We start from the raw sequence: 57,671 nt of genomic DNA on the forward strand, positions 1-57,671 counted from the left end.
TTTAATGGAATTGGTATTAAAGCAAACGAATCGTAAAACAGAATCAAAAAAGGCCTCAATCGAGGCCTTTTTCTAAATAGATTTAAGCTTAAAGACGGATACCGGCTTTAGCTAAATCTTTTGCAATCACGCTGCGAGGAAGCGCGACATAACCATCTTTCTCTACAATTTGCTGTCCTTGCATAGACAGTACGTAGCGGATGAACTCACGATCCATTGGTGCAAGCTCTTTATTCGGATGCTTGTTTACATAAACATATAGGTAACGTGAAAGTGGGTATTTACCACTTGCAGCATTTTCAGCTGATGCAGCGATGTAGTTAGTCCCTTTCTTAGATACCGCTACCGCTTTAACACCCGCAGTTTTGTAACCAATACCTGAGTAACCAATCGCGTTAAGTGACTGAGATACTGACTGTACAACTGAAGCAGAACCCGGCTGTTCATTGACGTTAGCTTTGAAATCACCTTTACAAAGTGCTTTCTTTTTGAAGTAGCCGTAAGTACCTGATACAGAGTTACGTCCGTATAACTGTACATCACGACCGGTCCAGCTACCCGTTAGGCCAACATCACCCCAACGTTTAATGTCTTCGCCGCCACACTTATTAGTCGATGAGAAGATACCATCGATCTGCTCCATGCTCATGCCCTTGATTGGGTTATCTTTGTGCACGAATACAGCTAGCGCATCGATTGCAACACGGATAGCCGTTGGCTGGTAGCCGTAATGCTTTTCAAAAGCTTCAACTTCATTAGGCTTCATCTTGCGGCTCATTGGGCCAAACTGTGAAGTGCCTTCAGTCAATGCTGGTGGCGCTGTAGATGAACCAGCGGCTTGAATTTGAATATTTACGTTAGGGTATAGTTGTTTAAAATCTTCAGCCCAAAGTGTCATCATGTTAGCCAAAGTATCTGAACCAACAGAAGATAAGTTACCAGACACACCACTTGTTTTCTCATAAGTTGGTAAAGACTGATCGATTGCCGCCATTGATGCTGCAGAAAATACAGTTGCTGCAGTTAAGCTTACTGCGCCAACAAGTTGTTTCAATTTCATTCTTTGCTCCAGTGTTTAAATATCTTGGTTTCTTAAAACGCTGTCAGTATTAACTTCTATGATGACAAGTCTATTACTGCAAAGTGACACTTCGATGACAGAGCGACTTAATTTGATAAATTTATGTCGTTTAAATGAAAAAACAGGCTAAGCGCCTGTTTTTATGTCATCTAAAATCAGCTTTATCCTGATTACTCGACAGCACTAGTCTGCAAAGCTTTCTATTTCAGCTGATGAATACTCGATTAAGTTCGGCGGGATAACAAAGCTAAATGTACTGCCCTTACCTAATTGGCTCGATACCATAAGCTCACTTTGATGATGATTAAGTGCATGCTTAGTTATCGCAAGCCCAAGGCCTGTGCCACCACTTTGTCTTGAACGTGCACTATCAACACGATAGAAACGCTCTGTTAAACGGCTAATATGTTTCGGCGCAATCCCTTCTCCACTATCACTGACACTAAACTCGCCACCAGAGGCAATTTTACGCCAGCTAATATTGATACGACCACCAGGCTCAGTATATCGAATCGCATTTGAGACCAAATTAGAACAAGCGCTTCTTAGTTGCACTTCATTGCCATACATATCTAGCCCAGGCTCGCAGTATAACGTCACATCATACTGCTCTTGCGCCAATGCCAACGCTTCATCACGTAATATGTCCATCATCTGTGACATATTCACTTTAACTTCAAGGTCGACCTCACCAGCATCTTCGATCCGCGATAGCGCCAAAAGCTGTTCAACCATAGAGCGCATACGTGAGGTTTGCTGCTGCATCTGTTCAAGCGCTCTCACATTTGGCGAGTCAGGTTCCGCCATTGACTGCATCATCTCCAAATATCCCTGAAGTACAGTTAACGGGGTCTTTAACTCATGGGACACATTGGCAACAAACTCTTTGCGCATCCCCTCTAATTGACGCACACGGGTAATATCACGTGCAATCAGTAGTAACTGACCTGAGCCATATCCCATAATGCGGATCTCTAACAAACGCCCTTCAGACAAAGGGGCGGCCAGCTCAAGAGGCTCTTGGTATTCAGCTTGTTTTAAATAGTTTGAAAAATCAGGGTGACGAATTAAGTTATCGATCCGCTGACCGTTATCTTGCGGCCAAACAAACCCCAGCAATAACTGAGCTAGCTTATTACACCAGAGAATATTATGCTCTGAATCAAGCACTACAGCAGCATCAGGCAGCGCTTCAGCACCTTGCCTAAAACGCCCGAGCAAAAACGCTAATTGAGAAACACGCTTACGGTTTTTCCCCTGCAAGCGATAGATGCCATTGAACACCCCTTCCCAACTGCCACTGCCATTTGGTGGCGTTAAGCGACGATCATGCCACAACCAGAAATTCAGCCGAGATAGCTGACGATAGTGCCAGAGCAGCAAACAAATACAACCGAGTAAAAGTACCCAAAAGACTTCACCAAGTAGCAAGCCAACCACCACACAAAGCAGCAGATAGATCACCAATCGCGAAATTAGACGATACCCAGAATATGAATCAAACATAGACCGACCATATGGAGGAACTGAGCACAAGATAGCGTAAAAGCCACCTTGTGCCTATGAGATGTTTAACTAAAGTCTCGTCGAGAAACGATAGCCTGCGCCACGAACGGTTTGGATCAGGCGGTCATGACCGGACAGAGTCACCGCTTTACGTAAACGTCTGATATGCACGTCAACAGTCCTATCTTCCACATAAACGTTAGTCCCCCAAACATTATCGAGAAGTTGCTCTCGACTATACACGCGCTCAGGGTGAGTCATAAAGAAGTGTAATAGGCGAAACTCAGTGGGCCCCATATCCAGCACTTGCTCACCAACGGTAACACGATGGCTGACAGGATCTAATTGCAGCCCTTGTACATCGATAGGGTCCTCAAGACAGGTAGGCGCGGCTCGACGCATAACCGCCTTAATACGCGCGACTAATTCTTTAGGGGAAAATGGTTTAGTAATAAAATCATCAGCTCCAACCTCAAGCCCTCTGATTTTATCTTCTTCTTCACCGCGAGCGGTTAGCATAATAATTGGGATGTGTCGTGTAAACTCATCTTGGCGTAATCGCTTAGCGAGTTGAATGCCGCTGCCCCCTGGGAACATCCAATCAAGTAGTACTAGATCAGGATAGGGCTCAGATAACATATCAAGTGCTGAGTCGTAGTCTTCAGCCGCGGTGGTGGTAAAACCATGTTGCTCTAACACGAAAGTTAGCATCTCGCGAATAGCTAACTCATCTTCAACTATCAATATCCTTGCTGTCATAATCGATCTTCTGTCAGTGAATTTCTACGAGTCTATTATTGGTCAGTTTTATTACATTAATATTAAACGAAGTACTATTTTGACATAATAGACAGAATTATTGTCATAAAGCAGAACTAGTTGCTTTCACTTTACACGAAAAAAGGAGGCCTTAGCCTCCTTTATCGGTATCGATTAGGGTTTAGAACTTGTGTTCTAGACCAACACCGAAGTATTTATCATCATTTTCAACGTTTTCATATGAACGATTAGTATAGAAAGCGAATAATTTAGTCGGCTTGCCTAACTTGTAATCTCCGCCCACAGACCAAGTATCACCTTTGTCTTCCATATCTTGGTACTGAGCTTTTAATACTACGGCGTCAATAGTGTATGCAGCGCTGAATAGGTAACCCGTCTTGCTTTCGCCGCCAACAGTTGGAGTCCCGTCTTTCTCATAGGTTTCTTCTTGCTGCTGGTACATACCGCCTAACTTAAATCCTGCAATCTTACCTTGTACAGTCGCACGTACAACTTCATAGCCTTTCACATCTGCATCGTATGCAACAGATGCATAGATAGGAGACTTCTTAAGCTTTGCATCACCATACATAGCTGCAACACTGAATCCGTCTTGGGCATACTGAGAGCTAGCACCCTCAGCGGCATAAGTAACACCCATTTTAAAACCACTGAATGATGGAGTCATATAAGTAGCAGTTTGCTCAATACGGTTCTCACCTTTAAACAAGTTTTTCAAGTCACCTGAAAGGTCATTGAATTGATCAACTTTACCTTGAGAGATCTTAAGCATGGTGTCGTTACGACCAACAGAAAATGCACCGAAGTTACCTTTAAGGCCAACAAACTGGTTACGTGCTTTGAAGTTCTCTTTTACGTCATCACCAGTATCTACTTCGTACTCAACCGTGTAAAAAGCTTGTAGTGAACTGCTCAGTTCAAATGCACCTTTAACACCAAAACGAGAAGCATTAGATTGAATCGTAGTTGTTGCTTCATCATTTACATCATTAGACTGCGCAGTAACATTCAACTTACCGTAAACTGTTAATGGGTCTGCAGCATGAGCAGAGGCTAGAGTTGCAGTCGCTAGAGCAGAGGCCAGTAGAGTTTTACAAAAAACGTTCATCATTTAATCCTTTCGACGTTTATTCGTCTTGGTTATTGGTTTGGACGAGCGCCATAATGAACAAGGTTTGTTGCATTTTTATTTCAGTAAATACTAATCCGAGTTGTAATTGTTAGAAGTTTGCAATATAAAACTGGCAAAGCCTTTAAAAATGGGGCTTTCAAGCATGTTGGTTGAAATATGACAGTTTGGTTAAATATGACAATCACATCCAGCATCAAGATACTGAAGCGGTTTACCCGAACCTGACAATGGCTTACACTGCGGCTTTAATTTTGACTGAGCACTTTTATCTATGTGGTTTAAAAATCTAACTGTCTACCGCTTTAACAAGCCCTTCTCTGTTGACACTGAATCAATGGAAAAATCACTGGAAGACTTCACCTTCTCGCCTTGCTCAAGCCAAGATATCAGCAAGTTTGGCTTCTCTAATGCATTCGGCAAGCATGGCGACACTTTGGTTCATACGGCAGCAGACAGACACCTTATCTGCGCAACTAAAGAAGAGAAGATCCTACCTGCTCAAGTCATAAAGGAAGCATTAGAGGAAAAAGTTGCGCTACTCGAATCTGAAGATGGTCGTAAACTCGCTAAAAAAGAGAAAGACGCCCTAAAAGATGAGATAACCACCACCCTGCTACCAAGGGCATTTTCTCGTCGCAGTCAAATTCGCGCACTGATTTTACCTGAGATCCAGATGATCTTAGTCGATAGCTCAAGTGCCGCTAAATCTGAAGAACTAATGGCGCTACTGCGTAAAGCCATTGGCACTTTGCCAATTATTCCAATGAGCTTTAAAACCCCGATTGAAACCCAATTAACCGAATGGTTAAAAGAGAGCAAAACGCCAGCACCTTTCGAGATGCAAGATGAAGCTGAATTAAAAAGTGATTCAGATGAAGGCGGCATTGTACGCTTTAAGCAACAAGATTTGAGCGAAAATGAAGTCCTAGCGCATATCGAAGTTGGTAAACAAGTTCATAAACTCGCATTACACTTTGGTCAATCAGTGGCCTTCTTGCTTCAGTCTGACGCAGCCATTAAACGTCTTAAGTTCTCTGAAGAGTTTAGAGCGGGTAATGATGATTTAGGTAATGAAGATCCAATGGCGCGTTTAGATGCGGACTTTGCCTTAATGGGCAGCGAGTTAATCGCTTTGGTTAATGCGGTTGTTGAAGCTCTCGGTGGCCTAGAAGACAGCATTTAATAACTGCTGTTTACTAAACAAGGCGCCTATGGCGCCTTTTTTATGGTGTTTATATTATTAAGCGACTTGCGGCTCCGCTTTTCTCTGTAATGATTGCAGTGCTTCCGCTAGCTTAGTGACTGCAGTGCTGACCGCAGTCGGCATTGTATCAAACTCAACCCCAAGCAATAAGTTTTTCACTTCTAAGCCAAGCTCTGTATCTCCTTCAATGCTGAGTTTTCGTTGGAAAAATAGCGTATCGGGATCTTCTTTCGCGGCGGCGACTAAAAGTAACGCCTTTGAGTCACTCTTAAACGTCACTTCTGCATTTTGTAATGGGCGAACTAGCCAACCGTCGTTATAGCTGACCTCAAAGGTTAAGCTTAAATCTTCAACTTCAATCGCCACCCACCGCTGTTGTAAAAATTCAAGTTCATCGTCTGCAGCTTGCTCTGCGAGCACTAGGCCTAAGATACGCTTTAGCAGATCGGCTTTAACAGTAAAAGGAATAAGTGCTAATGGCTTGGATAGCGCCTTGGGGGCAGCCTGCAGAATTTTTTTAGCCAAATTATTGGGAAGTGAACCTTGCATTTAAAAATGCTCCAGCATTGATACAAAGAAAGTGATCTTACCTAGGTTTTATGATCACAAACCTGTTTTACATCAAAAATTTGATCTTCATTCCCTTTTAAACTCCTGACTCCTTATCATTGGAGCCAAATATATGGAACTGCTGTGCCCCGCGGGTAATCTCGCATCATTAAAAATTGCGCTAAATGCTGGCGCCGATGCGGTCTATCTAGGACTAAAAGATGATACTAATGCCCGTTCTTTTGCAGGTTTAAACTTTACTCCCAAAAAACTGCAACAGGCTGTTGAGTACACTAAAAAATGCGGCAAGAAAGTATTTTTAACCATTAATACCTTTCCAAAACCCGGCGAAGAAACTCGCTGGTATCAAGCCATTGATTTAGCTGCTGCGACGGGTGTTGATGCACTGATTATGGCGGATATATCGCTGCTCGATTACGCTCATAGTCGCTATCCACATTTACCATTGCACCTATCAGTGCAAGCCAGCGCCACGAACCTTGGTGCACTGACACTGTATAAAGAAGCCTTCAATATCGAACGTGCAGTTCTGCCACGAGTCTTGTCGATGAAGCAGGTCAGAGATCTGTCTAAAGTCACCCCTGTTGACTTAGAAGTTTTCGCATTTGGCAGTTTATGCATCATGGCTGAAGGCCGCTGTCATCTTTCTTCATACGTCACCGGCCAGTCACCTAACACCGGCGGCTCATGCTCGCCGGCAAAACATGTGCGTTGGCAAGAAAATGGCAATGATAGGCTAACCTGGTTAAATGATGTGCTTATTGATAAATCAGGTATTAATGAACAGATGGGCTACCCAGTCGTATGCAAGGGGCGCTACACCACTGAAGAAAACAGTACCGCTAGCCATATCCTTGAGGCTCCTACGAGTTTAAACACCTTGAGTTTATTGCCTGAACTTGCCAAAGCAAATGTCGTCTCTCTAAAAATCGAAGGTCGCCAACGCAGCCCAGCTTATGTTGAGCAAGTAACACGAGTATGGCGCACTGCAATCGACAGCTACTTATCAGCACCAGATAAATATCAAACCCAGCAAGAGTGGAATGCAGCTTTAGATAAAGTGTCTGAAGGACAAACAACCACACTCGGTGCCTATGAGCGAACTTGGCAGTAACAGCGCTGCCTATTTTAAAGGAAAGACAATGAAAACATCTCTCGGGCCAATACAGTATTGCTGGTCAAAAGAAAAAGTCAGCCAGTTCTATCAGCAAGTGGCTGACAGCAACATTCCTGTCGTTTACCTCGGTGAAACCGTTTGCAGTAGGCGCCGACAAGTAAAATTTAGCGATTACTTGAATCTCGCGCACATGCTACGAGAATCAGGCAAAGAGGTAGTATTGTCGACGTTAGCGTTATTGGAAGCACCGTCAGAATACACTGAGCTAAAAAAGCAAGTGAACAATGGCGACTTCATGATAGAAGCTAATGATATCGGCGCGGTACAAGCAGCAAAAGAGCTTGGGCTGCCCTTTGTTTGTGGCCCCACCATCAATAACTACAACTTAGCAACGCTTAATAAGCTTCATCAATGGGGCATGCAGCGATTTGTCATGCCAATTGAACTCTCTAAAACGTGGCTATCGAATGTGATTGCAGCAGAAGTGGCTGCTAGCGGAGCGACGTTACCCTATGAAATAGAGGTATTTGCCCATGGATATTTACCATTGGCACATTCTGCTCGCTGTTTCACCGCCAAGCAGCAAGGGCTGCCTAAAGACAACTGCCAAACTGTGTGCTTGTCGCACTCAAAAGGGTTACTCGCTCAAACCCAAGATCAACAACCTCTATTAAGGGTTAACGGCATTCAAACTCAATCAGCTAGCCAAATAGATCTTTCAGCTGATATTGCCCAAATGCAACAGATGGGGGTCAACTACTTTAGAGTTTCACCGAGTAGTTTAAAGAGTGTCGAAGTCGCAGAGAATATTTTGACTAAACCACAATTGCCAGAGCCACTGACATGCAATGGTTATTGGCATCAAACATCAGGATTAGCTCAGGTTTAGTTAAGACTTAAATGTAGGTCTTAAATTTAACATCACATTGGTGGTCCAAGCCACAAAACAGCCGACGCCTAGCCATTCAAACACGGCTGGCCACCACACATCAGGACGATGCATCTCGACAAGCATCTCCTGATAGAACGCCCTATCACCTTCAGTCAGCTCTAAACCAAGCAAAGGTACCATTAGAAATGCCGCCATGCTAATGAACGAGCAAGTGGCCAATATGCTGGTTGCCCTTGAGAACAATCGTCCTTTACCCACTAATAAATACAGCCCATATAGCACTGAGCTCACGCTGCCAAAAATGAAGAAGTATTGCAGCGCGGTGGTATGTAAATGATAAACATTGATAGGAAATAAACCTACCGCGGCAAGACTAAAAAATGTCAGCGCAAGACAAACAAAAAATGGGTAAGACCAAGGGGAATCAGCTATTTGCAAAGAAAACAAACAAAACAACACCACACTCAAACTGCCAAAAAATAGCCCACCATTAATAATGACGGCAAAATAGGAATGACCATAATTACCCAGTTCACTCAGGGTATGGTTCAAAAAGCTAAAGCCTCGACCATCATACTGCTCAAAGGTCAGCACTGACGCAATCAAACCTAGCAATAATCCGAAGATCCCCAGCATGCCAAAGCGAAATGCGAGAGTAGAAACCTTATTATTTATCCGAGCTACCATATATTCCTATTTTTATAATTTCTAATGGCATCATCAAATATATATTGAATTCACCTTTGTTAAAGAGGTCTAGCTCAGATTTTTCACAAGCTTTACAAGCCTCTAAAATGTAGCGTATATGTTATTTTTATCGCCTATGGTTAGTTTTTTCAAGTTTAAAATTTAAAACAATTACTATCTTTCGTCACAAAAAGAGAATAAACCCAGATTGTTACAGCAAAAAAGCGCAATGTACTTTTCACTAATATTTCGTTAAAGAATTTAGATAAACCTGATTAAAAGTGGGTGTATTAATGTTATATTTCAAACAAGTGTTAGACCAAACAGTATAGAGATGTGATCGTTGCAAAATTCCCCTGAGTCGATCATCTTCTGGTATTGGTTGGTATGAGTACGTTCACGATATAATTGCAGTCACATGGAATAATAATGACAACAAACAATGCAAACACAGCCAACCGGGAAGTTAGGCTAACTGATTCAGATCAGCTGATCTCAAGTACCAACAAGCAAGGTGTTATCACCTACGCCAACCCACGATTCATTGAAGTGTCTGGCTTTTCTGAGCAGGAACTTATAGGGCATAACCACAACCTAGTCCGCCACCCTGATATGCCCAAAGCTGCATTTAAAGAGATGTGGCAAAAACTAGAAGCTGGCCAGTCGTGGCGTGGTATCGTTAAAAACCGTTGTAAAAATGGTAACTTCTATTGGGTCGATGCCTTTGTTTCACCACTGTTTGAGCAAGGACACCTTGTCGGATATCAATCGGTGCGTGTTGCACCAAAAACCGAGTATGTCAGCCAAGCGCAGAAAGTTTATCAACGGCTCAACAACGGCAAGGCTGTTGACGATCCCATCAGCCTAACCAATAAACGTTTATTGTCTGCCATGTGTGCCAGTGTAGGATTGGCTGCAGCAGGCTACATTTGGGGCTGGGGCGTCATACTTGCCGGAATCATCCTAATGAGTATTAATTTGGCAATTTTCTATGATGAAGCTTTTCGTATTCCAGCCCGGTTAATGCAAATGAAGCAGCAACACGACTCAGTTAGCCGTTTTATCTACTGTGGTCGAGATACCTCTTCACTGCTTGATTTCCAATTGATGATGAAAGATGCCAAGTTACAAGGTGTCCTAGGCCGCTCGCAAGATAATGCCGAACACATTGATGACATATCAAATCAACTAGTCACCGCAGCAACTCAAGCACATGTAGGGCTTGATGTTGAAAGCCAGCAGATAGAACAAATCGCTAGCGCTACCGAAGAGATGGCGGCGACGATTACCGAGGTCGCCAGTAATATTCAGTCAACCTCTGACAGCATTCAGGACACTTACCTTCTTTGTGATGAAAGTCGGGAAAAGATGCAAAAGAGTGCCAGCAGTATTAATGAACTGACAGAGTCAGTTTCAGAGGCTGCTGCGAATGCTTTATTACTCAATAAAGAAGCTGAGCGAGTCGCCACTGCCATGACCGAGATTGATGGGATTGCAGAACAAACAAACCTGCTCGCCCTTAACGCTGCAATTGAAGCTGCTAGAGCAGGTGAACAAGGGCGTGGCTTTGCCGTGGTTGCTGATGAAGTTCGTGCGCTTTCGAGTCGTACCCAACAATCTACAGAAAGCATTTCTAAAAGTGTCGATAAGATGTTTTCAATGCTGACTCAATGGTCAAAACAGATGGATGAAAGTAAATCCCAAGCATTACAATGCACCGATGACGCTCAGAAATCCGCTCAAAAAGTCGACACTATTTATGAGGCGGTCAGAAATGTTCATGATCTAGCGCAACAAAATGCCGTTGCTGCTGAACAACAAACGCTCGTTGTCGGCGAGATTAATCAAAACATTAGCCATATCAGTCAAGCATCAGTAGAAAACCTGGGGGCAATCAATGTGGTCGAATCGGCAGTTAAAGAATTAAAAATAAACGCTGAAAAAGCAAAATCATTGAGGAAAACATTTAGTTAGTTTGCAGGTCTTAATAAACGTTGTCGTCACAACCTTAAATGGCGACAACTAAAAACTCACAATAAAAACACCAAAACCAAACAACTCAAAAACAAACTTAAAACACTGTTTTAAAAAGACTTAAACAAAAAATAATTTTGTTATTTTTCTACATATTCCTATACAATATATTTAGTCATTTACAGTTAATAACTATTCGCTCACGTTGATATGTTCTCTATATCGATGGAATCGTTTTACATAGATGTTTTAAGGCGGTAACCTCGCCTGTTAGCGGTTGAATGAATATTCAATATATTTTTTGCTTAAGTACAAAACGCCGTTTTTAAGCTACAAAGCAGAACTCGATATTTAGGGTAAAAAAAAGTGTCAGAAAAACAAACCCACAACATTAAAACAATACTCACGTTTATTGTGCCATCACTGATCGGTCTGCTGTTGTTCATGACCCCTATCAGCTATCAAGACGCAATCACCATTCCTATTGCCATTATCTCTAAAGGCTTACAGAGCCTGCTCGGTGAAGCGCTTGTTGGTATCGTAACTGGTATTGTTATTTTTACAGCGATAGCCTCTGTACTAGTTAAAGCAATCAAACCAAAATTAGTAACAGAAAACAGCTTCTTAAACTCATTGTTTAATGTCACGCCAGTATGGTTAGTCATTCGTATCTTAGGTGCTATCTTTATTAGCTTGACCTTCTTCGGTGTTGGTCCTGAAGCAATTCGCTCAGGCGATACCGGTGCGCTGGTATTGAACGACCTGTTGCCAGTATTGTTCTCGGTGTTTTTATTTGCAGGCATGTTACTGCCACTGCTACTTAACTTTGGTTTGCTAGAGCTACTAGGCACTCTGCTAACAAAGATTATGCGCCCTATCTTTAACTTACCAGGACGTAGTGCCATTGATTGTATGGCATCTTGGTTAGGTGATGGTAGTGTGGGAATTTTAATGACCAGTAAGCAGTATGAAGCGCGTTTTTATACCCAACGAGAAGCAGCTGTTATAGGTACAACCTTTTCTGCAGTATCAATCACTTTCTCATTGGTAGTTATCTCACAAGTGCAATTAGAGCATCTGTTTGTTCCCTTCTATTTAACAGTCTGCTTTGCTGGCTTTGTCGCAGCGATAATCGTCCCTAAACTTCCACCACTGTCTTGGAAGAAAGATCTCTATATAGATGAAACTCCACGTCATAAAGATGATGAAGTTATTCCTGCAGGTCACGGAGTTTTCTCGTGGGGGCTGGATCAAGCATTAACCAAAGCTTCACGTGCAGGTGGTATCAAACACACCTTAACTGACGGCGTTAAAAACGTGGTTGATATGATTTTTGGTGTGATCCCCGTCGTCATGGGAATAGGTACTATCGCCTTAATGATTGCCGAGTTCACTCCAATATTTAACTACCTAGGTATGCCGTTTATTCCGCTACTAGAGTTGCTGCAAGTGCCTGAAGCGGCTGAAGCTTCTAAAACAATCGTGGTCGGTTTTGCGGATATGTTTATTCCCGCTATTCTGGCAAGCTCGATTGAATCAGACATGACTCGCTTTATTATAGCGGCGCTGTCGGTTACTCAGCTTATCTATATGAGTGAAGTTGGTGCACTATTGATGGGGAGTAAAATCCCAGTCAACTTCCTTGAGCTTGCAGTAGTGTTTATCTTGAGAACATTGGTTACTTTGCCTGTTATCGCAGGTATCGCACACCTAATTTTCTAATAAGGTAATCTTTAACGACAACAGATAAAGAGCGCTTAGGCGCTCTTTTTTATGGCCGTCATTAACTTGCCATAAAATATTCATCTTGCAGTCAACTATCACTTTTACTCTATCGGCATCCCCCAGCGTTAACTGGCAGGACAATGAAAGAGAAACGGCAAGGATTAGCAAATAGTAAACAACAACTTTTGAGCCCCTCGCTCCCAAGTCATATAGATAGCATATCGCCAATCAACAGCAGCGAAAGAGATAGCCCTGAGCAACACTTCAATGCAATCTGGTTGTCAGATGTTCACCTCGGCAGCAAAGACTGCAAAGCGGAGTACCTGCTACAACTTCTCGACTCACTGCGCACCGACAAACTGTTTCTCGTGGGCGACATCATCGATATCTGGGCGCTGAAGCGCAAATTCCTCTGGCCGCATAGTCACAATCTTGTGCTGCAAAAGCTGCTTAAAATGGCCCGGGAGGGAACGCATATCGTGTATATCCCCGGTAATCATGATGAAATATTAAAGCCCTATGATGGCTTCCACCTGTGGGATCTCTCCATTAGTAAAGAACACATGCATACCACCGCCTCTAACCGCAAAGTATTAATGGTGCATGGCGATCAATTTGATTCCGAAGTGTGCATTGGCCGTGCCTACGCTAAATTAGGCGACCACCTTTATGATTTACTGCTGTTTCTAAATCGACAACTGCATAGAGTTCGCAACCGCTTAGGCTACCCCTATTGGTCGCTGGCAAGTTACGTAAAACTTAGAGTCGCTAAAGCGCAGCAAGCTATCAATAATTACCGTTCTGCCGTCATACACTATGCAAAATCGAAAGGGGCTGATGTGGTCGTCTGTGGCCATATCCACCAGCCTGAGCTCAGCCTTACAAATAATATTATTTATGCCAATGATGGAGACTGGGTGGAAAACTGTACTTTTATCGCTGAATCCCAATCAGGAGATATCCAACTTTTAAAGTGGCAAGAATCAACGCAAAGCGCCCGATTGATCAGCGCTTTCCAATTTGCTCAGCAAACCGTTAAACCAAAAACTAAGCGTGTAGCCTAACCTCTTAGCAGCCATATAAGGGCCATAATTATGATCTTTAGCGTCGATAATGTTGTAGAAAAAAACTTACCACAGCTCGATAAAAGTCCATGGTTAGCCACGCCAACCAAAGTCATGCTTCGTTATTTACTCAAGGAAAAAGAGTGCAATGACATAGCCAATAAGTTTGCCTTTTTACAGGGCGTCGACTTTGTCGAACAGCTACTTAACAGCTTCAACTTCAGTTACAGCGTTCCCAATAATGAAATTGAGAATATTCCAATTGAAGGGCGTGTGGTTATTTATGCGAATCACCCGATTGGATCGCTCGATGCATTAGCCATGATAAAGCTAATAAGCAAAGTAAGACCCGACATAAAAGTGGTCGCCAATGAGCTACTGATGGCGCTAGAGCCATTGCACTCGATACTATTACCAGTGCGCAATATGACCGGTGGCACCCCCAAACAGCATCTAGATAATATTCACAAACACCTGCGTAATGAAGGCGCGGTGCTGATTTTCCCCAGTGGTGAAGTTTCTCGCTTGCGCCCCACAGGTGTGGTCGATCTTCACTGGCACAGTGGCTTTCTCAAAATAGCAAAAGCCTGTAATGCGCCGCTGCTACCCATGCATGCAGATGCCAAAAACTCAGCCGCTTTTTACGGTGCTTCAATGCTTTATAAACCATTAGCTAGCTTGATGCTGGTAAAAGAGATGTTTAAACAAGCAAAGAAAACCATGCCAGTGCGTATTGGAGAGTTGATCCCAAAGGAGGTGGTAAACAGTGCTGACTTCCCACTGAAAACCAAGGTTAAACTACTCAAGAATCATCTTTATCGCATTGGAAAAAATCGCAGCCCACTGTTTACTACCCAAAGTGCAATCGCCCACCCTGAGTCTCGCAGTGAATTACAAGCAGCACTAATGCAATGTGAACTCCTTGGAGAGACCAGCGACGCTAAGAAGATCTTTCTATATCAGCATCAATCAAGTAATCCGATTATGCGTGAGATTGGTCGCCTCAGAGAGATAGCCTTTCGTGCAGTAGGAGAAGGGAGCGGAATGCGCCGTGATACTGATAAGTACGACCGCTACTATCAACACTTGGTATTATGGGATCCCATCGACTTAGAGATAGTCGGTTCATACCGTTTCGCTGGAGCCAAAGAGGTGCATCAAAAACAGGGGAGTGATGCGTTGTACAGTCAGTCACTCTTTGAGTATCACCCCGCCTTTGCGCCCTACTTTGAACAAGGCCTAGAGCTCGGTCGCAGTTTTGTACAACCCAAGTACTGGGGAAAGCGCAGTTTAGATTACCTCTGGGTTGGGATTGGTGCATTCCTCGTTAAAAATCCACAATATCGATACCTCTTTGGTCCAGTCTCTTTAAGTGATCATTTGCCAGACCCGGCAAAAGAGCGATTAATCCACTTCTATAAAACCCAATTTTCTAATGAGCAATCTCTAGCGCATTCATTTAGCCCGTATATTTTTAATGAAGACAAGCTACAACAACTCAACAAACAATACTGTCAATTAGATTATGCGCAGGGCTTTAAACAACTCAAGCAAACAATGGCCAGTATGGGCGCAGCAGTACCTGCGCTCTATAAGCAATATGGCGAATTATGTAATGATGATGGGGTTAGTTTTCTAGATTTCGGCATAGATGCTGAATTTGGCGATTGCATTGATGGGCTAGTGCTTGTTGATACCCTGAAACTGAAAGATAAGAAGCGCAGCCGATATTTTGACTGTCACCGAGCTGAAGTAGGCGCCATAAAATAAGATAAAAAAGAGCCAGCTTTATAGGCTGGCTCAATTGACTTTATCTTGGTAAGGGAAGAGTTTTAAATCGCCCAGCCGCCCATATAAAATACCACCAAGCCGATAGTAATCGCTAACACACCAAGCTTTAATTTGCGCCACTCACCACTACAAATTCTACCTATAACTAACGTAACAAAACCAAGCATAATGCCAGTAACAATGTTACAGCTTAAGATAATGAATACCGCACAGGTTAGACCTGCCATCGCATCGACTTTATCGTCAAAATCAAGTTTAGTGACGTTACTTAGCATCAGCAGTCCAACATACATCAATGCTGGCGCGGTCGCGTAAGCAGGAACCAAATAGCTCAGAGGTGCTAAGAACATCATCAGTAAAAACAGTACACCGACAATCGTCGCCGTGAGCCCCGTCTTTCCGCCAGCCGCTGTGCCTGCCGCCGACTCGATATAGACTGCAGCCGGCGCGCCGCCGACAGCACCTGCAAAAATACTACTGACAGAATCTGACGTCAGTGCTTTACCGCCACCGACAATATTATCTTTTTCATCAAGCAACTCAGCTTGACCCGCCACAGCACGAATGGTGCCTGTTGCATCAAAAATCGCAGTCATCACTAGCGCCAAAACAATAGGCAATACCACAGGATTGAGCGCGCCCATTACATCGAGTTGGCCGATAAGTGAGGTTTCGGACATTAAGTCTGGCAGTGCAAAGAGCCCCTGATAAGTGACGCTAGGATCGAATACCAAACCAAACACAGATAGCGCGATAATCACCAGCAAAATACCACCAGGCATGCCACGGCGCTCAAGCCCTATAGTGGCAGCCAAACCAACAATGGTTGCAATAACAGGTAAGCTATTAATATCGCCAAGTTTTACCGGTAAGCCAGCATCATTTGATACAATCAAATTCACGCTGTTAGTGGCAATAAGTAATAGAAATAAGCCAATACCTATGCCAGTACCGTGAGCGATCCCCTTAGGTAGATTAGTCAGTACCCACTGGCGTATACCTGTCACACTAACAAGGGTAAATACGATCCCCATTAAAAAGATAGCGCCAAGTGTCACTGGGATCGAAATCCCTTGCCCTAATACCATACTAAAAGCGGTAAATGCAGTAAGCGAGATTGCGCAACCAATCGCCATAGGCAGGTTAGCCCATAGCCCCATAAGCAAAGAGCCAAAAGCGGCGATTAAACAGGTCGCAATAAACACAGCCGCGGGGTCAAAACCGGCAGTGCCTAACATGTTGGGAACCACAATAACGGAGTAAACCATGGCTAAAAACGTGGTAAAGCCAGCGATAACTTCACGCTTTAAGGTACTGCCACGAGCTGAAATATTGAAATATCGATCCAAGAATGAATCGGAGGGAACGGCTGAGCTTGCCAGAGTCTGTTCAGACTTCATAATTATTTTACCTTGATCTCTTAAATATCAGTTAACTAATGACGATTCATTAGCGACACGGCTACGGCAGGTAGAGCCCCAAAGCGATTAGACTTGGGTGAGAGATCCACGAAACGCTTCATGCGTCAGTGACCTGCGAGTCTTGCTGTCAGCAACTTTATCAGTCAATTGCTGACAAACATTATCTGGTAAAATTTACTCTTACCAACATAACCTTTGTTGGCGCGGAGTGTACCGTAATATAAAGCGATGAGATACGAAACAGCTAACAGTTTTGAGTTACATATGCAAAAATAACAGACTTAATGAATGGCCTACCAGGTATCAAGCGTGGCGATGAGTCTAAATATAGGCTCGACTAAATCATCCATGATTTAGAAGCTTGCACAGCTCAAAGCAAGTGAGTAGCGAGTATTAGACCCAAACTCGTAATTGGACAATTCCGAGTTACGATGAACAAGTACAGCTGAACTTTCTGATAACGTATTCTATGCCAAACACATCAATTGACTACAAAGTAGTGGCCAATTTTACTTGATCACTACAAGAAGATTTTAACGAATTGAAAGCCTGTTCTGTTTAAAAGGTAAACTTACTGCTTTACTCAGCTTCATCATTGAAGTGCGTTAAGCAGTAATATACTTGACTAAAACTTGCCTTAATTTACTGGCACATCCAATAAAATCACTTCACTGTCTTCTAAGACTTCAATTGTGATTGTTTTTTGAAGTGTCACTTCAGCGCCATCACCTTTTTGCATGACGACTTCTGTTTGATCATCCATAACTTTAAAGCTACCTGAAGATGCCAACACATACATTTGTTGCTCAATTTTTTGAGTAAATCGGGTTCCTTTTTTAAGTACTCCGCCATATACCCGGGCTAGCTGATTAATAAACAGCGCGCTACCTTCATCTTCAGGGAATCCAGATACTAATAATGGCAGTCCGTTTGTGTTGTTCTCATTGCTGAATTGTTTAGTGTCCCAACGAGGCTCCACGTTACGCTTATTAGGCTCAATCCAAATCTGATAGAAAGTTAGTGGATCTTTCGTCAAATTATATTCCGAGTGAGCAATCCCTGTTCCTGCACTCATGACTTGGACTTCTCCGGCAGGTGTCACCCCTTTATTGCCAGCACTGTCTTTATGCGTAATTGAACCTGTTCGAACAAAGCTAACAATTTCCATATCTTGGTGTGGGTGAGTAGGGAATCCCGTTCCAGACTGAACCCAATCATCATTAACAACTCGCAGTACGCCAAAACCCATACGTTGTGGATTATAGTAGTTAGCAAAACTAAAGTGATGACTCGATTTTAGCCAACCGTGATCCGCTTTACCTAGCTCATTAAATGCATATAGTTTAATCATGGTGTTACCCTCGTTGAATTCTAATAAAAGTTGTTAATCGTGCAGTGCGTTAGTGAGTGCGCTTAGCAATGACATTATCTATAGATAATCGTCCGCCACCTTGCAGCATTAGCGCTGTGCTAATGACAACTAAAGACAAAGCAAATTCGTATCCGTTATTGACCATAAACAGTCCGTTTTCAAAATGGACAGTAAAGAGTGCCACAAGCATGGTTATTGCCAATACCAGTGCGGTTGGGCGAGTGAGCAATCCAAGAATAATGAACAGTCCGCCAACAAATTCAGCGCTACCGGCCAAGAAAGCCATAAGCACACCAGGTGCTAAACCGATTGATTCCATCCATTGCCCTGTGCCTTCTAAACCATATCCTCCAAACCATGCAAAAAGCTTTTGAGCACCATGCGCCATGAAAATTAATCCGACTGGGATTCTCAATACTAAAGCTGTCCAGTTTTGGCTTGAAGCTGTCATTTTATTAAGTTGTGATGCAATCATATTTATTTCCTAAGTTCATTGTTTCTGAATGTTGAAGCTATTATATTTAAAGGTACTGACGATTAATAACGATCATAATTGAACAACCAGTTCAAAAGGATTGAACAATGAACTCACCTATCACTTTAGATGCATTAAAAGTACTGGATGCGATTGAACGTAAGAAAAGCTTTGCTGGGGCAGCAGATGAATTATTTCGGGTGCCCTCGGCCATCTCTTATACGGTCAATAAACTTGAAGAAGACTTAGATCTTGCTATTTTTGACCGCAGCAAAAGAAAGGCTGAGTTAACCGCTGTTGGAAAATTGATTGTTGAACAAGGTCGATTGATATTGGATGCAACTAACGAATTAACCTATATGGCTAAACAGTCAGCGAGTGGTTGGGAGTTAGAGATTCGGATCGCCCTCGATAGTATTTTATGTTTCAAGCCTATCTATGCGTTAATTGAACAGTTTCAAGTCACTCATCCATGGATTGATATCAAAATTACTGAAGAAGTTTTTGGTGGCACTTGGGATGCTTTAAGTGCAGAGCGTTGCGATCTTATCATTGGTGTTGAAGGTAGTGAGCGCAACAACAGCTTTAAGACTATCCCTATCGGTCAACTTGAGTTTATCTTTGCAGTCGCTAAAGACCATCCTATTCGACGAGCACCGCAACCTCTAAGCAACGACTCTATTAAACAATATCCATCAATTGTTGTGGCAGATAGCTCAAGGCACCTCGCATTGCGTTCAGCGGGCTTACTTGATGGACAGCCACGTATAACCGTCGCCAATATTGTCCAAAAAATTGACTTGCAAGTATTGGGGCTGGGGATTGGATATTTACCGGTCCATCGTATTCAAGATGAATTGGCGAGTGGGAAATTGGTGGCGTTATCCGTCAACAAGCCAGAAATTCGGGCTATCGACTTATGTGTCGCTTGGCGTAAAGATAATAAAGGCAAAGCGCTTGCTTGGTTTGTAGAGCAAATACAAGCCCTACAAAGCGATGTTTTTCTGGGAAAGCATCGCAATTAACAGTGACACCCATAATTAATTTTTTTGAACGCCATAGAAAGATTAGAATGCTTCATTTTTGATAATATTAAATTCTTCTTTGTTTATTTTACCCGACTCAAGTTCATCTTTTACTTTTGAAACTATCACGCGACAGTCCATACATGACGATCAGCATCTGAAATATAACCATAGATATAAAGGCTAGTTTTTTGGTCCCAGTAAAGCTATTTTTATTGATAATATTGGCAAACTCTTGGGCAATAATTATAACTGTACAGATACAGCTAAAAGGGAGTAAGTCTGGAGCAAGCTTTGTTGAATTTAAAAGTGACCGTTTGAATTAGCTGCTAACACTTATAAGCAAATTAATCGGGTCACAAATTAATCGGGTCAGAGTAAAAGTAGGTTTGTATATGACCCAGTGTTATTTTCAAAAACAGAAATAACATAAGAATCAACTTCAGGCTCAATCCTTTCATCCATAATTAGATTAGGTTTTGTATGCCAAATGGCTTTGAATCCACATTTGACGAAATATCGAGCCAACTCGCTTTGGGGCAAAAGCGAGTTTCAAAAACTAACAGAATACTCCAACTCCCCATCGTAGTTGCCGAAGTACGTTTAAGACTCTTTACAAATTTAAGTCCGTAATGCCCACACGGTCTTTCTCGTGCATCCATGCACTTTAAGACATTCAGGCATTCTGCCTATCTGATGTGGGCATAGCTTTCGCGGGACAGGCTGCTTATTGGCATTTGCCCCATATGGATATGGGAAATGTCTGTATGATATCGGGAACATCATTGACCATGCCACCGCGGCATTCGTAAATCCATTTACAGCAGATGTCCCATCGGAAGCGTTAGGCTATTTCGAATAAGTGCGAGGGAGACAACTTCGTCTGGGGCGCTGAGGGATTGATTCTTATGAAATCAAGAGCTATGAAATCAACAGCGGGCGCAAGCGCTTTCCCCCTTGGCTCTACTCTTTGTTAGAAGAATGGGCGAAGCGCCACGACTTTAATCAGACGTAGTCTGATGCACTAGAGGTTTTACCCGCCGCAGGCGATTAGATACACCTTTATTCAAAGGTAAACACGTTTGGGATATTTAATGCTACCTCTTGACGCCTAAAGCCCGTTTTTTAGCCCGTTGCCTTTGCGCTGCTTTACCATTTTTACGTGGCTGCACTTCCATTTTGGTTAAGTCTGGCTCAAAACCCGGTAACCATTGTTGTGGTAGACGCTTATCCAGTAGTGACTCTAGCTCTTCGAGCAAACGAGCATCATCCTCACTATAGAGCGTAATGGCTTTACCTGTGCAACCAGCCCTACCGGTACGTCCTATCCGATGGATATAGTCTTCAGCAACAAAGGGGATCTCATAGTTAACCACATAATTGAGCTCAACAATATCAAGCCCCCGTGCGGCCACATCCGTTGCGACTAACGCTTTAATACTTCCTGATTTAAAATCATTAAGCACTTGTTCGCGGGCGCCTTGGCTTAAATCACCATGAAAAGCTTTAGCCGCAACACCTGCTGCAACTAACTTGCTGGTAATGGTATCGGCGGTTTGTTTCTTACGGCTAAAAATCAGTACTTGCTGCCAGTCATGCTTGATAATTAAATGACTAATGAGTGCAGGCTTTCGCTCGCTATCAACCGCGTAGGCTATTTGCTCGACACTGTCTGCGGCGCTATTAGTCTTATCAACTTCAATGCGTAAAGGTTTGTTAAGTAGTTGTTTACTTAAGCGGTAGATAGCATCAGAAAAGGTCGCCGAAAACAGTAAAGTTTGCCGCTCCGCTGGCAGCTGCTTTAGAATGGCATTAATCTCATCGATAAAACCCATATCCAACATTCTGTCGGCTTCATCAAAAACTAAAGTTTCAATCGCCTGCAACGACAAGGACCCACGACGCAGGTGATCCAGTAACCGCCCAGGGGTCGCAACCACTATATCGACGCCAGCGGCCAACGAACTTGCCTGAGCATCAATACTGACACCGCCATAAATAACCACACTTTTAAGCGCAGTATTAACCCCATATTCACTGACGCTTTTATTCACTTGAACGGCAAGTTCTCGAGTCGGCACCAAGATTAACGCACGAATACTAGCAACCTTTTTATCAACTGCCTTTGCTGTCAACCTCTGCAATATTGGTAGAGTAAAAGCCGCAGTTTTGCCCGTGCCAGTTTGAGCACTCGCCATTAAATCTTTGCCACTTAAAATAGCCGGAATGGCGGCAGTTTGGATCGGCGTTGGCTGGTTATATCCTTTTTGCTTTAGAAGGATGAGTAACTCGTCACTTAATGATAAAGATGAAAAAGACACCTGCATGTACCTAAATATCGCTATAACACTTGCGCGCATAGTAACAGAAAACAGCAACGTTGTTTTACTCGCTTTAGTGGTTAACTCAGCCTGGCAATAGCAGTATCTTATTTGAAAATATTAAGCTTGAGAGACTATACTCAAAACTCGTTTATGAGGGATCGAATAACGTGATAAATAATAACAAGATAGTGCTATCCATAACCATTGCTACTGCTAGCTTGCTCTCAAGCAATGCCTGCGCAATTGATTTCTTTGACCCCATTGATGGTTACTTTGATGCTGGCGAATATCTAGCAGAAAATGCCTACGGTTTTCTGCCAGTGCCTAGCATTATCACCGAACCTTCAGTGGGTAACGGTCTAGCTATAATGGGCTTGTTTTTACATGAAACTGACGCGCAAAGAGACAAACGCAAAGAGGTGGCGACTCACTCCATTGATGGTGGTGCGCAGCTACTCACACCGGGCATATCTGTGGTCGGCGTCGGCGCCACAGACAATGGCAGTAAAATGGGCTTTGCTGGTCACAGACAAACATGGGGCAAAGACAGCATTCGTTACTTAGTTGGCGGCGGCTATGGCGATATCAATATGAGCTACTACAGCCAAAACAATTTTGCTGATGCCCTCTCCCTCGATCTTAATTTGCAAGGCTATGGGTTATTGCAAAAATTGCAGTATCGTATTCCTGACAGCGCATTTTTCGTTGGTGTATCGCAAAAGTTCTTGAGTATTGATATGAGCAATCGTCACGCAAACAGCACTCTACCTCCCGAACTCATTGATAGACTCACGGGACTATTAAATACCACGCCCAAGGTCTCTGCACTCGGTGCTATTATCGAATATGACAGCCTCAATAATTTCTTTCTGCCCACCAGCGGCTATAACTATATCGCTGAATATGATTGGTTTAGCGAAAGCCTAGGCAGTGATTATGATTACCAAACATTGAACGTTGAAGGTATTAACTATTGGCCACTTTCTAAGAGCCTGACATTCGGATTAAAGATGCGCTATCAATCCGTTACCAGCGATGACCGACTACCAGTTTTTGCCTATCCCTATATCGATCTTCGTGGTATTCCGAAAAACCGTTACCAAGGGGAGAATGTTGGCTCTGCCGAGGTGCAATTAATGTGGAAAGTCACCCCTCGTTGGATGCTACTGTCTTTCGTTGGCAGCGGTGTGGCTGGAGATTCTAGCAGCTCTATGTGGGACAGCGATGAACAAAATGCTTATGGGCTCGGCTTTAGGTACACCATTGCAAGGCGTTACGGACTGCACATGGGAATTGATGTCGCTAAAGGGCCAGAAGATGTGGCCTGGTACGTTAATGTTGGCACCGGGTTTTAACCGGCATCAGTATTATAAGCAATAAAACATGAGCAAAGTCACAAACTACAGCAAATCATGATAAAGCAAATGCTAAAGTGATGACTGGATCACAGCCTTAAAGGCTAAAAAAACGACAATAGCTGCCGGTTTAATTATGTCGTTATTGTTGGTCGTTCTGTGTTCGAGTTATCTCATCAAGTTTTATTTTGGGTTCAAGCGTTAGGCTTTGTGTCTATGGCTATCGGTTGGTGGGCTAATGCTCAGTCGTGCGATGCTAAACTCGTCTCTGGCAACCTGTTAGCATCTAGCTTAACGGCGATTCACTTAGGACTGCTTGGCAGTACCTTAGGCATGATGAACCAACTATTAAATATTGGTCGGTTCGGCAGTTGCAGAAGCGAAAAAGCACGCAGTGGTTGGCGCATTACACTGTTGCCATTGCTGTTTTCAACATTAGCAGTAATACAAGGCCTTATTTGGGCCGAGCACTGGTCTGAATGGTGCGCTGTTGCAGCCGCCGTTTTAATGAGCTATGCCCTATTTTATTGCAGCGCGCTAAAATTACGCTACGCCATGCTCCTGAGTAACTTACTCAACCTGATGTTATCGGTTCACCTGCTTTCATGGTCGGGTATCGCTTATCAACTAATCACCATTGCGATTATCCTTAAAGGATTGCCAGCCGTAAAACAGCAGTCTTACGCACTAGATAGCGCGACTTAAGTAGAACTTTACAGTTAAATTTATTTTATTATTAGCAGAATGTTTTACTCAGATTCATAGGTAAATTAGTATAGCGGCAGAAGGTGTAACCTTTGGTGGCGTTAAAGAAGGGATCGCAAGACAAGGAAAGCTATATGAATGAACGTCGACAATTTTCAAGGGTTTTATTTCCCAATCAAGCACAACTTCGTTGCCAAGACGCTATTTGGCAAACAACATTGCTCGACATTAGTCTCAATGGTGCGCTCGTAGAAACGCCCGCGCAATTTGCCCCCAAAACAGGGCGACTACAGTTAAGCTTTACCATTCCAGACTCTGATATTTTGGTTCAGATGGAAACCGAGCTAGTGCATCAAAAAGATAATCAGCTGGGTTTAGCGTGTCTGCATATCGATGTGGAAAGCATTAGCCACTTAAGACGATTAGTTGAGCTTAATGTTGGCGACCCGACGTTACTTGATCGGGAACTCACGCTGTTTATCGACAAACGTAACCCTGAAAAATAACTGACTTTCAGGGTTGTAAGCTCAAACGTGTTTCTCTTTCTGGCCTTTACGTTAGTTGATCAGCTCGATAAGTTCATGGATTGTTTTAATCGCATGGATCTTCGCCCCTAGCCCTTCCATTGATTTATGGTAGTTTCTATAGGGGATATAGATCTCAGTAAAACCATGCTGCACCGCTTCCTTCACTCTCGGCACACCGCTATCGATTGGCCTAACATCACCATTAAGACTCAACTCCCCCATAATACAGGTGGTTCTTGGCACCACAAAATCATTAAGGCTACTGAGCAATGCCGTGACTAACGCCAGGTCAATACACGTTTCAGACTCATCAATCTTTAGCCCTCCAACCAAATTAAAGTAAGTATCGTGGAAGATTTTAGTCTTGGTATGCTTACGCAAAATACCAGTTAACATCTTAATACGATTCATATTAAGACCAACACATACTCGCTGTGGAAACTCCCCTTCAGTTTCAGTGGTTAAACATTGGATCTCAAGTAGCAGATTACGATTACCTTTACGAATACAGGTGATCGCGGCTCCTGGAGATTCAGTGCTCGAACCAGAGAGGAATATTTCACTGGGGTTATCAACGCTCAACATACCGCGCTCAGTCATGCGAAATATACCGACGGTATCCACATCACCAAAACGGTTTTTATTCGCTCTAAGTGTGCGCACTTGGCCGTCATTGCACTCGATATGGGTGAGACAATCAACGATATGAATAAGAGTTTGTGGGCCCGCCGTTTCGTTGTTTTTATTCACATGCGCCACCAAGAACATGGTGACATTGTTTTGCTTACAGTATTGCGTCAGCGCTTGAGCACTGCCTTTAACTTGCGATGGCGAACCAGGACTGCCATTCGCCATCTCGGTGACAACCGCTTGAATAGAGTCAATCACTGCAAATTTAACCTGCTTGGCCTCAAGCTCGGCAATAATAGCTTCTACGCTGGTCTCAGCCATTAGATAAAGATTGTCTTCGTTGCAATTAAGCTTTAATCGATTAACGCGGTTTTTAAACTGCGACAGAGATTCCTCTGCAGTACAGTATAGAGACGGCATTAACTGTGACATACGCGCAACGAGATCAGACAACAAGGTCGTTTTACCTGCGCCAGGATCACCCGAGATAATATTGACCGAGCCTGTGGTTAAACCACCGCACAAAACCCTATCTAACTCGCCAATGCCAGTCAGTCTCTTTTGTGCTTCAACCTCTTCAATCTCTGTGAGCCTTTTTGAACCACCACCAACAGCGCCAGCATAACCTGCACTGGTGGCTGTTGTCGGTTTAATAGTAGAGATCTTAAGTTCACTAATGGTGTTCCACTCTTGGCAAGCGCTACACTGACCCTGCCAGCGAGGAAAGTCTTGACCACATTCATTACATACGTAAGCTGTTTTATTCTTTGCCATGATTCTTTCTAGATAGTATAAAGTCGATAAAGTATCGGCAATTGAAGCCGATAACTATGAGTACAAGGAAGATAGTACTGGAAATAATTATAAAAACTTGCCTGTGAGCCTATCAGCCATTGGCCCAATAAGCATCCTAAAAGAAGTAATTGATGAGTTTAGATCTGCATAATGCGCTAATAGAACAGCTAAAACCCTTACTTATGGAACCTGATTTCCATGAGTTGTTTGAACAGCTCACTGCAGAAGAGTCTAATTCCACCCGCTTTCTGCTTAAGATGGAACTCAATAGGTTAGCCGCTAGCTGCACTCGAGTTATCGACCTACGCAACAAAACCGACCTTAACTGTGAAAGCTTTGAATTTGGCGCACAAACCCACTTTATTGACCCACCAGCAAAAGCCAGTTTCTTAGAAGCGCTAGCACTTTATAGAGAGCAATATACCCTTGGCGTTTACGAACAAGTCATCGCGGCCCATAAAGCGCGAATACTAAAAGCTCGCAGCAATACAAGCCCTAGTGACAATACAACAACGCCCTACATCGCTGAAGGTGTAGTACTGGGTAACTACTTTGCGCGCAGTGAAGAGCGCATGAACTACAGCATGAAAATTGAAGTATCTCAGGCGATGCAACGATACATGGGAATAACGGCAGATCTATCGGTTGGTGGCGCAAGAATACGCTTGCCTGCGAAACAAACCCTCAATGCCAAGCAGCCTATTAGAGTCAAACTGCTAGAACTAAGTGATGACTATTACCACCGAGATCTTCAACAAGGTGTCGAGTATGAAATTGTCGATATCGAGGGCAACAATGAGTACAACTGGCTGAGGTTAAAGCGAATTTCTGGCAGTGATGCTTTGGCTGAAATGTTAGCTAAGCTCATTAGAGGATTTAAGTACCGATACAAAGTTGATGTCAACGATGTGCTGGTCACCGCCAAAGGGTTAGGGTTTGAACGTCATTACCTACCACACCTGCCTCACCTTGCACTCTTTATTGAGCAAAAAGCTCAAACTGATTCAGAGCTCCAATACCGACCAACCCACCTTTTTTTAGGTCGCGACAATCAGGCAATTTCACAATATTTTAAAGATGAGTCGGGTGTCAGTCAGATCAATTCACTGCTCACACCATCACGCTTAAAAGCTATCATTGACTCTGATGAAAACAGTCCCCATAACCAGCTATTTTGCTTCACCTTTCAAGCAAAAGGCTGCAAGTTCTATTACTCGGCGACCTTGGCTGAGCTACAAGAGAAACAGCTACAAGCCCTGTTTTTGAGCTTTGGTGCAACTAAACCAAGTTGGCGTGTTTTCCATGTTGCCCGTCACGCAATCGATCATCAACAGTCTTACCGCGCGAGTATATTGCCTGGGGATGATGCGAGCTATAGTGCATTAACCGAGACACAACTAGCAGCATTTACTCATGTGATTCAATTGATAGATGTTACTAATGACGCAGTCAACGAGCAGTATCAAACTTGGAAGGCGTTTAATAACAGCAGTGCAAATGAACTAAAAGTTTTTGGACAGAGAAAGCTTAAAAAGCATGATTTAAAGCAAATATCGATGCAGTTTAGCGAACGTCGTAATGAGGCACGCTTTGCATTTAAAACCCCGGTTTTATTGACTCAAGGAGATCTCAGCACCACAGCATTGACTCAAGATATCTCCAGTAAAGGGATGCAGCTTACCACTGAATCCGCTGTGGAATTTAGCCCAACAGCTCCTATAGCGATTAGTTTTCCCAAATTACAAACCATTGCAGGAAAAACCTCCTTACAACATCTGCCCTACCGTCTTATACGTACAAGAAAGAACGGTGTGACCTTGCACCTTGCCGCGCAGATAGGACATACCCCGCATATTGGCGTTGAGTTTCTCAATCGCTTAATTGAGCACAATAAAGACAAATTCGACAAGCTCACTGAGAACAACCATGAGGTAAAAGAGCTTGCCGATGGTATGAAAAACATATTGATCCGAAAGCTAGTGTCCGTGCCTTTTTATCTAGAAAAAACATTGAAATCGGCTTACGTTTCAACCATCGGGGTAGGCAAAGAACAAAACCATATCGCCAATATCTTCGCCTCTAATACCAATAACTTATTGGAATACGATTTAGCGCCACTGTTTGAAGATGACAAGCTCAAACGCGATATTGTGACCCCGATCCGCACCATGAAGCCACAAAACGGCCTGTCTTTTTACGAAGTTTATCTGCAAATATCGCAGCACTCTCAGGGAAATATTAACCTTCGCTGTATCGCAGATTCAGATATTAAAGATACCTCTCACTTACAACAATTCATTGAACAAAGTAGACGCGTCGGCGAATTCATAGCACTGCGGGTTTATCGAGGCGCGGTAGGCAAGCCGGATCTGGACTATATTCGTAGAGAGCGAGAATATATAAAAATCCATGCCCAGCACAAAGGCAAAAAGCTAGAAGAGCAGCTGTGGCGAATTATCGGTGTGGGCGAGCTACTCGATGTGACTCGCGAGGTTTTATTGCGTTTTCCTGAGCTTAAAACTGAAGGTTAAATCTGGCTAAAACGATAAACGAAAAGGCAGCCCGAGTATTTACCGGCGCTGCCTTTTAAGTGCGTTTTAGCGATTAACTAATATAACTTTGTCCGGCATACACAACAAAATGGCGCAGTGCTAGCACCCCTAAGATGGTGCTACAAGAGACCGTGATTAAAAAGCCTTTAGTATGACGCCATGCCTTGGGCGCTAAGGTACTTGCCAGTACCGGCACCACTAGGCCTAAGCCAACCACACCAATCCAAAACACACTTGCCCATGCGCCGGTAGTAATCGCTGCCGTAGCTGCTTGCGCGGCTGGACCAGAGAAGTTTAGCCCGACGAATAACAACACTAAACAAAGTGCTTCATTAAACGCCACTGGGTACTCGATACGGTGCACTTGCTCAATGCAATCAGACTCTTTCTTACTAAAGAACAGTGTCGCAACCAGTATATTACCCGCAGAACCGACCGACATTGCCGATGCTAAAAACAGCGCCGGCAGGACTGCGGTATTTAGAATCGGATAACTAATCATCGCCGATAATAGGAAACCAGTGTAAACCCCAACACCCAAAGCTAGCGCAAAAATAAGTTTATTAAGGCTGCCCTCAAGTTGACGGCATACCTTTAATATTCCAGCAAGCCAAGGCGCATAGTGTAGTACTTGCTTTTCGAACACTAACGCAGCAAATACAAACACTAACGGAATATATACCAGTAAAGCGATTACCCCCCACGCCATAACCGAAGTTAAGTTATAGTTGAGTAAAATATGATAAAACTCAAAAGGTTTGGTTAAATCAAGTACTAGCAATGCCATCCCTAAGCAGATAGCCACCGGGCCAATCACTGCCGCCGCCTTGATAACGGGTAAACCTTCGGTGGGTAAACCACGGTTCTTTTTGTACCATTTAAGCCCTATCGCCACCAGCATTGAGCCTGCGGACAATCCCGCCATGAATAGGTAAACCGCGATGATCCAGTTCCAAACAACGGGATCGTATTGCTCCATTGAGCCCCATATATTGTTCATGCTTTGATCCCCCCTCGACGGCTTGGAATTCGGTACACTCTTGGTTCAGTACCAAGGTTCACCTTCTGTTGGTAGTTCTGTTTGGTGTCTAACACCTTACGCACTTCTGAGTTCAGATCGTTGGCATCACCGAAAGTGAGTGCATCAGTTGGGCAAACACTGACACAAGCAGGCTCTTCCCCTCGTGCTAGACGGCTCTCTTTACAAAAATCACATTTGTCTGGCACTCGCGTTTCAGGGTTAATAAAGCGCACTTTGTAAGGACACGCTGCAACACAGTAGAGACAGCCGACACACTTGCCTTCATTAATAGAAACGATGCCATCATCGTTGACATACGCTGCACCAGTAGGGCAAACCTTTACGCAAGGCGCATTTTCACACTGCTCACAAGAGACGCGATTGTACTTAAAATGTAAGTGGGGGAAGTTACCGTATGGCCCTTCAATTCGAACCTGTAACCGAGTCACTGACTCAGGTACATTATTTTCGCTGCGACAAGCCACGTTGCAGGCTTGGCAACCAATGCACTTGTTTTCATCGTGCACTAGAACATAACGTTTAGTCATAATGATCTCCGATTAAATCTTGGCAATTTTGACGCCGGTGGTATGCAGGTTCATGCCTGTCACCGGAGACGTAACGTGAGGAAGTAAGTTACCGCAATGCACACCTTTACCCGTTGCTCGCGCTAGCTCTTTGTTTTTAGAACCGCAGCCCATGTAGGCAAACACGGTGTCTGGACGTATACCAGGCGTAACCAAGGCATGTCCCTCTTCACTGCCTGTATCGTTGTAGATACGAATAGCATCACCGCTGGAGATACTCAGAAGTCCTGCTGTAATAGGGTGGATCCAAACTGCGTTATCAGACATAAGATTGGCAAGCATAGGTACATTTTGTGTAGCAGCATTGGTATGAACGGCCACCTTACCTTGAATGAAAAACAGCTCATCGGCTTGCTTCATATTCACTTCGCGGTAGCGGATCACGCCGCGTCCAGGCGCCATCTTTTCAACTTTATTTGAACTCAGTTCAATTTTACCTGACGGTGTTTTAAAGCTTAACTGGCTTGCATAAGTACCATCAGCGTCCAATGGCTTAGCATTTGGGTAACTCGCACTGAATGCTTTAACCATTGCGGGTTCACGCAGTAACAATGGCTTGCCGTAGCTAACCCAGCCGTCACTCTTGATCTTGTTTAGTAGCGCTGTATTTTTATCCACTTGAAACAGCTGCAGCGTTTCCATATTCTGCCAAGGGAAAAACTGACCTTGGCCTAACTGGTCGGCAAGTTCTTTCCAGATCAGCCAGCTTGGTTTGGTATTGCCTATAGTCTCAACCACTTTCTGACGCACGTAGTAAGCAGGGTTCTTGCCTGATTTATCAACAATCTCCTCATCACGTTCAAGGTAGGTCGACTCAGGCAGGAAAATATCTGCATAAGCAGCACTTTCACTAATGTAGATATCGCATGCGACTACAAAATCAAGCTTTTGCATGGTTTCAACGACTTTGGCTCTATCAGTCATAGTTTGCATAGGGTTGGTGCGGCTCATTACCCAGCTGTGTAGTTGATAAGGCTTAGCTTCGAGTGTTGAGTCTAAAATCGTTTGGTAGATCCCGCCTGATGACCACAATAGTGAGTATTGCTCGTCAACCATATCAATGCGCTTAGCATCAATTTTAGGCATATCTTTTACGCCAGGTTTTGCCAGTGTCGGTGCAACGCTCTCGCCAGCAAACTTATTGTACTTAGAGGCTTTTTTGCCGAAATACAATCCACCTTTACGTTCAATATTGCCCACCAGCACGTTGGCCGCATAAAGTGCTCGGCGCATTTCAAACTCTTCGGTAGTAAACGAGGAGCGGTGACCAAAATCAACTAATGCATGAGGAGCAGCAGCGGCATACTCGTGGGTAATGCGGCGAATATCTTCAGCGGGAACATCACTGATAGATTCAGCCCATTCGGGGGTATAGGCCTTAACTTCTTTGGCAAACTCGGCAAATCCTGAAACATATTCAGCGACAAAGGCTTTGTCGTACAGGTCATCTTCAATAAGTGTGTGACAAATGGCGAGTGCCACTGCGACATCAGTGCCGGGCTTAATGGCATACCACTCATCAGCTTTGTCAGCCACAATCGAAAAGCGTGGCTCAAATACCACCAGCTTGGCGCCCTTCTCCATTTGTGCATTCATCATGCCTCTGGTTTCAGACATATTGATGCCTTCATAGAGGTTATGCCCAAAGTTAATGATGTACTTAGAGTTACTCAGGTCGCGTTTTATTTTACCACCAAACATGGCTTTGGCCGCGACGACATAACCCGCTGGACAAGTTGATGCGTGGGTAAAGGTATTAGGGCTGCCAAAGGCTTTAGCAAGGTGAAAAAGGTGGCCAGACAGAGAACCCGATTTTGAAGAGAATGCTACTGATTCTGCGCCATGTTTTGCTTTAATCTGATTGAGGTTTTCAGCAATGGTTGCGTAGGCTTCATCCCACTCAATCTCTTGCCACTTACCTTCGCCACGTTCGCCAACACGCTTTAATGGTTTAACGATGCGTTGCTTATCATAAAGCTGGCTATGACCCGCTCCACCTCGAGCGCAAACGGCGCCACCATAGGATTTTGCGTTTACATTCCCCAGTATCGACACGTTCTTGCCGTTAACGACTCGGGCAGAGATTGGACAACGTGTGGAACACATTTCACAAATACTGGCGACAGACTCTGCGCTGCCCTTCAATGTGGATTGTCCAAAAGCGGCTAACGAGCCTGGCAAGCTTGCCAGTGCGCAGCCTGCTGTCGTTGCGCCAGCCCCTTTGATAAAGGTTCGCCGATCTAGTTTCATGATGATTCTCCCAGTAGACATTGGAACTCAGTGCTTGGCTGGGAACTTGCGACCTTTAGTTAGCGATTATGCTAAAAAATAGCTGCCGTCCCAAACTTTTCACCATTGTCTGCTAGGAATAATGAGCTGAATATTGTGGTAAACCACATATCGACATTTGCATATTACGCTTTGTGAGTCGTTTCACAGTTCAGTTTTTGTCCAGCATAAACCGGTAGAACTTGTCTATTGTGGTAAACCACATATCGATAGCCTGTCGATATGTGGAGGAAAAACTTCTCTTAAAAGCCTATAAATCTAACTAAGCGGTCGTGGATATATGCAAAGAGTTGCAAAAGCCTGCATATTTAACAGGCTTGTACAGGTGAGGAATTGAAAGCACAGCTTGGAACATAGCCAATAAACACATTAATCACACTTCTACACTACGCTCACTACCCCGCTTTTTTAAGCTAATTTTAGCAACGCAGCCTGCTTGACCATCATCACGATCATTAAGAGCAAAGGCACCATCGTGTTCATTGACCACCTCATTACAGATAGCTAAACCGAGCCCTAACCCCTCCTCTTTGGTGGTAAAGAATGTCGCCATCACAGAGTCGGCACTCTGGACTAAGCCACTACCGTTATCTATAACCAATACGTCCACTTGAAACTCTTTAAAAACAAGTTTAATGATTATCTCTCCATCATTGACTGATTGAGCCTCTGCAATGGCATCGATGCTATTTTTAGTCAGATTGATGAGTACCTGCAGTAAGCCAACCCTGTCAGCACTAATGAAGAAAGGCTCGCCTTTAATACGCTTAGTGATTTTGATGTCTCTGCGCTGTGACTCCAATTTTAACAAGGATATGCATTCATCAACTAAGCTAAGGATATTAACATCACTCATAACCGACTCTCGCCGTTTTAGTAGACTGCGGATCCGATGCACCACCTCTCCCGCTCGCGTCGACTGGCTGTGGATTTTTTGCAAAAGCTCAATAGTGGACGCAGCTTGAGGCGTTTTCTCGCCTTGCAATCGCATAATTCCCCCTTCGCTGTAACTGGTGATAGCAGCGATGGGCTGGTTAATTTCGTGAGCCAGTCCGGCGCCAATTTCACCAATAATCGATGCGCTCTGTAGTTTCTCAAGGGCGATAGCTTGCTGTTTAAGTTGGCGCTCAGTGGCGATTAACGATTCGCTTTTCTGGTGAAAACGGTACTCAATCCATAGGTGATAAATGGTCGCGACCAAAAATACAAATATAGCGAACATGCCCCAATGCCGATTATCTTTAAGCCAGTTCTCAACGCTCTCCCAACGACTTGCGTCATTTGCATGCACATGAAGTTCACCAAATAATTGAATAACCGCTAACTGACTTATCGGTGATGTCCAGCCCATGAGTTGCGCCTTAACAGCAGCAGGATGGCTGGCAGGCAATTCCATTAATGCTTGGGTTATCTGTTTAGTTAAGCTGATATCAACGCTCTCACTCGCGGCAAAAGACCAGTTTGGGTAGAGGTTGGTACTGCACTGACAATCAAAGCCATCAGGTCGGCTTGGATTAAGAATTCGATAGTCGGCAGCATTGATAAGCCCACGTGCAATCATATCTTCAAAAGTACATAGCGGCGTAATGGCCGCATCAACATTACCATCTCGAACTTGATACAACAGAGGATCTAACGGGAAACCAAGGAACTTGACCTCTTTAAAGTAATCTTCCGATTCCATTCCCAATTTGTGCATTAAGCCCACAGTTGCTTGATAGCCTCCGAGTGCATGGGGATCACTCGCTGCGACCACCTTGCCTTTTAGATCATAAAGAGTGCGGTAGTCGCTTTCCGCCTTAACGATAATCGCTGAGCCTATAGCTGATGTAGCACCATTATGGCGTGCTGAACGCATTGTCGCTAACCAAGACAACGGGTATTGATTTGATAAATAAAGATATTGGCCAGGATTAGTAATAATAAACTGGATCTGACCTAACTCCATGGCTAAGTTCAACGCTTCAAAGTTTCCCGGATACACATGAAACTTGGTGCCAGGTACTTGCTCATCAAGGTAATGCATCATGGGCTGCCAACGTTCAATGGCCTGTTGGTTGCCCCAGTTAGATAATACGCCGACATAGAGTGATTGGGGCTGTGCCCAAACACTGGATGTACAGCACAGTAGTATTAAACAGAATAAGATCCGATACACTCTATTAGCCCCGTATTAAACGCTGGTTCAAGTTTACGATAGTCTAATGTTGGCTCAACGTGATGGGTCTCATGCTTTGTAAAAATTATGTTCGCATTAAGTAAGGAACTGAGATATCTATCTAATAGATCCTAATTAAAGTGTTAGAGGTATACCCATGCAAGCGTTGATTGGTGGTCCTGTCTACCTTGTTGATGATGATGAAGCGATTGTTGATTCCATCACTTTTCTGATGGACGGGTTTGGCTATAAAATAATAAGTTTTAACTCAGGAAATGCATTTATGACAGCTATTGACCTCAGCCAGCCAGGCTGCGTGATCCTGGATGCTCGTATGCCTGGATTGAGTGGGCCACAAGTTCAACAACTGTTACAAGACGCCAGTAGTCCCTTATCAGTTATCTTTCTAACTGGCCACGGCGATGTCCCTATGGCCGTAGATGCCTTTAAGAATGGCGCTTTCGACTTTTTTCAAAAACCCGTTCAGGGCCAAGCATTATCGCAATCTATTTCAAAAGGGCTGCAAAACAGCGTTAATCAATATCGTCGCTTCACTGAGCAACAACTGATAGCAGGTTTATCAGAGCGAGAGTTGCAGATTTTTAAGCTCATAATCGCAGGTAATACCAATAAACAAATGTCGAGCTCACTTTGTGTAGCAATTAGAACCATTGAGGTACACAGATCAAAATTGATGGACAAACTCGGCGTCGCCAATTTAGCTGAACTGGTGCAGCTTGCCCCCTTGATAGAGACTGAAGATTAGCGATTTAACTGCCGATACCAATCGCGAACGGTTGGAAAATGATCTTGCACCGCATCTTTATGGGTTAACATTCCAGCATGGTCATAATCGTGCTTAAAACCATGTTTGCGGCATAATAATGTATAATCGACCTGTTGTATTTGGCACTCGCTAATCATCCGCTGTACGTCACTAGGATTACCTAGAACAGTATCACCCTGGCCTGCAATGAACCAAGATTTAGGCCACTTGGCGTGTTTAGCCGCTTGGCTGTAGTTAAAACCATCGTCATGATCGATCCAATGTCCGCGAACCCAATCAATACTTTGTAGCAATGAAGCCTGAGACTCGTTGTCCATCCCCACCTTTAATTTATCTGCCGGAAGGTAACCACGCTGCCAAGCGATAAAAGGCGCTAAGCGATTCCAAAACAGATCGACTTTTAACCACTTACTGAACGACTTAACTTCTATACGGCGCTTACTGCCAAAGGTCACCAGTGAAGCAACCGATTGCTGCAAAGTGTCATAGCGAGCGATAGCGCTGGCCATCAACACGCCACCCCATGAGTGACCGCACCAATGCACACTATCAGTTTTGGGATGCAAAGAAAGAATGTACTGTTGAATAAGCGGCAATTGCTCTCGAATAACCTCACCTTGCCCAGCGCTAAATCCTCGGCCAAGTTTCGGTGTGCTGTGTCCGCGCCCGAGCGTGTCCAATACATAGACAACAACCCCTGCATCAGCCAAATAGCAGCCTAGCCCTTTGCCTGATTCGCTGTAAAAAACGCGCCCATTGGACATAGCGCCATGCAGCATCAATAACGGAGGCTTACTCATATCGGGGTTAGCTGGCAGTATTTGCCTGACATGAAGGTGGCCGTGGTTATAGGGCACAAAGAGAGATTTTTGTTGGATTTTCACACTGTAACGCTCAATTTTTTTATCTAAGTTACTGAGTTAACCGCACAAAAACAAGAGTATTAGCTCTAAACAAATGGCTAGCATAGGTATCTTTAGCGGGATTCAAACAGTGAGAAGTAACAACCAACTATGTAAATCAGCTGGATAAGCTACTTTTAAAACAGCAATAAAAAGACCTACAAAAGTGAATTTATAGGTCTGTAAGTAGTGACTTTATTGAGGTTTATTTCAATTCAGCATAGTTAGTGTTAAAGCTTCGGCGTCTATTTAAGCTGAAACAGATAGGGCAACACTTTAAGGTTTAGCTTTTCAATATTAACCTCTGCAGCAGCAGCAAGTTTTGGTTTTGCATGGTAAGCAATACCAAAGTCAGCAATATTAATCATTGGGATATCATTAGCGCCGTCACCAATTGCGACGCGTTGACCCATTGCTATTGACCACTGCTGAGCGCAACTTTCAACAGTATCAGCTTTAAACTGCGCATCAACCACCTGACCTGAAACCGTACCGAGTAGCTTCCCATCAGCAATATCTAACTCATTAGCAAAAGCGGCATCTAAATCAAGTAACTGCTTAAGATGGTTAACAAAAGGGCTAAAACCACCTGAGGCCACGACGGTTCGCCATTGATACTGCTTTAACTCAGCAATCATTGCAGCCAAACCTGGCATTAAAGGCAGCTCGCTACATAAACGCTGAATAATATCAGCGTCAGCATCTTTAAGTTTTGCCACTCTTGCACGCAAGCTCTCTTCAAAATCAAGCTCCCCCTGCATGGCTTGCTCTGTCACTGCGGCGACTGCTGCACCAACCCCTGCCATCTCGGCAAGTTCATCGATACACTCGATCTCAATTGCAGTCGAGTCCATATCCATCACCAATAATCCGGGCTGATTAAGCACTGGAGCATCGGCTTTGATCTGAAACACCTCTACACTCGGTAAGGTCTGCAAAGTAGCTAGATCAAATGATTTTTCAGCGCAAACCTCTAAACAAGTCAACCCGGTCTTACGCGTAATCAGCGCAAGGCTTAACTCTGTCGTATTACAAAGCAGCCAATCCTCTATAGCAGCAAGACCGCTATTATCGGAAAACAGGATCCGAAAACGCAGTGCAGCGGATGGATACCGAGTCTCAATATGGCGAGAAAATCTTTGTTCCCCAGTGTGGTAAGACATGCTACTTTCACTGCTTAACCATTCAAAAACAGTAGATTGACTCAAATTTTCCATTAGTTATGCTTCTCCAACTACCGAGTACTGAGATAATCAATTATGATTAAGTGAGTACACTACAAATTAAGGATTTCAGTGTTTTATTTAAAAGGCCTAAAAAAGAGCCATCGAATAAGCAGGATATTACAGATCCTTATCGCTATTGCATTATTCATTGGTCTGGATCAGTTGTGGGAAACTAGCCTACTACAAGGGCAACAGCTTCTAAAGTCCCAAACCGAAAAGATGGCAAGATTATTAGTTGAGCAAACTGCCTATGGCGCAGCGCCTGCTCTGCAATTAGAAAATGATGAGCAGCTGCAATGGCTTGCCACCGCATTGGTACTTGACCCTAAAGTCATGTCAGCCAGTATTTTTAGTGAAGATGGTGTCAGATTATCATTCGCACAAAGTGTTACCCAAGAGGATTATGAAGCTGACTCTGAGGAGATGGCACAACTGCTTGCCCAATACCCTCCTTATGTTGAGGCTGTTTCGCAAGATGGGCAAAACTTGGGTTATGTAGAAGTTAGATTAGAGCCCAAATACTTTTTTAATGAAATTAAAGAAGCGCACCAGATCAATATGGAACAGCAGCAGATGATGCTGATCATTGCTGGGCTCATCGGCATGCTATTGTCACGCGCGTTATCGTTTAAACGCGCCGACTTTGACAGACGTAAAGCTAAGATAAAGTTCAGACAACTGCTCAGCAAACGAAATGCTAAACATCGACGTGAAGAGCTAGATAATCAAGCGGATGAAACTCTTTCTGTAGAAGAAAAAGCGGATAAACCATAAACCGCAAGAGTAATACAAGAAAAACAGCCACAAAAAAGCGGACAATCAATGTCCGCTTTTTAATGACCTATAAACCAGTGTTACTGGTTTACTGCAACAATGCTCATTAAAGAGTGATAGCTGCTTCTAGTGTCATTTCGATCATTTCGTTAAAGGTAGTTTGACGCTCGTCAGAAGAGGTCTTTTCACCAGTACGGATATGATCAGATACAGTACAAACACATAATGCTTTAGCACCGAACTCAGCAGCAACGCCGTAAAGGCCTGCAGCTTCCATTTCGACACCTAAGATGTTCATCTTTTCCATAACGTCAAACATTTCTGGATCTGGTGTGTAGAAAAGATCAGCAGAGAAAACGTTACCAACGCGGAACTTAGTACCTTTTTCTTCAGCAGCTTTAACCACAGCGCTAAGTAGGCTGTAGTCAGCAATTGCTGCGAAATCTTGGCCTTTAAAACGTAGACGGTTAACTTGTGAATCAGTACATGCACCCATACCGATTAATACGTCACGAACTTTAACGTCAGTGCTAACTGCACCACAAGTACCAACACGGATTAAGTTTTTAACACCGTAATCTTTGATCAATTCAGTTGCGTAGATTGAGCAAGAAGGAATGCCCATACCTGAACCCATAACAGAGATGCGAACACCTTTGTATGTACCAGTAAAACCAAGCATGTTACGCACGTCAGTAACTTGCTCAACGTTTTCTAGAAATGTTTCAGCAATGTATTTTGCACGTAGTGGATCGCCAGGAAATAGCACTGTATCGCCAAATGCACCGTCTACGGCATTAATGTGTGGTGTAGCCATCAGAAAACCCCTATTTATATTTTTAGACCGTCGTTAATACTTGAGTCTTTGTATGCTAGCGGTCCAAAGTGAACCGCCAAATTTAAAAATTGTTTCGGTTTAACTAGCGAACAAACGACTCGCCATATTCCATAGGCTCAAGCTTAAAGTAGCTCGCTATAGATTGGCCCATATCAGCAAAGCTGTTACGTAGACCTAATGATCCAGGTTCGAGCCCTGCACCATATACTAAAACCGGTACGCGTTCACGAGTATGATCGCTGCCAGGCCAAGTTGGGTCACAACCATGGTCTGCAGTAAGCAGTAAGAAGTCATCTTCGCCTAACAGAGCTAATATCTCTGGTAAGCGAGCATCGAAATACTCTAGGCTGCGAGCATAGCCTGCAACATCACGGCGATGGCCGTAGTGAGAGTCAAAATCAACAAAGTTAGTGAATACAATCGTATTGTCACCCGCTTGTTTAACTTGCTCTAGCGTGGCATCAAACAATGCTTCAAGCCCAGTTGCTTTTACTTTTTGAGTAATACCGCAATGTGCATAGATGTCAGCAATCTTGCCCACACTAACCACTTCACCACCGGCAGCTTTAAGCTTATCGAGTACTGTTGGCGCTGGTGGCTCAACCGCATAGTCACGACGATTACCAGTACGCTCAAAGTTACTTGCATCAGTACCAACAAATGGACGAGCAATAACACGGCCAATGTTGTAATCAGCTAGCTCTTCGCGAGCGATAATGCAAAGCTCATATAATTTTTCAAGTCCAAAGCTCTCTTCATGACAAGCAATCTGGAACACTGAATCGGCAGAGGTATAGAAAATAGGCTTACCAGTGCGCATATGCTCTTCACCAAGTTCTTCTAGGATCACAGTTCCTGAAGAGTGGCAGTTACCGAGAAATTCAGTTAAACCTGCACGAGCAAGTATCTTATCTGTAAGTTCCTGCGGGAAAGAGTTAGTCAGATCGCTAAAGTAGCCCCATTCATATAAAACAGGTACACCCGCCATTTCCCAATGTCCACTCGGCGTGTCTTTACCTGAGCTTAATTCATCGGCATGACCGTAAGCGCCGATAATCTCGACATCATCGCCAAAACCAGCAGGGAATTCACCTGTGCTCTCTTTAGATGCGTGCCCTAAACCCAAGCGTGCTAGGTTTGGTAATTTTAATGGCCCTTCACGGCCGTCATTTGCTTTACCTTCGGCACATGCTTTTGCGATGTGTCCAAAAGTGTCTGACCCAACATCGCCAAAGGCTTCTGCATCATGTGCAGCCCCTACGCCGAATGAATCTAGCATCATGATTATAGTACGTTTCATAAACTGTGCTCCGTTACAGATCTGACTCGCGGATATAGCGATATATCTCAGGAGTTTTCTCTGGTTTGGTATCGCCAATGTGAATCGCTTTTTTCACTGCAGCTTCAGCTTCAGCAAAGGCACCTTCAGATTGAGCGTGTATAAATGCAATAGGCTTATCGGCACTGATTTCATCGCCAAGGGCGCAAACTTTAGTCAGTCCAACACTGTAATCTAGAGTGTCACCAGGTTTACGACGTCCGCCACCTAAGGTAACAACTGCAAGACCCAATTCACGGGTATCCATTGCAGTTGCAAAACCGGTTTGGTCAGCATAAACAGGACGAATGATTTGTGAATCAGGTAGGTATTTACTGTAGTTTTCTACGAAATCAGTCGGTCCACCAAGACCTGATACCATGCGGCCAAATATCTCAGCAGCTTTACCGTTATCGAGTACTTCATTTAGCTTGGCACGTGCCTGCGCTTCATTGCTTGCAATACCACCAAGGGTAAGCATTTCTGCGCAAAGTCCCATAGTCACTTCGTAAAGACGTGGATTACGGTAAGCACCGGTCATGAAGTCGACAGCTTCTTTAACCTCAACAGCATTACCTGCACATGAAGCCAAAACTTGGTTCATGTCAGTTAATAGAGCAGTTGTTTTAGTACCAGCACCATTGGCAACAGCTGTAATACTGCGGGCAAGCTCTTCAGATGCTTCGTAGGTTGGCATAAAGGCGCCAGTACCCACTTTGACATCCATTGCGAGGGCATCAAGGCCTGCGGCAAGCTTTTTAGAAAGAATAGAAGCAGTAATAAGTGAGATAGACTCTACTGTCGCGGTATTATCGCGAATAGAGTAAAAGCGCTTATCAGCAGGAACAAGATCACCCGTCTGACCAATAATGGCTACGCCTGCCTCTTTAACGACTTTGCGAAACAGTGCACTGTCAGGCTCAGTATTGTAACCAGGGATTGCATCAAACTTATCGAGTGTGCCGCCAGTATGACCAAGGCCGCGACCTGAAATCATCGGTACATAACCACCACAAGCTGCAGCCATTGGGCCTAACATCAAACTAATGACATCCCCCACACCACCGGTTGAGTGCTTATCGATAATTGGACCGTTAAGGTCAAGAGATTTCCAGTCGAGAACCGTACCAGAATCACGCATGGATGTGGTAAGCGCGATACGCTCATCCATATTCATGTCGTTGAAGTAAACAGCCATACCCAGTGCAGCGATCTGCCCTTCGGACACAGTGTTATTGGTGATGCCGTTAACGAAGAATTGGATCTCTTCAGTTGAAAGGACTTCAGCATTACGTTTTTTACGAATAATTTCTTGAGCTAAAAACATGTACTACCTCCAAGAATGTAACTAAGTTTCCACTTAAGGTAACTTTCAGTTAGCAATCTGCTAAAGGGGAACCAAAAGCCGTAATATAGTTACATCATAACGGACTTTTGGTACACCTAATTAGATTTAGATCACACTTAACAACAAGCTAAATCAGTAAAGACTAGTAACCTTGTGGTCCTTTAGGTGCGTCACCTAACTCCAATGTATGCAGTAAGTTTGTTAGCAGGCTAGAAGCGCCAAAACGGAATGTAGCGGGAGTCGCCCAGTCATCACCTAGAAGACGTGCTGCAACACCTAAAAATTCTGCCGCTGCTGCAGCATCTTTTACGCCACCGGCAGGCTTAAAGCCAACCTTAGTGTTCTTTTCGCTAATCACTGTCATCATGATCTCAGCGGCTTCAAGTGTTGCGTTTACTGCAACTTTACCGGTAGAGGTCTTAATGAAGTCAGCACCCGCATCGATTGATAGCTCAGATGCTTTACGGATAAGCGCTGGATCTGCAAGCACACCTGATTCGATGATAACTTTCAAAATGGCTTCATCGCCACAGGCTTCTTTACAGGCTTTAACTAGCTCAAAACCGACAGTTTCGTTACCCGCCATTAACGCGCGGTACGGGAAAACAACATCAACTTCATCAGCGCCGTAAGCAACAGCTGCACGAGTTTCAAGTACTGCAATGGCAATATCATCATTACCGTGTGGGAAGTTAGTCACTGTTGCGATTTTGATATCATCGCCGCCAATCTCATTTAGCGTTTTACGTGCAATAGGAATAAAGCGAGGGTAGATACAAATAGCAGCAGTGTCGCCAGCTGGCGTCTTAGCTTTATGACATAAATCGATAACCTTCTGATCAGTATCGTCGTCATTTAGCGTAGTAAGATCCATCAAATTAATGGCTTGTTGTGCTGCTTTTTTTAAGTCGCTCATAATAGCTCTCCGAGACATATTCAAATAGTAAAATTTTAATAGAAAATTGTCGTATGGCTGCGCTTAGAAGTGGCTGATTTTTTTGATTATTTTTATGGGCCGGGCCTTCGAGCATTGCCGAACCTTAGTCATGAGAATTGAACATCAATAATCATGCTAAGGCAATATTCAGGTATCCAACATTGCAACGTCTTTGCATTGCAATAATCTTGACACTAGTGTCACGACTTGAATCCATGAAGACCGGGAAGGGAGATAGATACTGCTTATGTCTGCCTTTCCGCGAAAAGTCCCTTTTAGCGCGTAATAAATCTTATATCACTTTCAATTAATACTTACCTAAACAAGCTAATTAAATATAGTTCATGCTTAAGTAAAAATTAATTTGTTTGCGTTACCAAATGAGTAAAAATTGAAATAAAAATTAAAGGTTCAACATCAATATACTTAGAAGATAGTCAGAGCCGCGATATATCGCGGCTCTGCAGATACTTAACTGTTCTTTAAGCGTTGCTTAGAACTTGTAAGTAGCAGTGAAGTAATGTGCGAAACCTGTAGTTTCTAGACCAACTAGACCTGCACCGTCTTCAAGAAGGTAAACATCTTGGTATGCTTTTAAGCCGTAACCAAGTGCGTAGTTCTCTGAATGCCAGTGTAGACCTAAGTATGCAGCACCACCACTAGTAGTTTGTGGTACGAATTCGTTGCCGTATTTTTCATCAGCGCCGAACTGGTAGTCAACATAACCTTGGAAAGAGATGAAAGAGCCATTGTCAAAGTTAACAAAAGGCTTAAACCAGTTCATAGAGAATTGGTAACCGTTCCACTCTTTAATGTTCATGTCGTAGAAACCGTATAGGTTCATGCCAGTTTTACCTAACCATGGAACCATAACGTCAGCACCAATACCAATTGAAGCATTGTTTACGTCATTTGTCTCATTACCAAACTGGTCAGTACCACGGATAGCTCCGCCGCCCCAGTTAAATAGCGTTGAAATGTAAACTTCTTGGATTGGACCAGCAGAAAGATCCCAACCAGTCATCGCATCGATAGAGAAACGTGGAGCAAACTTCATGAACATCTTGCTTGCGCCGTTATTCTTGTCACCGTAATCGCGGTTTGTAATATTGAATACATCAACATAACCGTATAGATCTACGATGCCAGCGCGGCCGCCAAATTCCATCTCTAGGTAGTCATGACCGTTATCTGTAGAACCGTCACGTGGAAGTTCATTTACTGCGTACATTGCGTTGAACTGCATCCAGCTGTAATCACCAGCACGAAGGTCTGTGCGATCTGCTGCGAAAGTTGGTGCTGCCATTGTAGCTGTAGCTGCTAGTGCTGTAGCTAGTGCGATAGTTTTAACGTTTTTCATCATCAACCCCATTTATTTATGGTTTGCTGCTCGACTTTATGAAGAGTCAGCGTTTCTTTTTTATGGCGCGCATTCTACTTAATTTATGTCAAACTTCAACACTATTTACGTAAAAATGCGAACACTAAGTTTTAACATTAGAACAAAGTCATGATTTATCGACAGATTATTCTGTCTTACCATTGTTATTGTCGTATTTAAGTCGAAATAATCCCTAATCTTAGTTATTGACCATTTCGTAAAACTTTATATTGGAAAACGATTGACTTAATTGTGGCTCTGCTCTGAGTGAGCAGAACCAAGACTGAGCAACACATGCCACTCAGTCAACTTGAGGCTTACAATGCTAGGAATAGACCAGCAAGTGTTGCACTCATAAGGTTTGCTAGTGATGCTGCGATAACCGCACGAACACCAAGCTTAGCAAGGTCGTGACGACGGCTTGGAGCCATAGCGCCTAGACCACCAAGTAGAATTGCGATTGAAGATAGGTTTGCAAATCCACATAGTGCGAATGAGATGATAGCTTTAGTTCTATCAGTCATAGCAACACCAGTTTCAGCAACAACCATACCGCCATCAGCAATATCTTTTAGGTATGGGGCAAAGTTTAGGTAAGCAACGAATTCGTTAACAATGATCTTTTGACCAATGAAAGAACCAGCTACCATTGCTTCACTCCAAGGCACACCGATAAGGAATGCTAGAGGCATGAACACGTAACCTAGGATTAGTTCTAGAGAAAGGTTCTCCATACCAAACCAGCCACCGATCCCGCCTAACATACCGTTAAGCATTGCGATAAGACCAACGAATGCTAGCAGCATTGCACCAACGTTAAGTGCTAAATGCATACCAGAAGCAGCACCAGCAGCAGCAGCGTCAATAACGTTAGCTGGCTTGTCAGTGTCTTCAGGCAAGTCGCCCATTTCGTTTTTAGTTTCTTCAGTCTCAGGATGGATAAGCTTAGCCATCATTAGACCACCAGGAGCGGCCATGAAAGATGCAGCAACTAAGTACTCAATCTTAACGCCCATACCAGCGTAACCAGCAAGTACCGCACCAGCGATAGATGCAAGACCACCAACCATGATAGCGAATAGCTCAGAGTTAGTCATAGTCGCAATAAATGGACGTACAACTAATGGTGCTTCAGTTTGACCTACGAAGATGTTTGCAGTAGCAGACATAGACTCAGTACGGCTTGTGCCCAATGCTTTCTGAAGACCACCACCGATGAACTTAATTACCATCTGCATGATGCCAAGGTAGTAAAGAACAGCAATCAAAGAAGAGAAGAAGATAATTACAGGTAGTACGCGAATAGCGAAGACAAAACCAACACCGTTTGCGAACATAGCGTCAGTACCTAGACCACCAAATAGGAAGTCGATACCAGCTTGAGAGTAACCAATAACGCTGGCAACACCCATTGAAACGCCACCAAGTACTTCTTGTCCAACTGGTACATACAATACGAAACCACCGAAAGCGGCTTGAATTGCTAGTGCACCTAGAACAGTACGTTTGTTAATTGCTTTTTTATTATTTGAAAGCCCGAAAGCGATCGCTAGTAAGGTGACCACCCCTACTAAACTCATTAAAATATCCATTAACCATCACCCTATTGTTAATACTTTTTAATTATGTTGTTAACCAACCTTTTTCCGCGGTCGATTATACCCGACCAGACGCTCAAAAGCGTCGTATTGATCAAATTTTTGAAGTTTTATTTCAATGATTTCGTTAGTTATTCTGATGCGAGTTACACCTGTTCAATCAAAATAAAACTAAAGGTCAAAGAGTTGCGAAACATTCAAATACAGCTGTTCTGATATAAGAACATTAGTTTTTTTCTGTAAACTTGCCATTTTTTTGAGTAATAAAGGCAGAATTAGTGGAGAATTACGATCATTATCACTATTTTGAGGCCTCATCGCAGGGGAATCTGTTTCCAATACAAACGCATTGAGCGGCAATTCAGCCACTGTTCGGTGGAGTTTCTGAGCATTATCATTTAAAAGTAATCCGCCTACTCCTAACTTGTATCCCAACTTAACATAACGTGATGCTAACTCTGGTCCGCCATAAAAGCCGTGGATCACCCCTTTTCTGGCATTTTTACTGCCTTTGAGCAAATTAAGCATCTCTTCGTGGCTTTTAACACAATGAATAATGAGAGGTAGATCAAATTCTTCTGCGAGCAAAATTTGAGCCTTAAATACCGATAATTGTGTTGCGAAATTACTTTTATGTAACTTATCTAAACCACACTCGCCAATTGCGACAAGTTTTGCGTCTTGCTGCGATTGCAATAGCAATTCCCTGAGATTAGGTAACGTTTGCCCTGTCATAGAATCACAAAACCAAGGGTGTATGCCCAATGCAAAAGGGCAGTCAAACTGTTTGGCAATGCGAACTTGGTTTGCCCATTTATCTTCTGACACGCCAGGGATCACAACTTGCTCTATTCCCTGCGCCCTCATCTGTTGAAAAAGTTCGCCTCTATCATGGTCAAACTCACTAAAATCCAAATGAGCGTGACTATCTATCATTGGAAATATTTTAAGCTGCTCATCTTTCACTAATAATGTCATGACTTCCCTCTATGAATGCTCACTATCAAAGGTCAATATAACAAGTCTCCCTATTATTGTAATACAAGGGTCGGCTGCTCTTTCGAGCTTAGTTTTTGTTCGATTCTTTACCGTAAGGAATAATGCTCCTAGTGCAAGGCTTGAGCAATGACGCTTAGCCGTCTAAGTGAAGAGTTCGTAACGCATTCTAGTCATAAAAGAATAGAAGCAATGAATCAAATCTTTGACTGCTTCAACTTTTACTCACTGAACATGAGTGTGCATGTATCCTTACTGCATATCGTTTCAGTCCATTCAACCTAACAATAAACAGCCAATAAAAAACCCAAGCCATGGCTTGGGTTTTAGTATTGAATATCAGTTGCTGAGATTAATTTTCTCGTGTCTTAGCAAACTCAATATCAGGGTAACGTTCCATCGAAAGGTTTAGGTTAACCATTGTTGGTGCGATATAGGTAAGGTTATCACCGCCATCAAGAGCTAAGTTCATGCTGCACTTACGCTTGAACTCGTCCAATTTCTTGTGATCATCACAATAAACCCAACGTGCAGTAGTAACGCTAATTGCTTCATAGATAGCTTCAACTTTGTACTCGGTCTTAAGACGACCAACGACCACTTCAAACTGCAGCACCCCAACGGCGCCTACGATTAAGTCATTACTGTCTAATGGTCTAAAGACCTGTACAGCGCCCTCTTCTGAAAGCTGGACTAAACCCTTGAGTAGTTGCTTTTGTTTCAATGGGTCTTTAAGGCGGATACGACGGAACATCTCTGGGGCAAAGTTTGGCACACCAGTAAAGCGTAACTTCTCACCCTGCGTAAAGGTATCACCAATACGAATAGTGCCATGGTTATGTAAACCAATAATGTCACCAGGATAAGCAGCCTCTGCACGGTTACGATCGCCCGCCATGAAGGTCAAAGCATCACTGACGTTAACATCTTTGCCTAAACGTACGTGATGCATCTTCATGCCCTGCTCGTAACGACCAGAACAGATCCGCATAAACGCAACACGGTCACGATGTTTAGGATCCATGTTCGCTTGGATCTTAAATACAAACCCGCTGAACTTTGCTTCTGTTGGCTCAATATCTCGTGCTTCAGTTTCACGAGGCTGCGGAATTGGCGCCCACTCAACGATGCCATCAAGAATATGGTCAACACCAAAGTTACCTAGTGCAGTACCAAAATAAACCGGTGTTAACTCACCTTTAAGGAACTGCTCACGATCAAACTCGTGCGATGCGCCTGCAACAAGCTCCATTTCATCACGGATTTCATCAGCATAGCTACCGATTGCTTCGTCGAGTTCTGGGTTATCTAAACCTTTAATAATTTTTGAGTCTTGGATAGTGTGTCCCATACCGTTCTGGTACAAGATCACTTCATCACGCAAAAGGTGGTAAACCCCTTTAAACTCTTTACCGGCACCAATTGGCCAAGTGATAGGTGCACACTTGATGTTAAGCACCTCTTCAACTTCATCCATCAGCTCAATGGGATCGCGAATATCACGGTCAAGTTTGTTCATGAAAGTGACGATTGGCGTATCACGCAGACGAGTGACTTCCATCAGCTTAATAGTACGTTGCTCAACACCTTTCGCCGAGTCAATCACCATTAGACAGGAGTCGACTGCTGTTAGCGTACGGTAGGTGTCTTCAGAGAAATCTTCGTGACCAGGTGTGTCGAGAAGGTTAACTAACGCATCATTGTATGGGAACTGCATTACAGAGGTAGTAATCGAGATACCACGATCTTTTTCCATCTCCATCCAGTCAGACTTAGCGTGCTGACCTGACTTTTTGCCTTTTACTGTGCCCGCTTTTTGTAACGCGTTGCCGAATAAAAGAACCTTTTCAGTAATGGTGGTTTTACCCGCATCTGGGTGAGAGATGATGGCGAAAGTGCGACGTTTGTCGACCTCAACTTTATAGCCTGACATGTATACCTGTAATTCTGGGAGTTCACAAAGGCGGCAATTATAGCTGTTCACCTATATTTTGGCTACCAGTGCTGCAGCTTAAAACGAATTCAAAATCGCATTCAAGCAATAAAAAAGCCTCCTTAATGGAGGCTTATGCAAGATCAATAATACCTAGTTAACTGTAGGTGCCATTGCAGCAGCCACTCGAGCAAGCTCAAGACGTGCATATCTATGCTCAACAAAATCATAGATGTTTGTCGCTAACGCTAAACGGAAGTAATTAGCGGCCTCGGCATTATCACCACGTTGCTGGGCTATTTTGGCCATATAGAAGTAGGCTTCACATAAACGTTCAGCATACTCATTCGGGTGTTTTAGGCCCTCTTTTGCTAACGCAAATACCGCTTCTTTGTCTTTCTTACCTAAGTAATAATCAACTAATGCACTTGACCAAGCATCTGGGTTTAATTTAGCGCGGTTCTCTATCATTCTGGCGGTGGCAGTTTGCTGATCCATTTCTCTTTCAGCAAGATACAGCCATAACACGCGATAACCATCGGATGGGTCTCTGCTATAGAACATGTCCATGTCCGAAATCGCTAATTCAGAGCGCTCTCCATAGTATAGAGAGATACCACGGTTCAAATAGGCATAGTCGTAATCAGGAGACAGTTCAAGTACAGCATCAAATGCTTCATAAGCGCTTTCGAACTCATTTTCTTGGGTGTAGTAAATACCAAGGAAATTATACGCATCAGCTAGGTTAGGCTGTAATTTTAATGCCTGATGGAAATCGATTCGGCTTAAAATACGTAAGCCGACACGATCGTAAATCACACCGCGATCATAATGAAAACGCGCGCGCTGCTCCTGGGTTAACTCTACACTAGAAAGGATTTCATTTAGCTTGGCTAACGTTATCTCAAGCTTATAGTCGGGGGAAACGGGAGCGACTTTAATCGCATCAGCTTGGTTACTACCTGCTTGGGTTGATACACATCCGGTCAGCAATATACTGATCCCAGCCATCACTGCAATTGCAGTGGTACGCATCTTTTGATTCATCCATTTAACCTTTTGAGTTCAGCAATAGCTCCAATCATAGCAATCCCCTGTTGCTACTGCTATCAAGGAATTGAAAAATAATCTCATTTACAGCAAATAATCCCAAATATGACGATAAACCTTACGATATAAAGCGGTAAATAACGCCCACAAAAAAGGAGGCCACTAGGGCCTCCTTTTGAATAAACGATTAACGTTTACTCTGCAGCAGGAGCTTCCGCTTTTGGTGCCGCTTCTTTCATTGAAAGACGCACACGACCTTGGCGATCAACTTCCATCACTTTAACTTTAACTTCTTGGCCAACTTCTAGGTAGTCAGACACATTCGCAACACGCTCTTCAGCGATTTGAGAAATATGAACTAGACCATCTTTACCAGGAAGAATTGTCACGAATGCACCAAAGTCTACGATACGAACAACTTTACCGTTGTAAACAGTACCAACTTCAACTTCAGCAGTGATCTCTTCGATACGACGGATAGCTTCTTTAGTTGCTTCGCCATTTGAAGAAGCAATCTTAACGGTGCCGTCATCTTCAAGTTCAATCGTAGTACCAGTCTCTTCAGTAAGTGCACGAATTGTTGCACCACCTTTACCGATAACGTCACGAATTTTCTCAGGGTTAATCTTAAGAGTCGTGATACGTGGAGCGTGATCAGAGATATCATCACGATGTGAACCAATCGCTTGGTCCATTACGTTTAGGATATGAACACGTGCGCCATAGGCTTGCTGTAGAGCAATCTGCATGATGTCTTTCGTGATACCTTCAATCTTGATATCCATCTGCAATGCAGTAATACCGTCACGAGTACCCGCTACTTTAAAGTCCATATCACCAAGGTGATCTTCATCACCTAGAATGTCAGAAAGAACAACGAAGTCGTCGCCTTCTTTAACTAGACCCATTGCGATACCTGCAACCGATGTTTTGATCGGTACACCAGCATCCATAAGCGCAAGTGAAGTACCACATACAGAAGCCATTGAGCTTGAACCATTTGATTCAGTGATCTCAGATACAACACGAACGCTGTACGGAAATTCTTCTGCAGAAGGCATAACAGCGTTAATACCACGCCATGCTAGCTTACCGTGACCGATTTCGCGGCGCTTAGGTGAACCAACAAAACCAGTTTCACCCACTGAGTATGGAGGGAAGTTATAGTGAAGCATAAAGCGGTTGGTGTATTCGCCCATGATGCTGTCAACTTTCTGTGCATCACGTTCTGTACCAAGAGTACAAGTAACAAGCGCTTGAGTTTCACCACGAGTGAACAGTGAACTACCATGTGTACGTGGAAGTACACCAGCCATTACGTTTAGTGCACGAACCATATCTGGCTCACGACCATCGATACGTGGGTTACCGGCAATGATGCGGCTACGAACAACTTTCTTCTCTAAGCTACCAAGAAGGCCATCGATTTCGCGCAAATCAGCTTCTGGATTTTCAGCCAGTAATGCGTCTTTAGCAGCAGATTTAACTACGCCAACTTGCGTGTAACGATCTTGCTTAACTTCGATTTGGTAAGCTTCAGTAAGACCTGATTCAGCCAAATCTTTAACTTTAGCAACAAGCTCTTGATCTTGAACTGGAGCAGTCCAATCCCATGCCGGTTTGCTCGCTTCAGCTTTTAGTTCGCTAATAGCATTAATCACTACTTGCTGTTGGTCATGACCATAAACCACACCGCCGAGCATCACTTCTTCAGGTAGAGAAGCCGCTTCTGACTCAACCATTAGTACCGCACCTTCAGTACCAGCAACAACTAGGTCAAGCTCGCTATCAACAAGCTGAGTCACATCTGGGTTAAGCACGTATTCGCCGTTTGTGTAACCAACGCGGGCAACACCTAGTGGGCCATTGAAAGGCAAACCAGAGATAGCTAATGCAGCAGAAGTACCAATCATTGAAATGATATCAGGGTTGATTTCAGGATCGACAGAAACGACTGTGATAATTACCTGAACTTCATTTTTGAAACCATTTGGAAATAGAGGACGGATTGGACGGTCGATAAGACGTGCAATCAATGTTTCGTTTTCAGATGGACGACCTTCACGCTTGAAAAATCCGCCTGGGATCTTACCAGCGGCATATGTCTTTTCCTGGTAATTAACGGTTAGCGGGAAAAAGTCACGACCTGGCTCTTCAGCTTTCTTTCCGACAACAGTAACAAGGACTGTTGTATCACCCATACTTGCTAAAACAGCAGCGTCTGCTTGACGTGCGATAACACCAGTTTCTAATGTAACTGTGTGCTGACCATATTCAAAACTCTTTACGATTGGATTCACGTGAACCATTCCTTAAATTTAATTACCTTAATTACGCGCGTAAGTATACTGCAAGTTTATTCAATAGATAAAGGGAATAGATTAATGACAAAGCGGAATCTTTTCTCTAAAGTGGAGAGATTACGACGTCTACGTTTCCCTGAACACAACTAACTACCTATCAAAGCGTTCATAAGCTATTAAAATAAAGGAAAAAAGTTGAGAAAGGAAAATTTTAAATCGCTAACGTGGAAGCAAACAATACTTGTTGTTTCTTCAACGTTATTTTTTGCTTTTGCAATTTTTCTAGTTGAAATTTCGCTAGTTTTTGTCGAAGAACGCCAACAGTTGATGTCGACACAGCAAGAACTGCTTAATTCTGTCGAACAACCAACAACAAATGCTGTCTGGGCGATGGACGAAACGCTGGCAGCTCAGACCATACAAGGTCTGTTAAAGGTCGACAACATCGGCTCTGCAACCATCACCCTTGATGACAACAGCCTCTTTGTCGCGGTTAACAATACAAGCCATATAGAAACATCAGGGTTATTCATAAAAATAAGCAATGAACTCTTTGGCGATCTTGAGCAAGTGTCCAGGTTATTATACCGACCCAATTACACTAATAATGAGCCCAATAAGGAAATAATTGGCGAACTCACTTTGCATTATGATGTGCAGCAACTGACCCGCTCATTATTTTCAAGCTTAAGCTACAGCCTTTGGGGAACCTTGGCTCGCGCTTTTTTACTTACACTGGTGCTTTCAATCGTTTTTCATCGATTTTTAACTCAGCCTATAGCCAGAATAAGCGAAGCAATTGACAAAATTGATCCCGAATCGCCCGCAGAAAACCTGCTTCCAACATCTCGAGCTCACAAAGATGATGAACTCGGTCTTGTAACCAGTAAACTCAATCAAATATTGGTGCAATTCTCCAAAACACAAAACAAGCTTAGAAAAATGGCGACCAGAGATGCTCTTACTGGCCTACCCAATAGAGCACTATTGCTTGAAACTATCGCAGTGACGATACAAAGAGCTAAAACACAAAAAACACAGTTTGTATTACTGTTTATTGATTTGGACAGGTTTAAAAATATCAATGACTCCTTGGGGCATGCTCTAGGCGATCAGTTTCTTGTACGAATAGCGCGAATTCTAGAGGATTCTGTCGCAGAAAAAGGCACCGTCGCGCGCTTAGGTGGTGATGAATTTGTAATTCTAGCCGACGGCCTTAGTACCCCCAGCCAAGCCGCTGACTTTGTCAGTAAGCTTTTGCTCAAGCTCAATACTCAGATGCAGTTAAATGAGCATGCAATACATCCTGCGGCGTCTATTGGTATATCCATTTTTCCTGATGATGGGCTCGCAGCGGAAGATCTTATCCGTCATGCTGATATAGCAATGTACAGTGCTAAAGCTGCAGGCACCAATCAATGGGCTTTTTTCAAGCAACAAATGACAGAGCGTGCTGCTGTGCGATTAAGAACAGAAGCATCATTACATGACGCACTGATAAATAAAGAGTTTGTATTACACTTTCAACCTAAGCTCGATATTCAAACTGGGCAACTTATTGGCTGTGAAGCCTTAATTAGGTGGCAAAAGGATGGCAGACTCATTAGTCCTATGTCATTTATACCTGTCGCAGAAGAGACTGGAATTATCATTCCGCTTGGCCAATGGGTGATAGAGGAGAGCTGTCGTACAATTAAGAAGTGGCAAAGTGAGTTCAACCTTTCTTTACCTATTGCAGTCAATGTTGCCTCACAGCAGTTTGAGCATTCTAGTCTTGTACCTGATATCAAAAAGGCGGCACTGCGCTATCAAATAGCCCCCGGGCTATTAGAGATAGAGATCACTGAAACCTCATTGATGGATGATGTTCAACTAGCGATTAAGAAATTAGAAGAATTACGCTCAGCTGGTTTTGGGATCGCGGTTGATGATTTTGGTACTGGCTACTCGTCATTGTCATACTTACGCCACTTACCTATCACCACAATGAAAATTGATCGTTGCTTTGTATCTGATCTTCCTAAAGAAAGCGCTATTGCGTCGACTATATTGATGCTTGGAAAACAACTTAATTTGAAAATTGTCGCTGAAGGAATTGAAAACGAAGCCCAATTAAAGTGGCTACAGGAACGCGACTGCGTCATTGGTCAAGGTTATTACTTCAGTAAACCTTTACCGCGAGATGTATTTGAAGATAAATATATTAAGCAATATAGCGCTGAGGCTAAAACCGTAAGCTAATTATCCCAATCAATATAAGCAGTTGATCTACTCAAAGTCTTTATTGGCGAGCTAATTCAAAGCAGATAAATGACACGATGGTTATTCCCTTTTAAGTTAATTCAACGTGAAGTCGCTAGCTAAAAGCATTCTTTACAGGCAAGTTTTAGTGGCTCTAATGCCACGTTAATGAGCTTGAACCTCATTTAACTATGCACTTCATTGCAACCCACATGACCAAGCTTGCTCCTGACATGCTTAATGCATTCCCTCCATTCCTGTAGCTCAAATGTGGTCAATGTCATTAATACACGACTTCATGGATAAAGGAAATAAAGGAGATAGAGTAACGCTGGAGCGGTTACCGAGGAGTACTTAATGAGCTTTCTCCAAAGCAGCTAAACTCTCGCAGCGCGAGCAAACCTTTATACTGATTAGTATTACCTAGACAATAATATTGCTTGCAGAGGCTTGGTAACGAGGAGCCGTGGGCTCTGTTTTGTAAAGGACTCTAAAAATCCAAACTTAGCAGTCACAGAAAACTTCCGTCTTCAGATATTAACACTATCAGCATCGTTTCATACCAATTGCATTTAGTATTTGACCCGTTCAGAGCCCGTCAATCTTTTCAATTCAAAGCGCATTGATAAAAAAATGGTTATTCCCTTTTAAGCCAATGCAAAGCAGAAGTGGAAAGACTGAGGGGTTCACGTAGTGCGGCTAGAAAACGCTGAATGGTCAAACCTTTAGTGCTATTGGTATCAGTTTACAAAAGCCAAGTTTTCTAAATTACAGGCACAAAAAAAGGAGGCTAAGCCTCCTTTTAATAGGTCAAACGTTATCTAATTAAAGATTAACGACGTAGACCTAACTTCTTGATAAGCTCTTGGTAACGAACATTTTCAGTACGCTTAAGGTATGCAAGAAGTTTACGACGTGTGCTAACCATACGTAGTAGACCACGACGTGAATGGTGATCATGGATGTGCTCTTTGAAGTGACCTTGTAGGTGGTTGATCTGCGCAGTTAGCAGAGCAACTTGAACTTCAGAAGAACCAGTATCATTTTCACAACGACCAAATTCAGCTAGGATTTTAGCTTTAGCTTCAACACTTAGTGACATTTCTATCTCCAAAATAATAATTAAAAATCTTTAGCCGATCACTAACTCAGCCAAAGTGAGCGCGCTATTCTACCCATTAAGCTAGGGAGTAGCAACTAGATTTCTTACCCGCATCGCAAATAATTGCTATTCGGCTGACTCATCTCTTAAAACAATCAGTCGCTTCGGCGCAAGCAGTCCATCATCATTCATCTGACCAATACCGACAAACTTACGCTCAGCACCTAAAGTGATACGCACAAGCTCATCAACGGGCAAATTTGCAACCTGGACAGGATTACCATTCATCAAGAACGGAGCAATGTCATCAGAGACGTTTATCTCTTTAAAGTCACTGACAGCTGTATCCATAGGTAAAAGAAGCGGATCTAATACCTCAGATAAAGTTAATGACTCAGCCTCAACTTTAGCGACTAGCGTCTCTAGCTGAGCCAGAGAGACCATATTGTCGTATGGATAACCCGCAACTTGAGTTCGGCGCAGCATTATCACATGGGCACCACAGCCAAGCATCTCACCCAAATCGTCGGTAATGGTGCGGATGTAAGTACCTTTAGAGCAATGAATGTCTAAGGTTAACTCATCGCCTTCTAGGCTGATAAAGTTAAGCTCGAATACATTGATAGGACGAGCCTCACGCGGTACTTCAATACCTTCACGCGCATATTTATACAAAGGCTGACCTTGGTATTTAAGCGCTGAGTACATTGACGGGACTTGCATGGTTTTACCGCGAAAATGCTCAAGCGCGCTATCAAGCTGCTCTTGAGTAAAGTCGATTTCACGAGTTTGTACCACTTCACCATCAGAATCACTAGTGTCAGTGCGCTGACCGAGCTTAGCGGTGACGAGATAACGCTTGTCGGCATCGAGAAGATGCTGCGAAAACTTTGTGGCTTCACCTAAGCAGATAGGCAACATACCTGTCGCTAATGGATCAAGTGCTCCAGTATGACCCGCTTTGTTTGCATTGAAAAAGCGTTTCACTCTTTGCAATGCAAAGTTCGAGCTCATGCCAGTGTCTTTATCAAGCAACAACACACCGTCAATATGACGACCGCGAGAACGACGAGCCATTACTTATCGTCCTCAGCCTTGTCACTGTCAGGCTTAACGTTTTCTGCTGTACCGTGCTCTTGCTGCTTCGCTTCATCATCACTGATCACTCGGCTAACAAGATTAGACATGCGCATACCTTCAACCAGTGAACTGTCATAGATAAAGCGCAGTTCAGGCATCACGCGCAGCTTCATACGACCAGCAACCAGTGAACGGATGTAACCTGCTGCAGCATCTAATGCTTCAACTTTCTCTTGAACAAGCTTTTCGTCTTCTTCAAAGAAAGTCACGTATACCTTGGCATAGCTCAAGTCACGTGAAACATCGACATCATTAACCGTCACAAACCCAATACGAGGGTCTTTCATATCACGTTGTAGCACCTGTGCTAGCTCTTGTTGTAGCTGCTGTGCAATACGGCGTGTACGACTAAATTCTTTTGCCATAATATATTTGCCATTTACGTTAAAAAATAAAGGCGGCTAACGCCGCCCTTATATAGAGAGAAGATAGATTACAGTGTACGTGCTATCTCAACGGTCTCGAAGACTTCAATTTGATCGCCAACTCTGACGTCATTATAGTTCTTCACACCGATACCACATTCCATGCCGTTACGAACGTCGCTAACGTCATCTTTAAAGCGACGTAGAGATTCAAGTTCGCCTTCGTAGATAACCACGTTTTCACGTAGTACACGGATTGGAGCGCTACGCTTAATAGTACCTTCAGTAACCATACAACCAGCAATTGCGCCGATCTTAGGAGACTTAAATACGTCACGAACTTCAGCAAGACCAATGATTTCTTGTCTGAATTCTGGCGCTAGCATGCCACCCATCGCGTCTCTAACTTCATCAATCAACTGATAGATGATGCTGTAGTAACGTAGGTCAACACTTTCGCTGTCGACAACTTTACGCGCTTGTGCATCAGCACGAACGTTAAAGCCAACCATAATAGCGTTAGATGCTGCGGCTAAAGTTGCGTCTGTCTCAGTCAGTCCACCTACACCGCGAGCGATGATATTAACTTTAACTTCGTCAGTTGATAGCTTGTTAAGCGAATCAGCGATTGCTTCAAGCGAACCTTGTACGTCTGCTTTAAGTACCAAGTTAA

General features: G+C 43.5%; 46 protein-coding genes (1 of these 46 running past the window's edge). 15 read left to right on the forward strand and 31 right to left on the reverse strand.

The features are described from left to right. Positions 1–88: 88 nt before the first annotated feature. The 4 genes from AB4135_RS03530 to AB4135_RS03545 all read right to left on the reverse strand — a co-directional run bounded on the left by AB4135_RS03530 (position 89) and on the right by AB4135_RS03545 (position 4,478). Entirely contained in the window at positions 89–1,060 is a 972-nt protein-coding gene (locus AB4135_RS03530; RefSeq protein ID WP_371990366.1) for a PstS family phosphate ABC transporter substrate-binding protein, read from the reverse strand. 204 nt (positions 1,061–1,264) lie between these two features. Then, complete coding sequence (gene phoR / locus AB4135_RS03535) at positions 1,265–2,587, reverse strand: phosphate regulon sensor histidine kinase PhoR (RefSeq protein WP_371990368.1); 1,323 nt, start codon at positions 2,585–2,587, stop codon at positions 1,265–1,267. Between the two features lie 69 nt (positions 2,588–2,656). Next, on the reverse strand, positions 2,657–3,346 hold the full coding sequence (phoB, locus tag AB4135_RS03540; RefSeq protein ID WP_371990370.1) for a phosphate regulon transcriptional regulator PhoB: 690 nt from the start codon (positions 3,344–3,346) through the stop codon (positions 2,657–2,659). A 181-nt stretch (positions 3,347–3,527) separates the two neighbouring features. Continuing rightward, a complete protein-coding gene (locus AB4135_RS03545) occupies positions 3,528–4,478 on the reverse strand; it encodes a porin (RefSeq protein WP_371990372.1) in 951 nt (316 codons plus the stop codon). Between the two features lie 292 nt (positions 4,479–4,770). On the opposite strand from AB4135_RS03545, the gene rdgC reads away from it, so the two are divergent. Then, entirely contained in the window at positions 4,771–5,682 is a 912-nt protein-coding gene (gene rdgC, locus AB4135_RS03550) for a recombination-associated protein RdgC (RefSeq protein WP_020911434.1), read from the forward strand. A gap of 57 nt (positions 5,683–5,739) precedes the next feature. Here the strand turns inward: rdgC and AB4135_RS03555 are convergent, their stop codons facing one another. Continuing rightward, positions 5,740–6,252: an SCP2 domain-containing protein gene (locus AB4135_RS03555; protein ID WP_371990374.1), complete on the reverse strand. Its 513-nt coding sequence runs from the start codon at positions 6,250–6,252 to the stop codon at positions 5,740–5,742. A 133-nt stretch (positions 6,253–6,385) separates the two neighbouring features. Here AB4135_RS03555 and AB4135_RS03560 point away from each other — a divergent pair, with 133 nt between their 5' ends. After that, positions 6,386–7,387: a peptidase U32 family protein gene (locus AB4135_RS03560; RefSeq protein ID WP_371990376.1), complete on the forward strand. Its 1,002-nt coding sequence runs from the start codon at positions 6,386–6,388 to the stop codon at positions 7,385–7,387. Positions 7,388–7,415: 28 nt separating this feature from the next. Continuing rightward, positions 7,416–8,279 carry a U32 family peptidase gene (locus tag AB4135_RS03565; protein ID WP_371990377.1) on the forward strand — a complete coding sequence of 288 codons (864 nt, stop codon included), beginning with the start codon at positions 7,416–7,418 and terminating at the stop codon, positions 8,277–8,279. On the opposite strand, the gene AB4135_RS03570 is transcribed toward AB4135_RS03565, so the two are convergent. Continuing rightward, on the reverse strand, positions 8,280–8,969 hold the full coding sequence (locus tag AB4135_RS03570) for a DUF998 domain-containing protein (RefSeq protein ID WP_371990379.1): 690 nt from the start codon (positions 8,967–8,969) through the stop codon (positions 8,280–8,282). Between the two features lie 429 nt (positions 8,970–9,398). Here AB4135_RS03570 and AB4135_RS03575 point away from each other — a divergent pair, with 429 nt between their 5' ends. From AB4135_RS03575 to AB4135_RS03590, 4 genes are all read left to right on the forward strand, one after another. Beyond that, a complete protein-coding gene (locus AB4135_RS03575; RefSeq protein WP_371990381.1) occupies positions 9,399–10,943 on the forward strand; it encodes a methyl-accepting chemotaxis protein in 1,545 nt (514 codons plus the stop codon). A 366-nt stretch (positions 10,944–11,309) separates the two neighbouring features. Further along, positions 11,310–12,665 carry a YjiH family protein gene (locus AB4135_RS03580; protein WP_371990383.1) on the forward strand — a complete coding sequence of 452 codons (1,356 nt, stop codon included), beginning with the start codon at positions 11,310–11,312 and terminating at the stop codon, positions 12,663–12,665. Between the two features lie 143 nt (positions 12,666–12,808). After that, complete coding sequence (locus tag AB4135_RS03585) at positions 12,809–13,732, forward strand: UDP-2,3-diacylglucosamine diphosphatase (protein ID WP_371990385.1); 924 nt, start codon at positions 12,809–12,811, stop codon at positions 13,730–13,732. Between the two features lie 15 nt (positions 13,733–13,747). Continuing rightward, positions 13,748–15,502 (forward strand): GNAT family N-acyltransferase, encoded by a 1,755-nt coding sequence (locus tag AB4135_RS03590; RefSeq protein WP_371990473.1) that lies wholly within the window; start codon positions 13,748–13,750, stop codon positions 15,500–15,502. A 62-nt stretch (positions 15,503–15,564) separates the two neighbouring features. Here AB4135_RS03590 and AB4135_RS03595 read toward each other — a convergent pair whose 3' ends face one another. From AB4135_RS03595 to AB4135_RS03605, 3 genes are all read right to left on the reverse strand, one after another. Further along, on the reverse strand, positions 15,565–16,923 hold the full coding sequence (locus tag AB4135_RS03595; protein ID WP_371990387.1) for an NCS2 family permease: 1,359 nt from the start codon (positions 16,921–16,923) through the stop codon (positions 15,565–15,567). 658 nt (positions 16,924–17,581) lie between these two features. Next, the gene (locus AB4135_RS03600; RefSeq protein WP_229371391.1) at positions 17,582–18,295 is read right to left on the reverse strand and encodes a pirin-like bicupin family protein; all 714 of its coding nucleotides are present in this window, start codon (positions 18,293–18,295) and stop codon (positions 17,582–17,584) included. Between the two features lie 49 nt (positions 18,296–18,344). Further along, positions 18,345–18,791 carry a DoxX family protein gene (locus AB4135_RS03605; protein ID WP_229371389.1) on the reverse strand — a complete coding sequence of 149 codons (447 nt, stop codon included), beginning with the start codon at positions 18,789–18,791 and terminating at the stop codon, positions 18,345–18,347. A gap of 107 nt (positions 18,792–18,898) precedes the next feature. Between AB4135_RS03605 and AB4135_RS03610 the strand changes: the two genes are divergently transcribed. Beyond that, positions 18,899–19,816 (forward strand): LysR family transcriptional regulator, encoded by a 918-nt coding sequence (locus AB4135_RS03610; protein WP_371990389.1) that lies wholly within the window; start codon positions 18,899–18,901, stop codon positions 19,814–19,816. 1,097 nt (positions 19,817–20,913) lie between these two features. On the opposite strand, the gene AB4135_RS03615 is transcribed toward AB4135_RS03610, so the two are convergent. After that, positions 20,914–22,137 (reverse strand): DEAD/DEAH box helicase, encoded by a 1,224-nt coding sequence (locus AB4135_RS03615; protein ID WP_371990391.1) that lies wholly within the window; start codon positions 22,135–22,137, stop codon positions 20,914–20,916. A 170-nt stretch (positions 22,138–22,307) separates the two neighbouring features. Here AB4135_RS03615 and AB4135_RS03620 point away from each other — a divergent pair, with 170 nt between their 5' ends. From AB4135_RS03620 to AB4135_RS03630, 3 genes are all read left to right on the forward strand, one after another. Further along, on the forward strand, positions 22,308–23,495 hold the full coding sequence (locus AB4135_RS03620; RefSeq protein ID WP_371990393.1) for a BamA/TamA family outer membrane protein: 1,188 nt from the start codon (positions 22,308–22,310) through the stop codon (positions 23,493–23,495). 159 nt (positions 23,496–23,654) lie between these two features. Next, positions 23,655–24,200, forward strand: a complete 546-nt coding sequence (locus AB4135_RS03625; protein WP_371990394.1) for a YgjV family protein — start codon at positions 23,655–23,657, stop codon at positions 24,198–24,200. A gap of 134 nt (positions 24,201–24,334) precedes the next feature. Continuing rightward, positions 24,335–24,706, forward strand: a complete 372-nt coding sequence (locus AB4135_RS03630; RefSeq protein WP_371990396.1) for a PilZ domain-containing protein — start codon at positions 24,335–24,337, stop codon at positions 24,704–24,706. Between the two features lie 51 nt (positions 24,707–24,757). Here the strand turns inward: AB4135_RS03630 and radA are convergent, their stop codons facing one another. Continuing rightward, on the reverse strand, positions 24,758–26,131 hold the full coding sequence (gene radA, locus AB4135_RS03635; protein WP_371990398.1) for a DNA repair protein RadA: 1,374 nt from the start codon (positions 26,129–26,131) through the stop codon (positions 24,758–24,760). A 152-nt stretch (positions 26,132–26,283) separates the two neighbouring features. On the opposite strand from radA, the gene AB4135_RS03640 reads away from it, so the two are divergent. Then, positions 26,284–28,683 carry a PilZ domain-containing protein gene (locus tag AB4135_RS03640; protein ID WP_371990400.1) on the forward strand — a complete coding sequence of 800 codons (2,400 nt, stop codon included), beginning with the start codon at positions 26,284–26,286 and terminating at the stop codon, positions 28,681–28,683. A gap of 73 nt (positions 28,684–28,756) precedes the next feature. On the opposite strand, the gene nrfD is transcribed toward AB4135_RS03640, so the two are convergent. The 4 genes from nrfD to AB4135_RS03660 all read right to left on the reverse strand — a co-directional run bounded on the left by nrfD (position 28,757) and on the right by AB4135_RS03660 (position 34,759). After that, the gene (gene nrfD, locus AB4135_RS03645) at positions 28,757–29,704 is read right to left on the reverse strand and encodes an NrfD/PsrC family molybdoenzyme membrane anchor subunit (protein WP_371990402.1); all 948 of its coding nucleotides are present in this window, start codon (positions 29,702–29,704) and stop codon (positions 28,757–28,759) included. Then, positions 29,701–30,273 (reverse strand): 4Fe-4S dicluster domain-containing protein, encoded by a 573-nt coding sequence (locus tag AB4135_RS03650; RefSeq protein ID WP_220735932.1) that lies wholly within the window; start codon positions 30,271–30,273, stop codon positions 29,701–29,703. Before AB4135_RS03650 ends, nrfD begins: the two co-directional genes overlap by 4 nt. A 12-nt stretch (positions 30,274–30,285) precedes the next feature. Then, entirely contained in the window at positions 30,286–32,562 is a 2,277-nt protein-coding gene (phsA, locus tag AB4135_RS03655; RefSeq protein WP_371990404.1) for a thiosulfate reductase PhsA, read from the reverse strand. Positions 32,563–32,974: 412 nt separating this feature from the next. Beyond that, positions 32,975–34,759: a PhnD/SsuA/transferrin family substrate-binding protein gene (locus tag AB4135_RS03660; protein ID WP_371990406.1), complete on the reverse strand. Its 1,785-nt coding sequence runs from the start codon at positions 34,757–34,759 to the stop codon at positions 32,975–32,977. A gap of 157 nt (positions 34,760–34,916) precedes the next feature. On the opposite strand from AB4135_RS03660, the gene AB4135_RS03665 reads away from it, so the two are divergent. Next, positions 34,917–35,525, forward strand: a complete 609-nt coding sequence (locus tag AB4135_RS03665; RefSeq protein WP_371990408.1) for a response regulator transcription factor — start codon at positions 34,917–34,919, stop codon at positions 35,523–35,525. Here AB4135_RS03665 and AB4135_RS03670 read toward each other — a convergent pair. Together AB4135_RS03670 and serB are read right to left on the reverse strand one after the other, a co-directional pair. Further along, a complete protein-coding gene (locus tag AB4135_RS03670) occupies positions 35,522–36,430 on the reverse strand; it encodes an alpha/beta fold hydrolase (protein ID WP_371990410.1) in 909 nt (302 codons plus the stop codon). The genes AB4135_RS03665 and AB4135_RS03670 overlap by 4 nt on opposite strands. A 263-nt stretch (positions 36,431–36,693) precedes the next feature. Then, positions 36,694–37,665, reverse strand: a complete 972-nt coding sequence (serB, locus tag AB4135_RS03675; protein WP_371990412.1) for a phosphoserine phosphatase SerB — start codon at positions 37,663–37,665, stop codon at positions 36,694–36,696. Positions 37,666–37,743: 78 nt separating this feature from the next. Here serB and AB4135_RS03680 point away from each other — a divergent pair, with 78 nt between their 5' ends. Continuing rightward, positions 37,744–38,448 carry a YtjB family periplasmic protein gene (locus AB4135_RS03680; RefSeq protein WP_371990414.1) on the forward strand — a complete coding sequence of 235 codons (705 nt, stop codon included), beginning with the start codon at positions 37,744–37,746 and terminating at the stop codon, positions 38,446–38,448. 106 nt (positions 38,449–38,554) lie between these two features. Here the strand turns inward: AB4135_RS03680 and deoD are convergent, their stop codons facing one another. From deoD to pnp, 10 genes are all read right to left on the reverse strand, one after another. After that, positions 38,555–39,265, reverse strand: a complete 711-nt coding sequence (gene deoD, locus AB4135_RS03685; RefSeq protein WP_020911404.1) for a purine-nucleoside phosphorylase — start codon at positions 39,263–39,265, stop codon at positions 38,555–38,557. A gap of 103 nt (positions 39,266–39,368) precedes the next feature. Continuing rightward, complete coding sequence (locus tag AB4135_RS03690) at positions 39,369–40,586, reverse strand: phosphopentomutase (RefSeq protein WP_371990416.1); 1,218 nt, start codon at positions 40,584–40,586, stop codon at positions 39,369–39,371. 13 nt (positions 40,587–40,599) lie between these two features. After that, complete coding sequence (gene deoA / locus AB4135_RS03695; RefSeq protein ID WP_371990418.1) at positions 40,600–41,931, reverse strand: thymidine phosphorylase; 1,332 nt, start codon at positions 41,929–41,931, stop codon at positions 40,600–40,602. 163 nt (positions 41,932–42,094) lie between these two features. Next, entirely contained in the window at positions 42,095–42,868 is a 774-nt protein-coding gene (gene deoC / locus AB4135_RS03700) for a deoxyribose-phosphate aldolase (RefSeq protein WP_020911401.1), read from the reverse strand. Between the two features lie 514 nt (positions 42,869–43,382). Next, on the reverse strand, positions 43,383–44,249 hold the full coding sequence (locus tag AB4135_RS03705) for an outer membrane protein OmpK (RefSeq protein ID WP_371990420.1): 867 nt from the start codon (positions 44,247–44,249) through the stop codon (positions 43,383–43,385). 338 nt (positions 44,250–44,587) lie between these two features. Then, positions 44,588–45,862 carry a NupC/NupG family nucleoside CNT transporter gene (locus AB4135_RS03710; protein ID WP_020911399.1) on the reverse strand — a complete coding sequence of 425 codons (1,275 nt, stop codon included), beginning with the start codon at positions 45,860–45,862 and terminating at the stop codon, positions 44,588–44,590. A 177-nt stretch (positions 45,863–46,039) separates the two neighbouring features. Then, positions 46,040–46,804: a TatD family hydrolase gene (locus tag AB4135_RS03715; protein WP_371990475.1), complete on the reverse strand. Its 765-nt coding sequence runs from the start codon at positions 46,802–46,804 to the stop codon at positions 46,040–46,042. Between the two features lie 412 nt (positions 46,805–47,216). Then, on the reverse strand, positions 47,217–48,797 hold the full coding sequence (gene prfC, locus AB4135_RS03720; protein ID WP_371990422.1) for a peptide chain release factor 3: 1,581 nt from the start codon (positions 48,795–48,797) through the stop codon (positions 47,217–47,219). Positions 48,798–48,950: 153 nt separating this feature from the next. Next, positions 48,951–49,844 (reverse strand): lipoprotein NlpI, encoded by an 894-nt coding sequence (gene nlpI / locus AB4135_RS03725; RefSeq protein ID WP_371990424.1) that lies wholly within the window; start codon positions 49,842–49,844, stop codon positions 48,951–48,953. A gap of 197 nt (positions 49,845–50,041) precedes the next feature. Beyond that, positions 50,042–52,147 (reverse strand): polyribonucleotide nucleotidyltransferase, encoded by a 2,106-nt coding sequence (gene pnp, locus AB4135_RS03730; RefSeq protein WP_371990426.1) that lies wholly within the window; start codon positions 52,145–52,147, stop codon positions 50,042–50,044. Positions 52,148–52,345: 198 nt separating this feature from the next. On the opposite strand from pnp, the gene AB4135_RS03735 reads away from it, so the two are divergent. Further along, positions 52,346–54,391, forward strand: coding sequence for a putative bifunctional diguanylate cyclase/phosphodiesterase (locus AB4135_RS03735; RefSeq protein WP_371990428.1), 2,046 nt, complete (start codon positions 52,346–52,348; stop codon positions 54,389–54,391). Between the two features lie 832 nt (positions 54,392–55,223). On the opposite strand, the gene rpsO is transcribed toward AB4135_RS03735, so the two are convergent. The 4 genes from rpsO to infB form a co-directional block, all read right to left on the reverse strand. Continuing rightward, a complete protein-coding gene (gene rpsO, locus AB4135_RS03740; RefSeq protein ID WP_020911393.1) occupies positions 55,224–55,493 on the reverse strand; it encodes a 30S ribosomal protein S15 in 270 nt (89 codons plus the stop codon). 126 nt (positions 55,494–55,619) lie between these two features. After that, positions 55,620–56,570 (reverse strand): tRNA pseudouridine(55) synthase TruB, encoded by a 951-nt coding sequence (truB, locus tag AB4135_RS03745; RefSeq protein WP_371990430.1) that lies wholly within the window; start codon positions 56,568–56,570, stop codon positions 55,620–55,622. After that, positions 56,570–56,998: a 30S ribosome-binding factor RbfA gene (gene rbfA, locus AB4135_RS03750; RefSeq protein ID WP_371990432.1), complete on the reverse strand. Its 429-nt coding sequence runs from the start codon at positions 56,996–56,998 to the stop codon at positions 56,570–56,572. The genes truB and rbfA overlap by 1 nt, the downstream gene beginning before the upstream one ends. A gap of 68 nt (positions 56,999–57,066) precedes the next feature. After that, on the reverse strand, positions 57,067–57,671 hold the end of the coding sequence (gene infB, locus AB4135_RS03755) for a translation initiation factor IF-2 (protein ID WP_371990434.1). It continues 2,098 nt past the right edge of the window; the window shows 605 of its 2,703 coding nt (coding positions 2,099–2,703); the start codon falls outside the window, past its right edge — the gene reads right to left on this strand; the stop codon is at positions 57,067–57,069.

The organism is Shewanella sp. 10N.286.54.B9 (assembly GCF_041468565.1).
Taxonomy (GTDB): domain Bacteria; phylum Pseudomonadota; class Gammaproteobacteria; order Enterobacterales; family Shewanellaceae; genus Shewanella.

Coding starts and splice junctions, on each gene's coding strand:
- AB4135_RS03530 (WP_371990366.1), bottom strand. CDS start 1,060: ATGAAATTGAAACAACTTGTTGGCGCAGTAAGCTTAACTGCAGCAACT.
- phoR (WP_371990368.1), bottom strand. CDS start 2,587: ATGTTTGATTCATATTCTGGGTATCGTCTAATTTCGCGATTGGTGATC.
- phoB (WP_371990370.1), bottom strand. CDS start 3,346: ATGACAGCAAGGATATTGATAGTTGAAGATGAGTTAGCTATTCGCGAG.
- AB4135_RS03545 (WP_371990372.1), bottom strand. CDS start 4,478: ATGATGAACGTTTTTTGTAAAACTCTACTGGCCTCTGCTCTAGCGACT.
- rdgC (WP_020911434.1), top strand. CDS start 4,771: ATGTGGTTTAAAAATCTAACTGTCTACCGCTTTAACAAGCCCTTCTCT.
- AB4135_RS03555 (WP_371990374.1), bottom strand. CDS start 6,252: ATGCAAGGTTCACTTCCCAATAATTTGGCTAAAAAAATTCTGCAGGCT.
- AB4135_RS03560 (WP_371990376.1), top strand. CDS start 6,386: ATGGAACTGCTGTGCCCCGCGGGTAATCTCGCATCATTAAAAATTGCG.
- AB4135_RS03565 (WP_371990377.1), top strand. CDS start 7,416: ATGAAAACATCTCTCGGGCCAATACAGTATTGCTGGTCAAAAGAAAAA.
- AB4135_RS03570 (WP_371990379.1), bottom strand. CDS start 8,969: ATGGTAGCTCGGATAAATAATAAGGTTTCTACTCTCGCATTTCGCTTT.
- AB4135_RS03575 (WP_371990381.1), top strand. CDS start 9,399: ATGACAACAAACAATGCAAACACAGCCAACCGGGAAGTTAGGCTAACT.
- AB4135_RS03585 (WP_371990385.1), top strand. CDS start 12,809: ATGAAAGAGAAACGGCAAGGATTAGCAAATAGTAAACAACAACTTTTG.
- AB4135_RS03595 (WP_371990387.1), bottom strand. CDS start 16,923: ATGAAGTCTGAACAGACTCTGGCAAGCTCAGCCGTTCCCTCCGATTCA.
- AB4135_RS03600 (WP_229371391.1), bottom strand. CDS start 18,295: ATGATTAAACTATATGCATTTAATGAGCTAGGTAAAGCGGATCACGGT.
- AB4135_RS03605 (WP_229371389.1), bottom strand. CDS start 18,791: ATGATTGCATCACAACTTAATAAAATGACAGCTTCAAGCCAAAACTGG.
- AB4135_RS03610 (WP_371990389.1), top strand. CDS start 18,899: ATGAACTCACCTATCACTTTAGATGCATTAAAAGTACTGGATGCGATT.
- AB4135_RS03630 (WP_371990396.1), top strand. CDS start 24,335: ATGAATGAACGTCGACAATTTTCAAGGGTTTTATTTCCCAATCAAGCA.
- radA (WP_371990398.1), bottom strand. CDS start 26,131: ATGGCAAAGAATAAAACAGCTTACGTATGTAATGAATGTGGTCAAGAC.
- AB4135_RS03640 (WP_371990400.1), top strand. CDS start 26,284: ATGAGTTTAGATCTGCATAATGCGCTAATAGAACAGCTAAAACCCTTA.
- nrfD (WP_371990402.1), bottom strand. CDS start 29,704: ATGAACAATATATGGGGCTCAATGGAGCAATACGATCCCGTTGTTTGG.
- AB4135_RS03650 (WP_220735932.1), bottom strand. CDS start 30,273: ATGACTAAACGTTATGTTCTAGTGCACGATGAAAACAAGTGCATTGGT.
- phsA (WP_371990404.1), bottom strand. CDS start 32,562: ATGAAACTAGATCGGCGAACCTTTATCAAAGGGGCTGGCGCAACGACA.
- AB4135_RS03665 (WP_371990408.1), top strand. CDS start 34,917: ATGCAAGCGTTGATTGGTGGTCCTGTCTACCTTGTTGATGATGATGAA.
- serB (WP_371990412.1), bottom strand. CDS start 37,665: ATGGAAAATTTGAGTCAATCTACTGTTTTTGAATGGTTAAGCAGTGAA.
- deoD (WP_020911404.1), bottom strand. CDS start 39,265: ATGGCTACACCACACATTAATGCCGTAGACGGTGCATTTGGCGATACA.
- AB4135_RS03690 (WP_371990416.1), bottom strand. CDS start 40,586: ATGAAACGTACTATAATCATGATGCTAGATTCATTCGGCGTAGGGGCT.
- deoA (WP_371990418.1), bottom strand. CDS start 41,931: ATGTTTTTAGCTCAAGAAATTATTCGTAAAAAACGTAATGCTGAAGTC.
- deoC (WP_020911401.1), bottom strand. CDS start 42,868: ATGAGCGACTTAAAAAAAGCAGCACAACAAGCCATTAATTTGATGGAT.
- AB4135_RS03705 (WP_371990420.1), bottom strand. CDS start 44,249: ATGAAAAACGTTAAAACTATCGCACTAGCTACAGCACTAGCAGCTACA.
- AB4135_RS03710 (WP_020911399.1), bottom strand. CDS start 45,862: ATGGATATTTTAATGAGTTTAGTAGGGGTGGTCACCTTACTAGCGATC.
- AB4135_RS03715 (WP_371990475.1), bottom strand. CDS start 46,804: ATGATAGATAGTCACGCTCATTTGGATTTTAGTGAGTTTGACCATGAT.
- prfC (WP_371990422.1), bottom strand. CDS start 48,797: ATGTCAGGCTATAAAGTTGAGGTCGACAAACGTCGCACTTTCGCCATC.
- nlpI (WP_371990424.1), bottom strand. CDS start 49,844: ATGAATCAAAAGATGCGTACCACTGCAATTGCAGTGATGGCTGGGATC.
- rpsO (WP_020911393.1), bottom strand. CDS start 55,493: ATGTCACTAAGTGTTGAAGCTAAAGCTAAAATCCTAGCTGAATTTGGT.
- truB (WP_371990430.1), bottom strand. CDS start 56,570: ATGGCTCGTCGTTCTCGCGGTCGTCATATTGACGGTGTGTTGTTGCTT.
- rbfA (WP_371990432.1), bottom strand. CDS start 56,998: ATGGCAAAAGAATTTAGTCGTACACGCCGTATTGCACAGCAGCTACAA.